Consider the following 57,671-nt stretch of genomic DNA (forward strand, 5'->3'; position numbering starts at 1 on the left):
CCTACTGATAAGTCTTGAAGATCTAGATCTTCAAGACTTATCAGTAGGCTTTATTTAAACAAATAAGGAGTGTTGCATTTATCACTTGAATCTAAAGCCTAAAATATCACCTTTTAAATAAAAAAATATTCGAGAATAGCGGTTATAAACAATTTCATTTAATAAATTAGAAAGGTTTTGGTTTTTAATCAATTGAAATTAAAGTGTAGTTCAGTTGAATATTTTATTTTTGTCTGTAGAAAACAGATTGATACTAGTTGAAATACCTCTGAATACTTGAAGCAATGTAAAATTCCATTAAAGTAGGATTCAAAAAGATAACTAGACTATACTGCCATGATTTGTAGTTAGTGCTTTTTTGTATATTTCAAGTGAGAGTGATACAATTTAGTTACTACAGACTAATAAGTTTTTGTTTTGAATGAGTGCGAAGGTCCTCAAAAAAAGCAGTAAACTCTTTTTCAAATTCATCGTAATAGTCTACTAATTCTTCAGTAGCAAAACGCATTTTTGATTCATTTTTAGTTCGAAGGTCCATTTGTGTTAGAATATCTTTAATACCTTCTACCGTTTGATAACTCAATAGCCAGTTTTGTTTGATCATATAAGGCATATAATGGAGCGTTCGATCGGATAATATATCTTTATTCTGTTCTAATGAGTGATAAAAATTATTAATAAATACAGCCAAATTTTCATCTGAATAGTTTTTCCAGTTTTTGGCTAAGAAATGATCATAAAAAATGTCAACAATCACACCTGCATAATGGTGGTATCGCTCGTGTAACTTTTTGGTGCTTTCTCTAAAAATGGGATGTGAATCAGTAAAAGTATCTATTGTTCTATGGAGAATGATACCTTTTTGTATCCCAAGAGGATATGTTTCAAAGTGTTTACCTCTAATACCATCGGCCATAAAGTTGCCAATTTTAATAAAATCGTTGTTTCCAGAAAGATAGATGTGTGCTAAAAAATTCATTCGACTAAATTATGAATTCTAAACGACTTATTTCAACCTTCAATTATTATATTTGTGGAAATAATTAGAAATAAACAACTTTAAAAATATAGGAATGACATTAATCAAATCAATTTCAGGAATTCGTGGCACAATAGGAGGTAAAGTAGGAGAGAATTTAACTCCAGTTGATGCTGTAAAATTTGCATCAGCATACGGTACTTGGCTAAAAAACTATTCGGGTAAAGATAAATTAACTGTAGTAGTAGGACGTGATGCGCGTATTTCTGGGCCAATGATTCATAATTTGGTCGTAAACACCTTGATTGGATTAGGAATCGATGTTATAGACTTAGGTTTATCTACCACTCCTACAGTAGAAATTGCTGTACCATTAGAAAAAGCTAATGGTGGAATTATTCTTACTGCATCACACAATCCAAAACAATGGAATGCTTTGAAGTTATTAAATGAGAAAGGAGAGTTTTTGAATGGAATTGAAGGAGAAAAAATTCTTAAAATCGCAGAAGATGAAGCTTTTGATTTCTCAGATGTGGATAGCTTGGGTACTATTACGCTTAATGATGCCTACATGGACATTCATATTGATGAAGTTTTAAATTTATCTTTGGTAGATGTAGAAGCCGTAAAAGCAGCTAAGTTTAAAGTGGTAGTTGATGGAGTTAATTCATCTGGAGGAATTATAGTTCCTAAATTATTAGAATTAATGGGAGTTGAAGTTGTCGAATTATATTGTGAGCCTACAGGAGAATTTCCACATAACCCAGAACCATTAAAAGAACATTTAGGTGATATTTGCGAATTGGTAGTAAAAGAAAAAGCAGATTTTGGAATTGTAGTAGATCCAGATGTCGATCGTTTGGCATTTATATCAGAAGACGGAGAAATGTTTGGCGAAGAATATACTTTGGTCGCTTGTGCAGATTATGTACTGAGTAAAACACCAGGAAATACAGTTTCGAATATGTCGTCTTCACGTGCTTTGCGTGATGTGACTAATAGACATAACGGAACTTACGAAGCATCTGCAGTTGGAGAGGTGAATGTAGTAGATTTAATGAAGAAAAACAATGCCATCATTGGTGGTGAGGGAAATGGTGGAATTATTTATCCAGAATCTCATTATGGTCGTGATAGCATGGTAGGAATTGCTTTGTTCTTGACTCATCTGGCGAACAAAAAAATGACTGTCTCTGCTTTGAGAGCTTCGTATCCTGAATATTATATGAGTAAAAACAAAATCGAATTGACTCCTCAGATTGATGTAGATGCTATTTTGGTTGCCATGACTGAGAAATATAAAAATGAAGATATCACTACAATTGACGGCGTGAAAATTGATTTTGCAGAGAATTGGGTACATTTAAGAAAATCTAATACAGAACCTATCATTCGTATTTATACAGAGGCATCTTCTCAGACAAAAGCAGATGAGTTGGCAGTTCGTATCATTGATGAGATAAAAGTAATTGCTGGAATTTAATTTCCCAATAGAATAAAAAACAAGAAACCCTTTCATAATTTAATTTGAAAGGGTTTTTTATTTAGGCTTGCGTAGCTGCTTTTTGATGTTTCCAGCGTCTGTGAGTCCAAAAATAATATTCAGGAGCTTCAAGAATTTGCTTTTCTACTTCGTGAATATAATCATGGGTAATTTTAAAATCAGGAGTTTCTCTGGCATTTTTTGCAATCGAAATAAAAGTAGCTTCGTAAAATCCTCTTTTTACTTTTTTTACTTTTATAAATTCTACTCCTAGGCTATATTTTCTAGCAATCATTTCGGCACCTGTATGCACTGGAACTTCAATTCCCATAAAATCATCATAATGAAGTATTCTATCTAGCTTTGGCGATTGATCACTTGCCAATCCATAAATGCAAGCAATATTTGCTTTTTCTTTTTTAGCAATAAAAGGAATAGTTTCTCTAGTAACAATCAATTCTGTACCGAATTTTGACCTTATATCTCGTACCATTTTATCAAAATAGACATTGTTTACTCTTTTATAAACCGCTGTTCCATTTAGAGTAGTCTTATTATTTATCGTTAATAGCCATTCATAACTAGCATAATGTGATGCAAGCAGCATCATGCTTTTATTTTCTTGTTCGTATTGTTTGAAAATTTCTGGATTTGTAATATGAAACCTTTTACTCATTTCTTTTTCAGAAATAGTCATAGTTTTAATCATTTCAAGAAACATATCACACATATGATGATACGATTTTTTTTCTATCAAAAGGCGTTCTTTATCACTAAGGTTAGGTAATGTTAATTTTAGGTTGTACCGAACCGTATCTTTTCTATAACCAATCAAATAATACACTATGATGTATATAAAATCAGAAAATAGATATAATATTCGAAAAGGAAGAATAGAGATAAACCAAAGAAATGGATAAGCGATAATGTAAACCAAAAATTGCATGCAGTACGTTTTTTAGCAAATATAAGTCAAAAATGAATACCTATAAAAATTTTAGGGTAGGTATAGGGATTCATTTTAAAAAAGACAATTACAGAATTTCTATTGATGAAATAAGTTTATAATACTAGATTATCCATCCAAATGAAATTAATCTTTTTGAAGTTATTAAATGTATGACTACTATTTTGTTTTTGTGTAAATAAAAAGTGAATACCCTAGAAATGGTTTGGGTCTTTATAGTTTTACTATATTTACAATTCACAAAAATACTTTTTATGAATACTTTTTTGATTGCAATAATTATTGCTAATGTTTTAATGAGTTTTAAAGGATTTAATGATCCTGTTTTTTTTAATAAATATAAGTTTCACATGGGGAGGTATCAGGCTGGCGAGCAGATAAGAATCATTTCTTCGGCTTTTTTGCATGCAGATATTAGCCATTTGGCATTTAATATGCTTACACTTTACTTTTTTGCTCCAGTGGTAATGAGTTATTTGGGAAATTTTCCTTTTCTAATTGTTTATTTTGGGAGTTTACTAGTAGGAGGAATGCTTACGGTTTACTTTCATAAAAGAGATTACAATTATAGTGCAATTGGAGCTTCAGGTGCAGTAACTGGGATTTTATATTCTGCTATTTTACTACGTCCCGATATGATGTTGGGAATATTTTTCATCATTCCAATGCCAGCATATCTCTTTGGGATATTGTATTTACTGTATTCTATTTATGGCATGAGAGCCAAAAATGATACTATTGGACATACAGCACATTTTGGAGGTGCAATAGGTGGTTACTTGATCACTTTGATACTTTATCCTAGTGTATTGGTAAATCATTTGTTCATGGTAGTATTACTAACGATCCCGATTGTGGTTCTTTTTGTAATGGCCAAAATGGGGAAATTATAATGGCATAACTTTTGAAATGACTTTAATTATAAAATAAAAATCTATTACAATGAAAAAATCATTAATCATTTTAGCAGTACTATTTATGGCAGTATTAAACGCGCAAGAAACTAAATTAGTACCACAAATTAGTGTTTCGGGAGAAGGAAAAATTAAAGTAATTCCGGATCAAGCTTTAATAACCGCCACTGTTGAAACTAAAGGAATTGTTGCTAAAGATGTAAAAAGAATAAATGATAATCAGGTGGAAGCCGTTTTGAAGGTTATCAAGAAAATGAATTTAAGTCCTGCTGACTATAAAACGCAACGTGTAGCTCTGAATCCACAATATGATTACGAAAAAAAGAAACACAATTACAACGCTACACAAACAATCGAAATTACTTTGAGAGATTTATCTAAGTACGATGAATTAATGGAAGGTTTAGTAGATAATGGTATTAATAAAATTGACAATGTTACTTTTCAATCGTCAAAGATGGCGCAATATGAATCTGAGGCTCGAAAGTTGGCAATGAAAGAAGCAAAGTTAAAAGCGGAAGATTATGTATCTGTATTGGTCCAAAAAGTAGGTAAGGCGGTAAGTGTTACTGATAATTCACAGGGATATCATCCGCAACCAGTTTATGCTCGTATGAAGACTATGGCAATGAATGATAACGAATCTACCACAAGAGAAACTTTAGCAGCAGGAGAAATTGAAATAACTGCTAACGTAAATGTTAGTTTTTTATTGGAATAACGAACAGAATCAAAGATAATTTAAATTAAAAAAAGCTGCAATTACTTGCAGCTTTTTTTGTGGGGAGAGTAGGATTCGAACCTACGAAGACGTAGTCAGCAGATTTACAGTCTGCCCTCGTTGGCCGCTTGAGTATCTCCCCGTGACCATTGTCTGTTTGCCTATTGCTAAGCGGTTGCAAATATAAGAACAGTTTCCGATTGCACAAACAAAAAAGGACTAAAAAATTTCATTTTTTTTAATGTTTTTTTTAACCTACTGGTATTGAATTATATGAAAAAAGCATTATTTATACTTTTTTTTGATTTGTAAGAAAATAGACGATTAAACATTGCTTGAAATTTCATTTATATCAAAAGTGTGAATATTATGGTTAGCTATCTTAGTCTAGTACTACTTTATGGGTTAGCATCGGTATGTAATGGAATAGTATTACTAAAATAAAATATGATTTCTTATTTTTTTGCGTGAGGGATTGAAGAGAAAAGCTCACAAACAAGTGCAGCGATAGCGGAACTTGTTGAGAACTTGTAACGAAAAGCCCGACACCCTTACCAAAAGGAGCTTCTTACCATGAACTGAATGGCTCCTTTTGGTAAGGGTGGCACGCCCAAACAAATGCACCTCAGAAGATATTATTCTCCTTAATTTTGGATTAAATTAACAAATAGGCATCCGACAAACTGAACATTTTTAAGTACTTTTGTCGGACTTTTTAAATTTATAATATTCCTAAAAAATGGATAAAAAAATAGTTTCTATTTTGTTTTCGACCCGATTGATGGCGGTGCTTTTTTTGACTTTTGCAATTGCTATGGCTACGGGAACTTTTATTGAAAGCAAGTACAATACCGATACTGCTCGAATTTTGATTTACAATAGCTGGTGGTTTGAAGGTATTATGGTCTTCTTTATGATCAATTTTGCTGGTAACATTAAACGCTACCAATTATGGAAGAAAGAAAAATGGGCTACTTTGATGTTGCATTTGGCTTTTGTATTTATTCTGCTAGGGGCTTTTGTAACTCGCTACATCAGTTTTGAAGGGGTGATGCCGATACGCGAGGGTGCTGCTGAAAATCAATTTTACTCAGACAAAACCTTTTTAACGGTTTTTGTAGATGGGGAGTACAAAGGGGAAATGAAACGTAAAGTTTTTGACAAATCAATTTTGCTTTCGCCTGCGACCAATAATGATTTTACCATTAAAGGGCAATTTGACGAAACTCCTTTTGTGGTCGAATATCAAAATTTTATCATGAATGCTACAGAGTATGTCAAAGAAGATAAAAATGGAATATTGTACATGAAAATTGTTGAAGCTGGTGATGGTGGACGCCATGAGCATTTTTTGAAGGAAGGTGAGGTACAAAATATTCACAACGTTTTATTTTCATTAAATAAAACGACACAAGGTGCTATCAATATCAATACAACGGGTAAAGAATTTACGATTCAAACACCATTTGAAGGAGACTTTATGCGTATGATTGACAAACTGAAAGGAAAAGTAACCAAGGATAATGTGCAACCTTTGATGATGCGTTCACTTTATAGCATTGGTGAAATGCGATTTGTATTACCAGATATGCCTGTAAAAGGTGTCATAGCTTATGAATCAAAAAATGATTATAAGGCTAAAGGTGGTGATAATGCATTGATCGTAAAAGTGAAAGCCGATGGTCAAGAAAAATTGGTGACACTTACTGGATCAAAAGGTAAAGTAGGGGAACCACAAACGGTAAAAATTGGAGATAAAGAATACAGTATTTTTTATGGTAGTAAGGCTTATACTTTACCATTCAAAATTAAATTAAATGATTTTATTGCCAAAAAATATCCCGGAACAGAGAAGAGTTATTCCTCTTTTGAAAGCTTAGTAACGGTTGAGGATACAAAATCATTTGACGCACATATTTTTATGAATAATGTACTTGATTATAAAGGATATCGCTTTTTTCAATCTTCATTTGATCCAGATGAAAAAGGAACGGTATTGTCTGTGAACCATGATTATTGGGGAACTAATATTACGTATTTCGGTTATTTTATGTTATTCTTTTCGATGATGGCAATTATGTTTACCAAACATTCTCGTTTTGCCGATGTCAAACGTAAACTTGAAGTGGTAAAAATGAAAAAAGAAAAATTGATTACTATTTTAGTTTTATTATTGAGTTTTAATGGTTTTTCACAAACACATGAACATAATCATGAACATAACCAAGCAGGTGTAAGTGATCATGTAGAGCGTGCTCCTACTGCAAAGGAGCTTGATTCTTTACTTACCAAATTTAAAGTATCTCCTGAGCATGCAGCCAAATTTGGTCGATTGATTGTGCAAGATGCTGGTGGAAGAATGAAACCGATTAATACTTTTTCATCAGAATTATTGAGAAAAGTAAGTCATTCTAATGACTACAACGGAATGAATTCCGATCAAGTATTCTTGTCCATGTCTCAATATGCAAAATTATGGATTGAAGTACCAATTATTTATATTAAAGCTGGTAATGATAGTATTCGAAAAATAATTGGAATTGATTCGAAAGCAACATACGCACCTTTTATTTCTTTTTTTGATGCAAAAGGAAACTACAAATTGTCTCCATACTTGGACGAAGCTTACAAAACGGCAAATCCAAATCAATTTGATAAAGATTTTATCGAAACAGATAAGAAAGTAAATTTGATGGAATCAGCTTTGAGCGGTTCTATCATGAAAATTTTTCCAATTCCAAATGACGCCAATAACAAATGGATCTCCTATTTGGAAATAGAAAATTCAGGATTGAAAGGAATGGATTCTACTTATACAAAAAGTATTTTACCTCTTTACTTTGGATCATTGAATAATGCTTCAATCTCAAATAATTATAAAAATGCTGATGATTTATTGGAAAGTTTGCATGGTTTTCAACGTAAATTCGGAGAAAAGGTAATGCCTTCTGATGACAAAGTGAATATGGAAATTTTGTACAATAAATACGATGTGTTCCAGAAGCTTCCATATTGGTATATTTATGCATCGATTTTGATGATGTTTTTTACAATTTTGCAGATTTTTAAAGAACGTAAAATTTTGAGAATTGCAGTAAACACAATGCACATCGTAATCGGACTTTTGTTTGCTTTGCATACTGCAGGTTTGATTGCACGTTGGTACATCTCTGGTCATGCACCTTGGAGTAATGCGTACGAATCGATTATTTATATTGCTTGGGCAACTATGTTTTTTGGTTTAGCGTTTGATATTAAGTCAAAGCTCACCGTGGCCTCATCTGCATTTGTTACAGCAATGATTTTGGCTGCTGCCTATATGAACTGGATAGATCCAGAAATCGCCAATTTACAACCTGTTCTTAATTCTTACTGGTTAATGATTCATGTTGCGGTTATTGTAGCAAGTTATGGTCCATTTGCGTTGGGAATGATTCTAGGATTTGTTTCGTTATTATTGATCTTTTTTACGAATGAAAAAAACAAAACCAAAATGGATTTGAACATTCAAGAGATTACTTATATTAATGAATTATCATTAACAATTGGTTTGATCATGTTGACCATAGGTAACTTTTTGGGTGGACAATGGGCCAATGAAAGTTGGGGACGCTACTGGGGATGGGATCCAAAAGAAACCTGGGCATTGATTAGTATTATGGTTTATGCATTTGTAATTCATGCGCGTTTCGTACCATCATTACGAGGAAAATGGACTTTCAACTTGATGAGTATGTTTGCTTTTGTATCGATATTGTTTACCTATTATGGTGTGAATTTTCACTTAGTAGGATTGCACTCGTACGCAAGTGGTGAAGCAAAATCTTTAGATTGGATTTACTATACTCTTGGAACGATTACCATTATAGGAGCAATTACATATCCTAAATACAAGAAGTATTATAAGAAATAAAATGTTATCAGAATAAAATAAAAAGCAAAGAATAGAAATTTTCTACTCGTTGCTTTTTTTATTCGATATATAATCTAAAACCGTTCACTACATTTATCTTGGCTCCAATTGACAATAAAATGATTATAAATATGACTAATGGTTACTAGGTCTGTATATAAAAAAGACAATCAATGTTTGCAGATTTCTTTATAAATAAGAGCATGCGTTCAGCTAAAACCAGGAAAACCTGTTAACTATATTATTACACGACCTAAAGCAAACATTCATTAGTTTATAATTAGTATTGAAAAAAAGTTAGCTTTTTGACAGCTTCAAAATGAATTGTAAAGGTTTGAAGCATAAAAAAGTCTGCTATGAAGCAGACTTTCTATTTTAATAAATACTTGGAAATTTATTCGGATTCGATTCGTTCATCATTGCATAAACCTTTTCGTAAATATCTTCTATTGAAGGTTTCGAGAAGTAATCTCCATCAGTACCATAAGCAGGACGATGAGCTTTGGCTGATAATGTTTGTGGTCTACTGTCTAAATATTCATAAGCACCCTGATCGTCTATTATTTTCTGCAAAATATAAGCAGAGGCTCCACCAGGTACATCTTCATCGATAATCAAGAGTCGGTTGGTTTTTATAATACTTTTTACCAAATCATGTTTGATATCAAAAGGGAGTAGAGATTGTAAATCGATTACCTCACAATTAATTCCGTCTTCTGCTAATTCAGAGGCAGCCTCCATTACCAAACGCAGAGTCGAGCCATAGGATACAAGCGTAATATCAGTACCTTTTCTTATGGTTTCTACTATACCAATTGGTGTTTTAAATTCTCCATAATTAGTAGGTGTTTTCTCTTTTAATCTATAACCATTTAAACATTCAATAACAATGGCAGGTTCATCACACTCCATTAAACTGTTATAAAATCCAGCTGCTTTGGTCATATTTCTAGGTACTAAAACATGAATACCTCTCACAGCATTAATAATCATTCCCATTGGTGATCCAGAATGCCATACACCTTCAAGACGGTGTCCACGAGTACGAATGATTAAAGGTGCTTTTTGTCTACCAAAAGTACGGTACTGTAAAGTAGCTAAATCATCGCTTAAAATTTGAATCGCATATAGTAGGTAATCTAAGTATTGAATTTCGGCTATTGGCTTTAATCCTCTTAACGCCATACCAATTCCTTGCCCAATAATAGTTGCTTCACGAATACCCACATCGGCTACACGTAATTCTCCAAATTTTTCTTGTAGTCCTTCAAGTCCTTGATTAACATCTCCTATATTTCCTGAATCCTCTCCAAATATTAAAGATTCTGGATATTTAGTAAAAATAGCATCAAAGTTATCACGAATGATCATTCTACCGTCTGAGTCTTGTCTTTCATCTTCTTCAGAATAAGTTGGTGCTACTTCTTGTACAGAGGAAACGTTCCATTCTGATTCTGAAAACAAATGACGACTGAAAGCATCTTGGTATTTTTTAGTAAAGTTTGAAATCCATTGTAATAATTCTGCTTTTTCAATCCCAACTGGTAATAATCGCAACGATTTACGGGCAGAAACTAAGATTTCTTTTTTCAGAGGTTCTTTGATTCCGTTTAGTTTTTTGGCATAGCTCAAAATTCCGTTTGGATTTTCAGCGGCTACAGCTATTTTTTCTAAGAGGAGTACAAGTTCTTTTTGTTCTGCAACAATTGGAGTAATAAAGCTTATCCATGCTTTCTTTTTAGCTTCTAAAACCTCTTTTTTGGCAATGGCATCTATAGCATCTAATTCTTCAGGTGAAGCAATATTAATAGCAATCATCCACAAACGCATTTGTCGAACACAGTCATACTCTTTTTCCCAATCCAAACGCTGTTTGCTTTTATATCTTTCGTGAGAACCAGAACTAGAATGTCCTTGCGGTTGCGTTAATTGCTGCACGTGAATAAGTACTGGAATGTGCTTTTCTCGCGCAATATTATCTGCTCTTTGATATGCTGCAATTAGTTCCGAATAATCCCAGCCTTTTACTTTTATTATTTCTAGTCCATTAGTATTGTTTTCCTTTTGAAATCCTTTTAAAACCTCGGAGATATCTTCTTTAGTCGTTTGGTGTTTCGCATGAACAGAAATTCCGTATTCATCATCCCATACACTTATTACCATTGGTACTTGTAAAACTCCAGCTGCATTGATAGTTTCAAAAAAAACGCCTTCGGTTGTGCTCGCGTTACCAATGGTTCCCCAAGCAATTTCATTTCCTTTATTAGAAAAATTTTCCTGATTCGGAATGTTATCAAAAGAACGGTAAATTTTGGATGCTTGTGCCAATCCTAATAATCGCGGCATTTGAGCAGCAGTAGGGGAGATGTCGGCACTAGAATTTTTTTGTTGTGCTAAATTTTTCCACGAGCCATCTTCGTTCAAACTGTGTGTTACAAAGTGACCACCCATTTGACGTCCTGCAGACATCGGTTCTTCATTAATATTGGTGTTACCATATAGACCGGCAAACAATTGTTCAACAGTCAACTCACCAATGGCCATCATAAAAGTTTGATCACGATAATATCCTGAACGAAAATCACCATTTTTAAAAAATTTTGCCATGGTAATTTGTGGCAATTCTTTTCCGTCACCAAAAATTCCAAACTTAGCTTTACCTGTCAACACTTCCTTCCGCCCCAATAAACTACATTCTCGACTAGTAATAGCGATAGTATAGTCTTTCAGTACTTCGGTTTTGAAATCTTCAAACGTTAAGGCAGTATTGCTTTTTTCTTTTATCATCATTTAGTAAGGTATGGCTTTATTGCGCAAATTTACTGAAAAACTAGGGAAATTCATAACACAATAAAAAAATATAACATTATTATTGTTGTCGATTTTGTAATAAAATCTACTTTTTATAGCTATTTTGGTTCGAAAGTAAATTAAAAAAATATATAGTATAAAAAAACATCAAATAATTGATAATTCTAAAACCACTTTCTATTAAAAAGATTCAAGACAATTGTTGGTGAAAAAGTAATTATAAAACGAATTTTTTCATTGTATTTATTGTCATTAAATTCCCAACCATTTGAAGAATAGACTGGAAGATAAACTTCAAAATAATCCGTTACTAAATTTAGCCTAATTCCACTATCAAATAATAATTGATCTTTGCGGTATTTGTTTTTCAAAAAACCTATATCACCATATACTTCGACCCAGTTCCATAATGTATAACCTCCATTAACGGCAGTAATCCACTGGTTTGCATATGGAGTCCCAAGTTTTGATTTAAAGCCTCCTTCGGCTATTATTAATTGTTGACTAAAGAATCCTGAGTTTTCAGATCGACCATAATAATTGTAATCAAACATATAATCAGTAGGACGGTCCAGTGAAAAGCTAAAATAATCAGACTTAGTATTATTGTGCAAAAAACTAGCTGCATATAAACGTAGATTCACTCGGCGATTATTTTCGAATAATTCACGATAAGAAACTTCGACAATAGCTTTGCTAAATTTACTTGAAGCCTGTAGCTCCGTCATGAAACTAAAATGATTGGTTACTTCTGTTTTTGTATTGTAATATTTAGCATTAAATATTGAATAATTTTCTACAAAATCAGTCGGTGCTATTTTACTCACTTCTCTATTAACGATAACTTGTCGTAAATAGATTAATTCTTTTCTATTGTCTCTAAAGTTATCTTTGTTTCGAATATGAAGTTGTATCGAAGGATTAAATTTCATGTAGGCGGCATCAGGAGCATAATGAAAATAAGAACCCGAAAATGTGTATCGAGCATTGTACAAAGCACTATTTCTGTAATTGTGATTCACAGCTACAAAACCGGATCCAGATAATGTCTCCGACTTGGTTGAAAAAGAAGGGGTAACATCAAAAATAAAGGGTTTCTCCAAGATGGTTTTATTATGTAAACGCATTCCTAAAATAAAACCGTCATACAAGTTATATTCCACTGTAGGGACATAAAGAATTTGGTTATAGTAGGGGTCTTCTAAATCCTTCATAAAGACAAATTTTACTGGTCGATTGTTTGGGAAAAAACCTTTTAATGATTTCCAGTTATTTCTCAAGTTATACTCAGGAACTTCGTTTTTATAGTTCAAAACAATTTTATCAACTCCTTTTCTATTCATCGAATAAATACTATCTGTTGCTTGAGGATCAATCCACTTTTTGAAAATGATCTCCCCATCTTTCAACCCATAGATGGGTACTGGTACAATAAATCCAGTTTTATTTCTAATCGAAAATGAAATGCTATCTTTTGTTTTTGAAACATTTACAAATTTGTAGTCAATTGCTTTTCTTGAATTAATGATAGTACTAAAAAACCAATTAATATCTTTTGGAGAATTCTTTTTTAAGATGTTTTCAAATTCATTTTCAAAAACTGCTTGCCCCATTTTGGTAGCATAAAGTTCATGGATACTGTTTTCTACAACTTGATTTTCTAGATAATTGTCTAAGTATCGCAAGCTCAATCCTGCTCGATATTTACTAGCTATTTGCTCATTAAATTTAATCAAAGCATCCTTTGGAGTGTTCAATGGTTGGTCTAGGTTTTTTCTAGCCATCAACATATAAAAATAGCTGTATTGATCATTAAAATCGATATTTGTCAAATTAAAGCTTTTCAATAACTTATAGTTGGCTGCACTCCCAAGCATTTTGGTATCTGCATGATTACTTTCGATGTACTTCATCATGGTATAAATTTGGATAGCATCGTGTACCCAAGCTTCTTTTCTTTCGTCCAAAGCCAAACTATTTTTTAGGAAAACATTTAAGTAAGCCTTCATAAATTTGATTTCATAGGCAAACGTATCCGAAAACGGACTGATAAAAGACGGCAATTGATTTAGACCATAAAAAGGATTTCGTTCATAATCCGTTTGGGTAACTACTATTTTTTCAAAAGGATATTTACCTATAAAATTTTCTGCATAATGTGTAATACAGTCAATGATCAATGCTTTTTGGTTAGTCGATAATTTGGTATCTACAATATTTGTTAGTATTTCTAATTCCTTATTTTGGTAACTAGTAAAAGTATTTTCTGTTTCTACTATCAAATTAAAATCTAATCTATTTTTTCCTTTTAGATCATAATACGCATAACCATATTTTTCAAAAGAAAGACTACTATTTAAATCGGTTGTGACGGTATATTTTTTTGGGATTTTTAATGAAATATCATAATCTGAAATGGCATTGACAATATCGTCTAAGTTTTCATTATTATATTTTATAAAATTATGATTGCTGTAACGTGCTGGCGCAAGAAACCAGTTTTTTAAAGTCATATTATCTTTCGAATCATATCCATACTTGGTAAAAGTATCGCTAGGTATTTTTACAAAATAGGTTAAGATCAAAGTTACTTTTTGATTGGGTGCTACTTTTTGTCTCAATCGTATGTGAATAACATCAGGTACATCCGTATTTCTTTCCCATGCCAATGGTAGTTTATTTTGATCAACTACAGTTATGCTTTGTGTACTTCCACGTTCTTCTTCTTTAGCCAAATGAAATCCTCTATAAAACTCATCAGAAAAACGTCGTGCCAATGGAGAATTAACATTGGAATATGCATTGTTCCAATCATTCAAAATAATTGTACTCAACGAATCTGTAGATTGATTAAAATAGGTAATTTCTTGTTCTACATTTAAAATATGTGCATACGAATTGACTTCAACAATCATTTTTGAATGATGCTGTCCGTATTGCTTCATGGAGTACAGAAGTATACAAGCTAGAAAGAAAGTTTTAGTAGATAAATTCAATTGAAAGAAGTTTGATTGTTACTAATATACAGTAATAAAAAACTTTTAAATGGTTATCTAACAAAGCTTTTTAATAATTAAGATACGTATAAAAGTAATGAGAAGGTTTTATAAAACCAAAAAGCTGCTTAAAGAAGCAGCTTTCGTATTAAAAGTTTGGTTTTAAATTGTATTTCTTATAGAATGTATCCAATACATCAACTACTTCTTCAGCAGTATCCACAATTTTGATAATATTCAAATCTTGAGGACTGACAGTTTTTTCAGTTTCGATTAATATTAATTTAATCCAGTCGACCAAACCAGACCAGAAGGTACTACCAACTAATATAATTGGGAATTTTGCAATTTTTTTGGTTTGTATCAAAGTTAGTGCTTCAAACAATTCATCCATAGTCCCGAATCCACCTGGCATCACTACAAATCCTTGAGAATACTTTACGAAAATTACTTTTCGAACAAAGAAATAATCAAAATTCAAATTTTTATCCGTATCAATATAAGGATTGTAATGTTGTTCAAAAGGCAATACAATGTTCAATCCTACCGAAGGTGAACCAGCTAAATGCGCACCTTTATTACCAGCTTCCATAATTCCAGGACCTCCGCCAGTAATCACACCGTAACCTGCTTTACCAATTTTGAAAGCGATGTCTTCCGCTAATCTGTAATACGGTTCGTCTGGTTTTGTCCTTGCAGAACCAAATATCGTCACGCAGGGTCCGATACGCCCCATAGTTTCATATCCATTTACAAATTCTGCCATGATTTTGAAAATCGCCCAGCTGTCATTGGTACGAATCTCATTCCATGTTTTTTGTTTTAAACTATCTTGAATTACTTTATCTTCATCATTATCAAAATCTTGAAGTCTCATATATTTTTATTTTTTAAATTAAGGAAATAAGATAGAACCGTTATCAACAGATGAAATTGGAAAAATAGCTATAAAGAATTCTCATCACAAGTGATATAACGGTTGTAATCGACTAACGAATATAGTGTGTTTTTGTCTATTAACAAACAAAAAATAGACTGATTTTTTGGTTTATGATGAAAAAAAAAGTGATTTTTATCTAAAAATAAATTATTGTTACTAAAAAATGAATTTAAAGTAAAAATTTTGATTTGAGTGCAGGGGTAGGAATCATACAACTCTCTTTTTTACCAAACCAGTGGTATCTATTTTTGGCGATATAATCATAAATCCAGTTGCTGATTACTGTTGGAATAAACTGAAACACACCTATAACGGGTAAAAAACTACTCAAATCGGCTGCGATTTTTAATGCCGCTTGTGATTTGTAATAGTAGGCTTTTTGAGGAAGATATAGAATGATACTATCTATTTTTGAAGTATCTATGCCTATATAAGCAATGATTTCTTTTCCCAGATTAGACTGAATGGCTACAAAACGAAATACATCTTTTTTATCATGCGTGATTATATAATTGACAGCGTTGTTACAAAGGTTACAAACGCCATCAAAAAGAATTATTTTTTTATTTTCAGGAAGATTCATCATTTTTTTTTTTATAAATCAGCTATTCGAAAATTAAGTATAACAGTTGTAACTACAATGATACGATTCAAGGTATTTTTTGAAAACAAGATATGTATTTTACTTCTTCTTAACAGCTTCTACCAGCTCCAATTCGTCTAAATTAACCTTGGAAGTAAAGATACCATAATTTACCGTAGCTTTCTTTTTCTCAATACTATCAATGCTTCCCACCGCTTTTCCTTCAATCATACGGACTCTGTCACCTACTTTTAGTATATGTGTCGGTTTCACCACTATAGGTTTCAATTTCTTTTCTTTCTTTTCTTTACGTATTTCTTCTACTTGGACTTCTACTTCCTTGATTACTTCCTTTTTCTTTTCGACAATTGCTTTTGCTTCTTTTGGAGTTGCTTTTTTACGTTTTGAATTTTCTATTTCGATAATCTTTAAAAATTCACCAATAAGGTCTTTTTTATTTTTGTTATTAAAATATTTCTCCGAAATATCTTCAATCTTTTGCCCAATGTAAATTGTCTTTTGATTACTGTCGTAGAGTTCTTGGTAGCTTTCTAGTTTTTGTTTGATTTTGACATTGATAGTCTCCATTTTTTTTCCTTCTTCGCGCGCTCTAGATTCTTCTTCTTTTAGCGTTTGTGACGTTTTTTCCATTTTAGAACGTTCCTTTTGCAAAGTAGCGATGGTTTTATCAAAACGTACTTTTCCAACTTCGATCTTCTTTTTGGCTCGATTGATTAAACTAAATGGAATTCCGTTTTTCAAAGCGACCTCAAAAGTAAACGAACTTCCAGCTTGCCCAAGAACCAATTTATACATTGGTTCCAACGATTTTTCGTCAAAAAGCATATTGGCATTGGTAGCAAAAGGCAATTCATTAGCCAAAATTTTCAAGTTGGAGTAGTGGGTAGTAATGATTCCGAAAGCTTCACGATGGTAAAATTCTTCCAAGAAAATTTCAGCCAAAGCACCACCTAATTCAGGATCCGAACCGGTACCAAATTCGTCAATCAAGAACATCGTTTTGTTGTTGCACTTCTTTAAAAAGTAGTTCATGTTTTTCAAACGGTAACTATAAGTACTTAAATGATTTTCAATAGATTGATTATCTCCAATATCAGTAAGTATTCGATCGAAAAGAAAGGTTTCAGAACGCTCATGTACCGGAATTAACATTCCAGACTGCAGCATCAATTGTAATAATCCCACTGTTTTTAATGAGATCGTTTTTCCTCCCGCATTGGGTCCCGATATTACAATTATTCTATTTTCTTGTAAAAGTTCGATAGTTTGAGGATGGGTAATTTCCTTTTTTTGTTTGTTATTCAAATACAAAATAGGATGGTAGGCATCTCTAAAATATAACCTTCTATTATCACTAATGGTTGGCATAATTCCGTTAATTCGATCAGCATATTTTGCTTTTGCCGCAATGACATCAATATCACTTAAAAAGTCTTGATATTGTTTCATTAAAGGTAAAAATGGGCGAACACCGTTGGATAAGTTCTTTAGAATCCGCATGATTTCCTCTGCTTCCTCATATTCCAAATTACTTAACTCACGAGAGTACCTCAAGGTAGCTTCGGGTTCTACATAAGCGATACTTCCTGTTTTTGAACTTCCTAGAATTGTTCCTCGTACCTTACGGCGATACATGGCCAATACAGCCAAAACACGACGATTTTGTACAAAACTTTCTTTAATATCATCCAAGTATCCCAAACCGTTGTATTGTGTCAAAGCGATGCCAAAACTCTGATTTACTTTCCCACGAACTGAGTTGATATTTCTTCGAATGTCAACCAACATAGGAGATGCATTGTCTTTTATTTCGCCATATTTGTCTACCACGGCATCAATTTGACTAATAAGATCCTTGGTCAATTCTACCTGAGATGCTCGTTTATTAATTTGTGGATAATAGTCATCAAATTTTCTTAGAAAATTCAATAAAAAATTGACTGTTGATGATAGGTTGGCTATTTTTCTAAAGCCACCAACTTCTAAAAAACTATCTTCTATGGATAGAAATTTAATTTCGTGCGTAATCGCCTCAAAACCATGGTTAGGAATGGCATTATTATTTTGAAAAGAAGACACGTATTCTGAAGTTTGCATCAAGGCATCCATCAGGCTTTCTTTGTCTCTAAAGGGAGTTATTTCGAGTGCTTTTTGCTTTCCTATATCTGTATTACACATGTCTGAGATAGTCTCGAGTACGGTAGGAAATTGTAAGTCTTGTAATGTTTTTTCGGTAATGGATATCATTGGTGGTATGAGATTCTTTTGTGCAAAAATAGTTAATAGAAAAGATTATATAGCAGACATTGACGAAGTTTTCACAAATGTTTAAAGGAGATACTATATGACTTTTGTGGATCTTTGTATTTTCTCTATGTATATTTGCAAAATAACTTTGAAACTATGCAAGTATTATTACCTCCAGATTGGCAAACTATTTTAAAAGAAGAAACTCAAAAACCATATTTTCAAGCGTTACAGCAAGCTGTGACTACTGCTTATCAAGAAAACACATGTTTTCCGCCACAGGAATTAATTTTCTCCACCTTTGAACGTTGTTCATTTGAAGATATTAAAGTAGTTATAATTGGCCAAGATCCCTATCATGGAGATGGTGAAGCCAATGGGTTAAGTTTTTCTGTGAACGATGGAGTTCGAATTCCACCTTCTTTGCGAAATATTAATAGGGAGCTATGCGATGACTTGGATTCTATCTTTATGCCGACCTCGGGTAATTTGGAACATTGGGCCAAACAAGGCGTTTTACTTTTGAATGCTACTTTGACTGTTCAAAAAGATATTCCTAACAGTCATAAACATCTTAAATGGAATTTATTTACAGATGCTGTGATTCAAAAAATATCTGATGAAAAGGAAAATGTGATCTTTTTACTTTGGGGTGGATTTGCACATAAAAAAGGAGCTAAAATTGATAGAAATAAACATCTTGTTCTAACATCTGGACATCCTTCACCCATGAGTGCTAATCAAGGAAAATGGTTTGGAAATAAACATTTCAGTCAAACTAATACCTATTTAAAAACGAAAGGGTTACAAACTATTATTTGGCTGTAAAAGATTATCGTTATTACATCCAATTTTAAGGATTTAGTACACTTTAGGTAATTATTATAAATAAATCACCTTAAGTCATCTTGAGATAAAACAACAAAAGCAACTCACTACAAGTTGCTTTTATTATATCTTAAGTTCATATTTAATTGAAAGCAAAAAATAAACTATTATTCTTTTTCGTTGGTTATATGTACGGGTATTTCGCTTAAAGATACACCTCCTTTAATACCAAAATCTAGAGTTCTGATAGGGAAAGGAATCATAATATCATTAGCGTCATATGCTTTCTTAATTTTAATTATAGCTTCACTTCCAACTTTGTTATAAACAGATTGTTCAGGAGTATTAATCCACATTCTTATTGATAAATTGACAGAACTATCACCAAATTCAACAAAAATAACAGTTACTTCATCTTCTTTAGAAAGTTCAACTATATCACTAACTGCATTTAAAGTAATATCTCTAACCTTTTCTAAATCATCACCATAAGAAACTCCTACACTCAAATCAAAGCGCCTTTTCTGTAAAATTGTATAATTTTCGATAGGATTTTGAAAGACTTCTTTGTTTGGTATTATAACTGTTTTTCCTTGAAAAGTTTCTAAAACGGTGTCACGAAGATTAATCATGATGACTTTCCCCATGTAATCCTTAATTTGGACTATATCACCAACTTTTAGAGGTTTTCTAAAAGATATAAATATTCCAGACATAAAATTGGCTGCAATATCCTGAAATGCAAATGCTAATGCTAGTCCTAATATACCAGCACCCGCTAATATCGAAGTTACTGCTTTATCCAAATTTAGAATAGTTAACACAGTAAAAAGTACTATTCCTATAAATGTAAAGTAAACTATTGTACTGAATAGATTATTAAGTGTAAGGTTGTTGGAAATTTTAGCTATTAATTTTCTAGTTATTTTTCTCACGAATTTAGCAATAAAAAAACCAATTGCAAACACGACGGCTGCCATTGCTATATTGGGTAATAGCATAATTAAAGCTTCAAGCCAATCTGTTATTTTTACAGCGATTAAGGAATAAATTTTATCGATATCCATTTTTATTTTAGATTTTAATGTCAATTTTTGACGTTCATAAATAACTAAGGTAATAAATCATTTTATCGGTCGCAACTTAATAAGGATTGATTATCAAATAAATACTTATGTTATTGAAAATTAGACATATACTATTATTTATAATCTTAATTATAATAATAGAAGTCGGAATGAGCTATTAATTTGCTAAATATTTTTATTAATAGATTAAAATGAAATAACCATATCTTTCTACAAAAATACCCCCAAATAGTCTCTAACTTTTTGGGGGCAGTGTATTGTTGTAAAATAAAAAAGTGTTTTTATATAAATTTTCATTTTTTTTAAATAGAAAATCACCCTGTGAGCTTCTTATTTTTTGATAATCTCTTCCAAAACTGCTTTATTAGAGCGGTTGATTACTTTTAATATGATAGGTTGATCTTTGGTAGTTTTCCCCTCAATTACATACATTTTATTATTTTTTCCAAACTCAGTATTACTTTGATCAAAATCTATATCTCCAAACTCTAAGGTGTTTTTGATATCAATGGTATCAATCCAAGGTTGAGCCAATACAGCAGATGCTTTTGGAGAATATACGAATGGTTTGTTGCGCAGGTCATTAAGTACTCTGGCATTGGGAAAATAGTTGCAACGAGTATCTTTTCCGCTAAAAACCATCGCGACAAAGAATAAGCCCATTACTAATCCGACTAAATAGTAGGCAAAACGGTGAAAGAAATTCATGTAATTTTATTTTGGTGCAAAGGTAAAATAAAGATTCTTTAAAATACAATTAAATTGATATCGTTATTGGGTAAATTAAACCAATCTCCAATGGCTTTGTTTGTCAAAATGCCGTGATAGAGGTAAACCCCATTTTTGAGTCCCACATCGCAGCGAATTGCCGACTCAATACCACCATCTTCTGCAATTTGCATTAAATAAGGGGTAATGATATTACTTATGGATAAGGAAGCGGTCTTGGAATAGCGAGATGCAATATTGGGTACACAATAATGCAAGACATTACTTTTTATAAAAGTAGGTTTTTCGTGTGTAGTAACTTCAGATGTTTCAAAACAGCCTCCAGTGTCGATACTCACGTCTACAATTATAGCCCCTTTTTTCATGTGTTCGACCATGGTCTCAGACACTACTACTGGGCAGCGTTGCACACCACGCAAAGCACCAATAGCCACATCACAACGTCGCAAAGCTTTAGTTAATGCTTTTGTTTGAATTGTAGATGTAAAAATTCTCTGATTCAATGTATTTTGCAGCCTACGCAATTTTGTAATAGAATTATCAAATACCTTAACACTTGCACCTAGTCCTAGAGCTGTTTTAGCTGCAAATTCAGCGACAGTTCCAGCACCTATAATTACGATTTCGGTTGGGGGAACTCCTGTAATATTTCCAATTAAGAGTCCTTTTCCAAAATCATTGGTAATCATTAATTCGGCAGCAATGAGTATTGATGCGGTTCCTGCGATTTCGCTTGTTGAACGCACAGCAGGATAGGATCCATCTTCATCTTTAATATATTCAAATGCTAGTGCAGTTATTTTCTTTTTGCTCAGCGCTTCAAAATAGGCTTTACTTTTGGTTTTTAATTGTATGGATGAAATAAGAATTGTTTTGGGATTCATCATTTCGATTTCTCCAATAGTAGGTGCACCAATCTTCAGAACCATAGGACAACCAAAAACTTTTTGGGTATCATGTGTAATTTCGGCTCCAGCATCACTATATTCTTTGTCTGTATAACTAGAGTTTTCACCTGCACCAGACTCAATCATCACACGATGTCCGTGATGCGTTAGGGTATTAACAGCATCTGGTGTCAAACAAATGCGGCGCTCTTGGTAACTAGTCTCACTAGGAATACCTATAAAAAGTTCGCTCTTTCGCTTGGATACTTCCAGTTTTTCTTCTTGCGGGAGTAACTGCTCTTTGGTAAATGGTGTAATCGCTATAGATATTGACATTGTTTACTGTGATAATTGAAAAGTAAAATTACATAAAAAGTTTAAAATAAGCGATTACAGTGGCTAATATTAACCAATTGTTTTAACTAGAACATATTTGACAGTTTTAGTTTACCTTAAAATCATTTTAGATCACTTTCAGGAAGTAATTATAAGTTTAAAATAAAAGAGTAATCTGTAATTTGTATTTTTTTTTTAATACAAAGTACCTATTTACTGCAATTCTAAAACGCGCTTACCATCTGCTAAGGTTTTTATTGTAATGACAGAATGTTTCTCCGGTATCAGATTCGGAATGTTTTCAGCCCATTCGATAAAACACCAATGACCAGAATATAAATACTCATCTACCCCCATATCCATTGCTTCTGTCTCATTTTTTAGACGGTAAAAATCAAAATGATAAATCAATTGATTTTCAGATGCTTCGTATTCATTTACTAAAGAAAAAGTTGGACTACTTGTAGCACCCTTAACTCCAAGTTTATTAGTCAATGCTTTAATAAAAGTCGTTTTTCCAGCCCCCATATCCCCGTGAAAAAGAATCACTCTTTCTGGATTTTGGGCTACTACTTTTTCTGCTACTGAGGTAATTTCTTCTAATGAAAAAATAAATTCCATACTCTTAATTTTTATTATATTAAATACTTTGTCCTTGGTCGTAAAAATAAGAGATCAAGGACAATGTATAGGCCTATAGTAACTATTTTGGATTAAATACTAAGCACGGTATAATCATTTCTTCCAATGAGATTCCACCATGTTGGTATGTATTCTTATAATAGCCTACATAATGGTTGTAGTTATTGACATAAGCCAAGAACAAATCATTTTTGGCAAAAATATACGAACTAGTCATATTTATTATCGGTAAACCAATCTTTTTTGGGTCCTTTACAGCATATACATCTTTTTGCTCGTAAGTCAAGCTTCGCCCAGTTTTATAACGTAGGTTAAGACTTGTATTTTTGTCGCCCACCACTTTTGATGGGTTGCGAACATTAATCGTTCCGTGATCAGTGGTAAGTACCATTTTGAAACCCAATGCTTGTGCTTGTTGAATAATCTCAAGCAAAGGCGAATTTTTAAACCAGCTTAATGTCAACGATCGGTAGGCTTTGTCATCAGATGCCAATTCTTTAACCACATCCATTTCGGTTTTTGCGTGCGACAGCATATCAACAAAATTATAGACAATAGTCACCAAATCATTACTTTTTAACGCCTTGAAGTTCTCAGATAATTTCTTTCCACTCGCCAAATTGGTGATTTTAAAATAATCTTCTTTGATATTCAACCCCAAACGCTTCAATTGTGCAGTAAGTAACTCGGCTTCATACAGGTTTTTTCCGCCTTCCTCTGGGTCATTTTTCCAATATTGCGGAAATTTTTTCTCAATATCTACTGGTAATAAACCAGCAAAAATCGCATTTCTTGCATACTGCGTTGCAGTAGGCAGGATAGAGTAGTATGGAATTTCTTTTTCTAATTTGTAATGGTTAGCCACCACTTCTTCAAAAACCTTCCATTGATCGTAACGCAAATTGTCAATCACTACAAAAAGTACAGGTTTGTCTTTTTTTACCAATTCGGGTACTACAACTTCTTTGAATAGAGTATGTGATTGCACTGGCTTATCAGCTTTTGGTTCGAACCAATCTTCATAATTACGCTCTATGAATTTTCCAAATTGGGAATTGGCCTCTTGTTTTTGAGATTCCAATATTTCGGTAAGCGAGTGGTCGTTAATGTTTTCTAAATTAAGTTCCCAGAAAATCAATTTTTTATACAACTCAATCCAATCTTCGTAGGAATTAACCATTCCCATCTCCATCGAAATCTTACGAAATTCCTTTTGATAGTCTAACGTTGTTTTCTCGGTAACCAAACGAGAATGATCTAGGTTTTTCTTCAGACTTAACAAAATCTGATTTGGATTTACCGGTTTGATTAAATAATCGGCAATTTTAGAGCCTATGGCTTCCTCCATAATATATTCTTCCTCACTCTTGGTAATCATAATCATGGGTACCGCAGATTTTTTCTCCTTCATTTCTGCAAGCGTTTCCAATCCGCTCATCCCGGGCATATTTTCATCTAAAAAAACAATATCAAAAGATTCGTTTTCAAATATTTCAATGGCATCACGGCCATTATTACAAGTGGTTACACTGTAATTTTTTTTTTCCAAAAATAGGATGTGTGGTTTGAGATAATCAATTTCATCATCAACCCAAAGTATTTTTATTTTGTCCATAGTATAGTCGTTTTAAGTTGTCACATGTAGCAATCAATGTGCCAATTTACAGTATTTAGAAGTGTAATATTCCTAATTTTATTATAAAAATAATGAAAAAGATACAATTCTGTTTTGGTAACATTAATTGTATTTTGGGTTCCCGATAGCTATCAGAAAGAAAAAAGCGGATTGTCACATTCGTTTTAATTCCTTAATTCGTTTTACTAGTTTTTGGGCTTTTTACTACTATACTTCAGCTTAAAAAATGTCAATTTACAAAACAAGTATTTAACGAATTTGTCAGTAGAAGGAGACTTAGATAATTGATTATAAAACTACTACCTGAATTTATCCCAAAATAATACCTTTTTTTACTTTCGATAAAAAACAATTTGTATTTCAATTTTAGTTACTTTTAGGTATTCTATTTTTTTCTAAAAATTAGATTAAAAATAAATATCTGCTATTAACTGGATATTGTTTTTTATATGCTTTTTAGTATATAATTTTCATTATCTGCTTTTAAGTATATATATTTACAAACTAAACACCAATTTATGTTTGCAGTACTCACAGGAGACATCATTCAATCACAACAAACCGCTGTATCGATTTGGATCACCGCTTTGAAGGACATTTTGAATCAATATGGCACTAGTCCAAAAGATTGGGAGATTTACCGCGGGGATAGTTTTCAAATTATAAGCACTCCAGAAAATGTTTTAAATTTGAGTTTAATTATCAAATCCTATCTAAAAAGCAAAAATATCAACGTACGCATGGCCATTGGTATTGGAGATATTAACTATAGAACCGATAAAGCAACAGAGTCTAATGGGAGCGCTTTTATAAATTCAGGAACTTGTTTTGATAGCTTGAAAAAACAAACCCTAGCGTTGCAAACCCCTTGGAATACCATGAACGCCGTATTGCGTATCATGTTGGATTTGGCCTTACTTACCATGGATAAATGGACTGTAAAAACAGCTGAAGCAGTTTGCTATAAACTTCAAAATCCAACAATGAATCAAAAAGAGATTGCCCAAAAATTGGGTAATAAAGGGCAAGGAAACATCAGCGAAGCTCTGAAAAGGGGAGGCTATGACGAAATTAACCAACTGTTACATTATTACCAAAAAAGTATTCTTGAATTATGTTAACACTATTCATCCCTTTTTTATTGGCACATTTTGTAGGCGATTTTTTATTGCAACCCAATAAATGGGTCAAAGCAAAATCCGTGGCCAAACAAAGACCAAAATACTTATCCTATCATACAATTGTACATGGAGTAGTACTCGTGGTAGCATTGCAATTTCAGCTGCAGTATTGGGTCGGGATTCTCGCCGTACTCCTCACGCATTTTGCAATTGATTGGTTCAAATTAGAATACCAAAACAAACAAAATGAAATCTCATTATTCTTTGGTGATCAATTGGCTCACCTACTTGTGATTGTCACTGTCGTATATTGCTATGAACCATTTGTATATGATCCTACAATAATTTCATTCGCTCAAATACTATTATTATTGATGGCAATACTGTTGCAAACAGAGGTCTCAGCTATCATCATGCGGATTTTATTGTCCAAATGGAAAATGAAAGAGGAATATCCCAACCAAGCCGGTAAGTATATCGGAATTTTGGAACGCCTCTTTATTTTTGGTTTTATAGTAATGAATTATTGGGAAGGAATCGGTTTTTTATTGGCTGCCAAATCTATATTTCGTTTTGGTGACCTAAACAATGCCAAGGACCGTAATTTAACCGAATATGTATTAATTGGAACATTGATTAGTTTTGGACTAGCGATGCTAATTGCACTTGGTTATCAATACGTAAACATATATTTATAAAACACCACTATATGATAAAGAAAAATTACTTTTTGGTTATTGTACTAAGTTTATTAACAATGAATATATCCTTAAAACTACTAGCACAAGAACGCGCAGTAGAAGTTAGCTCAATTCGTAATTCGGATAAATCGGTAGATATCCTATACCAAAAAAACAAACCAGGTAGTTATACTATAAAAGTAAAATTCTCTAACATAACCAATACATTTGTATCCGATTATGAAGATGTTATTCAATATGATTCTGGAACATTATTAACTTTAAGACCGCAAAACAGTAATCAGGATATTGGATATAGTTATAACTACAGCTATAGTATGGGGAACCAAAAACCAAAAGTAGACAGCTTATTTCAATATTTACTACCATTCAAAAAAGGAAAAAAAGTAACTGTTTACGAAAGCACTAATTTAAATGAAGAATACTTTGGTGCTGAAAAATTAGACAGTTGGAAATCTTATCACATCACAAGTACAACAGCTGACAGTATTTTTGCTATGCGTAAAGGAATTGTGGTAGAGTTAAAAAATGAATACCAAACGGATACTATAACTAATATGGTATACACCAGTAAAAAAAATACACTAATTATTGAACATGAAGATGGTACATATGCCGCCTATAAAGGTTTAAAAAAAGATAGTTTTAAAGTCAAATTGGGAGATATAGTCTACCCAAGTACAATGTTAGGAGTATTAGATCGATTCAATAATAAAAGATATGTTTTGCATTTTAATATTTATTACCACGACCTAAGTCGTAACGTTGACAATACAAATGCAACTCTTAAAACAGCCAAGAGTAGATATGCTTTTATAGCACCCTATTTTTTCACCAAAGAAGGATTAATCAAAATTGTACCCAAAAGTAGTTTTACCGCTGAAACAAAGGAAACAATCATCAGAAAAGAGATGTCCAAAAAAGAGATTAAACAACAAATGAAAAATGAAATTTAATTATTCTATAAAAAAACTCAAGCTATTTACTTCTTGATTTTTTTTGTGTTTACCTGACGAAATAAAGACAAATAAATAACACTTTTTTATAGTATTAAACAGATTTTTTTATTAAATTTAAGGGTAACATAAAACTATCTAATATGACTGTAGATCAAATATTAAGCGAAAAAGGAAACGAAGTTCATTCTATACTTTCTACCATTACAGTATATGAAGCTTTGAGGATAATGGGGGAAAGGAATGTTGGTGCAGTACTAGTTATTGAAAATGATATTTTGAAAGGAATATTATCAGAAAGAGACTATGCTCGAAAAGTGGTTCTAAAAAATAAAGCATCAAAGGAAACATTTGTCCATGAAATCATGGATATGGAGATTATTACTGTAAAGCCAACAGATGATATCAATTATTGTATGGATCTAATTACAAATAAAAGGGTCCGACATTTACCTGTTCTGTTTGAGGAACGAGTAATCGGAATTGTGTCAATTGGTGATGTAGTAAAATCTATTATTGCCTTACAAAAAAACACAATTGATCACCTTGATTCCTATATCCACGGTACAAAAGCACAGTAGTCATTAATTAATTCAATCATAAAGAAAATTGTATGGTCACTATTATGCTTTCGATTCTACTTTTAGGACTAGGAATTGCTGGAATAGCCATCAAACTGTTAGTTAAAAAAAACGGACGCTTTTCGGGTACATGTAGTAGTAATAATCCGCTGCTACAAGGCGATGGGGAGTCGTGTGGAATATGTGGAGCCAAACCACAGGAAAGATGCAAATCTTAATTTAATTGTTTAATTTGTTTCTTTAAACTCTCCGAAGCATAGGTTTTCCATTTTCCTTTTTCGTCATAAATGAAATATACTTCCAATTTTAAACTTTTATTTTTTTCTAAAAAAGCAATTGATTTTTGCAATCCCATTACCATAAAAGCAGTAGCATATGCATCGGCTGTAATTCCATCATCGGCAATTACAGTAGTGCTTAGTAAATTGTGTTTGGCAGGATAACCTGTTTTGGGATTAATAATGTGGGACAGTTTTTGATTTCCTTCTATATAAAATTTTCGATAATTTCCAGATGTAGCTAGTGCTTTATTATTTAAATTAATAATGGCTTCTAGTTGCCTTCCTTCTGATTCCTCTTCAGTAGGTTGATCAATACCTACTTTCCATTCATCATTTTCTTTTTTTCCTTTGGCTCTTAATTCTCCTCCCAATTCGACTAAATAGTTATTTATGCCTTTCTCTTCAAGAAAATTAGCTATAATATCTACAGAATATCCTTGTGCAATAGCATTAAAATCAATTTTAATAGCTGGTTTTTCTTTTATGATTTTATTTCCCTTCAAGAAAACTAATTTATAATCTACCAATTCTAATAAACTATCTATTTGGGATGTGTTTAAAGTTTTTTTTGTAGAAGGACCAAATCCCAAAGAATTCACTAAGGGACCGACAGTAATATCAAAATTTCCATCTGTTTTTTGAGAAACTTCTTTAGATTTGTTAAAAACAGTTTTAAAATAGTCATCGACAACAACATTCTTTTCGTTATTGTTTATCCTAGAAATGATAGAGGTAGGAATCCATGTAGACATCGAGCCATCAATGGTAGCGAGTAGTGAATCAATTTCTTTTTTATAATCAATTCCGTTCTCACATAAATAAGTGATATGATAGGTAGTTCCTTGTGAATTCCCTTCAAGCTTTATTATTTTTTTATTGAACGAACAACTCGTTAATAGTACTAAAATACTAAGAAGTAGAAAAAGTGTTTTTGTCATAAAATTATTTTGTTGTGCCACGCAGCCAGTAAGATTTTATGTTTTTAAAATGATTAGAAAGGTAAATATTTTTTAGATGCCCTTAAAATTTCATTACGAATGAATTCGTTAACTTCCAAAATCATCAAAGGCAATATTTTCTGCAGGGACGCCGAGTTGATCCAACATTTTGAGCACGGCAGCATTCATCATTGGTGGACCACAAATATAATATTCAATGTCTTCGGGAGCTTCATGCTCTTTCAAATAATTCTCGAATAATACATTATGAATAAACCCCGTATATCCCGTCCAATTGTCTTCTGGTAAAGGCTCTGACAAAGCGATATTATAATGGAAATTCGTGAAATTTTCTTCAATTTCCTTGTATTCATTGGTGTAAAAAACCTCTTTGGAAGACCTTCCTCCATACCAAAAACTCACTTTTCTATCTTTTTCTTTTAAGGTATGAAAAAGGTGGAATAAATGAGATCGTAAAGGTGCCATTCCTGCTCCTCCACCTATATAAATCATTTCTTTTTTACTAGGCTTAATATGGAAATCACCAAATGGACCTGCAATATTTACTTTATCACCTGGTTTCAGTGAAAAAACATATGAAGAGGCAACACCAGGATTCAGTTTCATAAAACCACCATTTTTTCGGTCAAATGGAGGAGTCGCCAACCGAACGTTGAGCATAACAATATTTCCTTCCGCTGGGTGATTTGCCATCGAATAGGCTCTAAAGATTTCTTCTGTATTTTTCATTTTTAAATCCCAAATCCCAAATTTGTCATAGTCACTCTTAAATTGGTCTGCAATCTTATATAATTCTGTTTTAAAATTTACTTCGACCTCAGGAATGTCAATTTGAATGTAAGACCCTGACTCAAAATTAAGAAATTCACCCTCAGGTAATTTAACCACTAATTCTTTGATATATGTAGCTACATTGTTATTGGATACTACTTCGCATTCCCATTTTTGGATGCCCAGAATACTGGCAGGAATAACGATTTCCATATCTTGCTTTACTTTTACTTGGCATCCTAATCTCCAATTATTTTGCTGTTCTTTTCTCGAAAAATAAGGAGTTTCGGTTGGTAATATTTCACCACCACCAGATAAAACTTGACATTTACACGTTCCACAAGTTCCACCACCACCACAAGCAGAGGGTAAAAATATTTTTTTATTAGACAAAGTTGTTAGTAAGGATGAACCTGCTACAGTTTCAATTTCATCATCTTCGTTGATGATAATTTTGACTAATCCCGAAGGAGTAAGTTTTGATTTAGCAAACAGAATTAAAGAGACCAATAATGTAATGAAAAGTAAAAATACAAGTACGCTACTAATTATCGTTGTGCTATTTATATCTAATTGTATCATTTTTAATTTGATTATAGATTTATATCGAAATCCCCATAAAGCTCATAAATGCAATTGCCATCAAACCCGTTAAAATAAACGTAATACCCAAGCCTCTCAAAGGGGCAGGTACATTTGAATAGCGTAATTTCTCTCTACTAGCGGCCAATGCTACAATTGCCAAAAACCAGCCTACACCAGAACCAAAGGCAAAAACAGTTGCTTCTACTACACTTGCATATTCTCTTTCTTGCATGAATAATGCACCTCCCAAAATTGAACAGTTAACCGCAATTAGTGGTAAAAATATTCCTAAAGAGGAGTATAATGCAGGAGCATATTTTTCAACAATCATCTCTACCAATTGTACGATAGAAGCAATGGTTGCAATAAACATTATAAAACTCAAAAAACTAAGATCTACTGTTTTAAATTCCGGCGATAACCATTGCAAAGCACCCGCTTTCAAAACAAATTTTTCTAAAATATAACATACTGGAACAGAAATTGTTAATACAAAGGTAACTGCAAGTCCTAATCCAACAGCGCTTTTTACGGTTTTTGAAATGGCCAAGTAGGAACACATACCTAGGAAATAGGCAAATATCATGTTCTCAATAAAAACCGCTTTTATAAAAATATTAATATTTTCCATAATGAAATGTTTAATTCTTTCTGTAGATAATTATTTAGATTCAATAAGTTTTTGATTTCGACTTCTTTGAATCCAAATAAGAATGCCTACAATGATTAGTGCCATGGGCGGCATAATGACAAGGCTATTATTGAAATACCCCATATCATAAATGGATTGCGGAATAATACGATAACCCATCAATTCTCCTGATCCAAATAACTCTCTTATCATAGAAACGATGACCAAAATTAAGCCATAACCAAATCCGTTTCCAATGCCGTCCAAAAACGATGGCCAAGGTTTGTTCGCCATTGCAAAGGCTTCCAAACGTCCCATGATTATGCAATTGGTAATGATTAACCCCACAAATACAGATAATTGTTTACTAACATCAAAGACAAAAGCTTTTAAAAATTGATCTACTAGAATCACCATCGCTGCAACCACCGTTAGCTGAACGATAATCCGAATCCGATTTGGGATAATATTTCGAATCAATGAAATAATCACATTTGAAAAAGCACAAACGACAATTACCGCTAGTGCCATCACAATAGATGGTTTCATTTTTACAGTTACAGCAAGTGCAGAGCAAATCCCCAATACTTGTACCGTAATGGGATTAGTATCATTCAATGGATCATATAAAAGTCTTTTGTTTTTTATCGAAAACAAAGGCTTTTTATCTTTTTTTTGTTTTGCAGGAACTGCGATTGTTTCTTTACTCATATCCTGATCTTTTAGTTTGTAGAAGCTACTGCGTCTTGTTTTTTGAAATACGGAATGTAATTTTTAACGGTTCTTTTGATCATTTCAGAGACACCTTTACTGGTGATAGTTGCACCTGATATTGCATCAACAGCATGTGTATCTCCTGGTTTTGCACCACCTTTGATTGCAGTAACCGAAACAAATTTACCCGATTTATCTAATATTTTTTTGCCAACATATTGCTGCTGGAATTTTTCAGTTGCTATCTCAGCCCCCAATCCAGGTGTTTCACTTTTATGAGCAAAACTAACACCGTACACCGTATTCATATCACTTTCAAGCGAAATAAACCCCCAAATAGGTCCCCACAATCCTTTTCCTCTTATCGGTATAATGTAAAAAGTTTTTCCATCTTTAGTACAAAGGAAGAGTGGGAACAACTGATTGTTCGCCTCTCCAGTTTTGGCTTTATCCAATTCTTTTTTAAGGTCAATATCAAAGGCAGGCGTACCACCTTTTACCTCTTCTCCTTTAGTATTCAATACAATTTGTTTGGTGATGTATTGCTTAAAAGTAGCTTCGGTATCGGTAGTCTCTGTTGGAATCGAAACACTCGTTAAAATATTTTTCATTTTTTCAATCCGAACATTTTTATCTTGGTAAGGCGCTAGGCTAATTGCCGTTACCGATAGCAATACGGCAATGACAACCACCATAACGGAGGAAAAAATAAACGTGGCTTTGTTACTGTCTTTATCCATTTTAATTTTTTATTGAGGAACTCTTTTTAGTCTTCTTTTGATATTAGCTTCTACAATATAATGGTCGATTAATGGCGCCATTACATTCATAAATAAAATCGCCAACATCATTCCTTCTGGATATGCAGGATTGAAAACTCGAAAGAGAATCGCTAGTAATCCTATCAAAAAACCATAGATGTATTTTCCAGTATTCGTTTGCGTTGCACTTACAGGATCAGTAGCCATAAAAATTGCTCCAAAGGCAAAACCTCCTAGTACCAAGTGATGCAGTGGACTGATTTGCATTAACGTATTCAATCCAAAAAAATTAAAAATTAACGCCATCAAAAAACCACCTGCAAAAACAGATCCCATAATCCGCCAACTCCCAATTCCTGTATACAATAAAATGGCCGCTCCAATCAAGCAAGCAAGGGTAGAAGTTTCCCCAATAGAACCTGGAATAGTACCCAGAAAGGACTCCATAACACTCGGTATTTTATTTGCAAAACCAGAAGCTGCATTTCCCAAAGCCGTGGCACCACTATAAGCATCAGCTACTACTTGTCCATTTTCAGTACTTGTATTGATCCAAACATCGTTTCCAGACATTTTACTTGGGTAGGCAAAAAATAAAAATGCTCTAGCAGTAAGCGCGGGATTTAAAATATTCATTCCAGTACCTCCGAAAACTTCTTTTCCTATAATGACTGCAAAAATTGTTGCCACAGCTAGCATCCATAAAGGGACATCAATCGGCATAATGAGGGGAATCAACATCCCTGAGACCAAAAAACCCTCATTAATGGTATGTTTGCTTATAATGGCAAAAATAAACTCCGTAGTTAATCCAGCTCCATAAGAGACCAAGATTAGTGGTACTACTTTTATGGCTCCAAAAATAAAATTATCCATCAGAGGAACATTCATAATTCCTAAGGCTTGGTGGTGTTGGTAGCCTATATTCCACATTCCAAATAGTAAACATGGAACGAGAGAAAGCACGACCAAAATCATGGTTCGTTTTAGGTCAATCGCATCACGTACATGTGTACCTTTACTTTTTGTGGTATGGTTGGGCACAAACAAAAAGGATTCAAACGCATCAAATGCTGGAAAGAATTTCTCTAGTTTTCCTCCTTTTTCAAAATTAGGTTTGAGGTTGTTTAGTAAGTTTCTAAGTGGCTTCAAATTCAGTTTTTTTTTAATGATTAAATTTGGTAACTATTAGATTATATTGGTATTATGTATGTTTAAATAAGTGACTACTTTAATTAATTATAGTTAGCTGAGCTTATTAATATCCTTTTGATTATATTTAAGTATAACAGCTTATATGGTCTTAAATTAAAAATTCACTTTAAACTTTTATAGATAAAATTATATGTATTATATGATTAAATGCTAACTAAACTCCTTCCGTACCCTATCCAGACCACGACGAATAATTTCTTGCGATTTAATTTTTGAGGTACAAACCAGTTCGCAGAGGGCAAAATCTTCTTCTGCTACTTCATAAATTCCTAGTTTTTCCATCATGTCGATATCTTCAATAAGTATAGATTTCAAAAGTTGAACGGGATAAATATCCATCGGAAACACTTTTTCATATTGTCCCGTTATTACAAAGGGGCGTTCCTCACCGTGTAAATTGGTATTTAGATCGTATTTTTTGTTAGGATTTAGCCAAGAGAAAAAAGTACGAGATACACTAAATTTCTCAAGTCCAGGAGTTAACCAACCCATAAATTCATACTCATTTCCTTCGGGGATTACCGTGATTTGTGAATCATAAAAGCCTAAATAACCATCCGCTAGAGTTTGGCTACCCGACAATATAGAACCGCTTATAATTCGGTTATTTCCACTTTTAAGACCAACGTCAGCAAGTATATTTTTTATAGAAGTCCCTACAATCGTTTTATAATATTTTGGATTGTCCACCTGAGATCCTGTTACTGCAATTGTTCTGGACGCATCAAAAATCCCTTCGGTAAACAATTTACCAATGATCACTACGTCTTGAGGATTAAGATACCAAACCACTTCACCCTTATTTATAGGGTCAATGTGGTGAATTTGGACGCCCACGTTTCCAGCAGGATGAGGACCTGATATGGTATTGATTTGCACTTTTTTTGCTTGACTAAAAACTGGAGCAGGGGAGTTACTCTCTTGAACATTCAAATGGATTTTCCCAGTAGTCAATTTAGCCAAAGCATCAATCCCAGTTTGAAAATGAGACTCTTCTGCAGAGAGAACGAAATCAATATCTGGAGCTAACGGATTTGTATCAAAGGCCGAAATAAATATGGCTTTGGGGTCATCATTAGGATTTGCAATTGTACCATACGGTCGTTGGCGAATCAATGGCCATATACCACTTTGTAATAGTTGTTCGGTAATTTGATTTCGAAAAAGTGAGTTGGGATCTGCTTTGGGAAATGAAACATATTTTATATCATGGTCAGTACGTATTTTAATTGCCAAAATAACTCTTTTGTCACCACGTACAATCTCAATGAGTTTTCCACTCACGGGAGCACAAAAAAGAAGGTGTTCGTTGTTTTTATCATAAAACAAAGGAGTTCCAGCTTCTACGGTAGTCCCTATTTCAAGTAGTAGCTTGGGAATCATACCCACAAAATCACTTGGTTGTATAGCAAATACCTCGGCGACAGGCAGGTCAATTATAAACTTCACTGCTTCACCTATCAATTTGAGGTTCATTCCCTGTTTAATTTTAATATATTCACTCATACATAAACTAGTTTTTTGTGGATAGTATTATTATGGACGAAATTCTTATATGCGATAATAATTTTTTGTAATTGTTATAAAACAGAAGTATAAAACACTAATTTACTGAATTTGTGTAGATTAAACAACTATTAACTCAATTTTAATTAAAGATAATAGTTGAGTAGATGAAAAGTAATTATTGCTAAAAGCAAGTCAAAGGAAAAGGATTATAATAATTGAAAAAGCCCATTAAATCCTATTGAAGCTCATTCACTTCATAAATTGATTTCAGTTGCAGAATTATTATTTTGTTATGTAGTTTCAACGATAAAAATAAGTGAAGAGGTTACTAGAAGGAATAGCTCAATAAGTCACTATTTTCTATAAACTAATTTTCACGAACTATAATTAGGAAGTGCCATTTGAAAATTATTCTCAATTTGAAATTACAAGTTATAAGTAATTGTTTGTTACTTAATTTAAATCGGTGCAAAAAAGTAAGATTTAAATGGTGTTTTTTAGCCATAATTAATTTAAAATGTTTATTTTTAGGTAATACTTTATAGGATAAAATTTATGAAGAATATTTTACTTAACTATATAGATTTTAAAAAAATAGAATCACTACTTAAAGGATTTAAAACTAGCACTGGACTTTCAGTGGCTATTTTAGATCTTGGGGGTCTACTTTTAGCACAATGTGAATGGCAAAAATTACAGCAGAGTTTCTATAATATAAATTCTGATGCATCCCACTGGGATACCAATATAAAAATGAACTGTCCAACGACAGAAAATTTTAGTTGTTTTAAGAATTTAAATGGAATAGTGGAGATAACGATTCCTTTGTTTTTCGATAATAAACATATTGCCAATCTATTTTCTGGTTATTTCATTAGCGATAAATCATCCTTACTTTCTTGTAAAAAAGAGGCGGAAAAACAGGGTTTTGACCAACATAAGTACGATACTGCGCTACATAGTTTACCTATCTATTCGATAGAAGAAATTAAAAAAACGTTGGCATTTTTGATCGATACACTTCATTTTACTTTTGATATGACCTCTGATAATAGAAAGCAAATAGAATTGAACGAATCATTGATCAACAACACATTATTTCTGGAAAACATTATTGATAATAGCCCTGCTTTAATATATGTAGCCGATTTGGACGGCAAAATTAAGCTAGTAAACAATGAATTTGGAAATATTTTTCAATTAGATAAAAGCGATATTATAGGCAAGTATCGCAAAGATATTATGCCTCCAGCAATTGCAGAGCAACATCGCAATAATGATATTAAAGTAATTAACCAAAAAGAATCAATAGTTAACCAAGAGGAAAATATGGAAGCCGATGGGAAACACTATTACATTTCTCAAAAATTTCCTCTTTTTGATTCCAAGGGAATTATTCAAGCCGTAGGAGGTATTTCTACTGATATAACAGCTATAAAACGAACAAAAGAAGCATTGCTTAAAAGTGAAGATAAATATAAAAGTCTCTTCAATAATTCAGCAGACGGTATTATTGTTCTGAATGAACAAAGTGATATTTTAGAGCTAAATAATCAGATTTGTAATATATTAGAATACAGCCGAGAAGAGTTGTCAAAGTTGAAAGGATTTGAACTTATACATATCGAAGATGTAACCAACAAAGATCATGAAACTGTACTAACTCAATTAAAACAAGGAAAAACGATTATTTCTCACTACCGATTGCGCAAAAAAAATGGGGATTATGTACCTACCGAATTTAGTATTAAGATGATTGGCGAAGACCAATTTTTAAATATTGTTCGAGATATAACTGAACGTAAATTGGCAGAAAAAATCATTCATGATAGTGAGTTGAAATACCGTTCTTTTTTTGAAAATAGTATTGATGCCATATTATTAGGTAATCTTGAAGGACAAATATTATCGGCAAATCCTGCTGCTTGTCTTATGTATGGGTGCTCTGAGGAAGAACTCAAGAAAATTGGACGTGCTGGAGTTATCGACACTTCAGATCCTCGCTTAGAAGCTATAACAGCTAAAAGAAATAAAAAGGAAAAAGTCCGTGCAGAAATTACTTCATTACGAAAAGATGGTAGCCCATTTGAAAGTGAAATTTCAGCTTCTTATTTTCTTAATATCGACAATATTCAAATTACTAGTATGATTGTAAGAGATATTACCGAACGAAAAAAAGCGGAAAAAGACTTACTTGAAAGCGAAAGAATCCTTTCTGTTGTTTTCAACAATCATACCGACCTCCAGCTATTAATAGGTGTCCAAGATAATGATGAATTTTATGTGGATATTATTAATAAACCTTACATAGATACTATTAATAGTTTTATGATCCCGTTAAATAGTGAAGCGATTATAGGTAAATCTGTTCGCGTATTAAATACAAAACTTGGTTTAGGTGATGCCTATTTTGAACATGCTATTATTAATTATAAAAATGTTGTTACTACAAAAAAAACACTTTGTTATACGGAAATTTTGGAGATCAATGGTTTTGCCTATACTTCAGAAATCACTCTTATTCCTATAATGGATGATAGCGGAAAATGTCAATATATACTCTTTAACTCACATAATATCACTGAACAAAAAAAAGCAAAAAATGCTTTGATCGAAAGTGAAGAAAAATTCAAAAAAATCTTTTTAACAAGTCCTGATCTAGTAACAATTACTCAAATTGATGATGGTATGTATATTGATGTTAGTGAAAATTTTATCCAAATATCGGGATATACACGCGAAGAAATTATAGGAAAAACATCCAATGAATTAAATATTTGGTCGGATCCAAAAGATAGAATTCGTATGATTTCGAAACTAAAAGAATTTGGTAAAGTTGAAAATATGGAAGCACAATTTACCTTTAAAGGAGGTCAAGGTATCAATGGACTTTTGTCTGCTTCAATATTAATAATCAATAATAAAGAACATATTCTAACCATAACTAGGGACATAACAGAACTTATAGTAACAGAGCAAGCATTGAAGGAAACAGTCGCTAACTTGAGATCAATGATTGAAAATAGAGAGGATTCTATTTACTCAATTGATCGTGACTTTAACTATATTATTTTCAATAGAGCATTTGAAAATAACATTAATAATGAATATAATATTGTATTAAAAAAAGGGATGAGTGCTATTGAAAACCTCACCCAACAACAAGCTGATTTTTGGGTACCAAAACTTAATTCAGTATTTGAAGGACAGAGTGATACATTTGAATTTACGTTTACAATAGATGAAAAAATTCATTATTTTCAAACCACGCTAAACCCAATTTTTGAAGATCAAAAAATTACTGGAGCATCTGGAATTAGTATTGATATCACCAAACGTAAATTAATCGAAGAAGCACTTAAAATATCAGAAGAAAAATTTGAGAAAACATTTAGATTAAGCCCTTATTTAGTTTCGCTTTCAACCAGTGAAGGAGAAATAATTGAAGTGAATAATCGTGTGGTATCTACTCTTGGGTATACAAGGGAAGAGTTTTTGGGAATTAATACAACCAGAGTTCCCCTTTGGGTAAACCTTGATGATAGAAAAAACTTTGCCGATCTATTGCAAAAAAATGGGGCTGTACATGATATTGAAATACAGCTGAGGAAAAAATCAGGAGAAATCAGTGATTTTTTACTATCAGCTTGTATTATTGAGGTCAATGGAAAGGAACTCTTTCTTAACATTGTTCATGATATAACGGAACGTAAAATTGCCGAGAAAGAAATTATAAAGCTAAATAATGAATTGGAAGAAAAAGTGACGCTACGTACTGCCCAGCTTGAAGCAATGAATAAAGAATTGGAAACGTTCACTTATTCAGTTTCTCATGATTTAAAGGCACCTTTACGTGGTATAGACGGCTACAGTAAGTTATTATCCGATATCTATAAACTAGAGTTAAATCCCGAAGCACAATCTTTCATTCAAAAAATACGCAGTTCAACCTTGCAAATGAATCAAATTATTGATGACCTTTTGGATTATTCTAGACTTGAAAGAAGTAAATTGAACATTGGAAAAATAAAAATAAAAGAACTGATTGAAACGGTACTTTCTAGCTATATCGAAGAATCTGAAGCTGGTTATTTTAAAATAAACTCAAAGAATACTGATATCGAAATCAATGCTGATCCTAAAGGATTTGTAATTGCATTTCGAAATCTTATTGAAAATGCTATTAAATTTAAAAAAGAAAAAACTATTCCTACAATCTTAATCAATATTGTTGAGAAAGAATTATCTTGGATCATCAGTGTGAATGATAACGGAATTGGTTTTGATATGAAATACCATCATAAGATTTTTGATATATTTCAACGCTTACAGCGAGTTGAGGATTTTCCTGGAACGGGTATAGGATTAGCTCTTGTGAGCAAAGCGATGCAAAGAATGAATGGAAAAGCATGGGCCGAAAGTACACCCAATGTTGGTTCTACTTTTTATTTAGAAATACCGAAAAAAATTAAATATGACTACAAAAAATAGCGAAAAACCCATCTTATTAGTTGAGGATAATCCTATCGATATTGATCTAACTTTGCGTGCTTTTGCTGTAAAAAATATATCAAATAAGATTCAGGTAGCACGAGATGGTGAAGAAGCTTTAGAATATTTTGAACGATGGGAAAATGGGGAAACAACACCTATTGTAATTTTACTTGATTTGAATATGCCAAAAGTGAATGGGCTAGAAGTACTTGAACAACTAAAATCACATCCCAAATTTAAGACTATTCCAGTTGTAATTTTAACCACTTCTGCTGAATCGTCAGATTTGAAAACGGCCTATGAACTAGGCGTAAACTCCTATATTGTAAAACCTGTAAGTTTTGAAAAATTCCTAGATGTTGTAGGTCATATTGACTTATATTGGAGACTAACCAATAAGACAGTATAAAATACCTTTACCATAATTTAAACCAAAAGTTGCATGAAAATTTTACTCCTTGAAGATAATTCATTAGATGCCGATTTAACAATTATAAGTCTCTCTCGACTTTTACCAAATAGTACCATTGAGCATGCTTCAACATTATTGAAAGCTAGGAGTTTATTGTCCGTAAATAATTCCTTTGATATTGCGTTGCTAGACGTTAATTTACCAGATGGAAATGGTCTTGAAATACTCATAGAAATTAGAAAGCAAGATCTTAGTTTCCCAGTGATAATGTTAACAGGTGCAGGTGATGAAGAAACTGCTGTTACTGCACTAAAATCTGGTGCGGAAGATTATATTATAAAACGAGGTGACTATATAGCAAACTTACCAGAATATATACATCAAGCAATAATTAATTTTAAAGAAAATACATTTACAAAATCAGAAGTCATAGAAGTACTTTACATCGAGCATCATGCTGCTGATATTGATTTTACAATTCGTCATTGTGCACAGTATGCTCCTTATATTCATATAGACGCAATTGCATCTGCAAAAGAAGCTTTACTTATATTAAAAAATGAAAGGTACAAAAAATACAAGCTAATCTTGATGGATTATAGATTGTCTGGTATGGATGCTCTAGAACTTATAAAAACGATACGACAAACTATAAAACTTAAAATTCCAATCATTTTAGTTACGGGTCAAGGGAATGAAGAATTGGCTGTCCAAGCGCTAAAACTTGGTGCAAATGATTATCTAACAAAGACTGAAAATTACTTGATAAAATTACCCTCAGTAATAGTAAATTGTTATCAACTTTACGAATTAAAAAAAAGACAATTAGCCCAAGTAGAAAGCGAATCAAAATACCGTCTTTTAGCTGATAATTCAGGGGATATTATTTTCACTCTGGATATGGACCTTAATTATACTTACATAAGCCCAGCAGTTAAAACTATGACAGGTTATGAACCTGAGGAGGCTATTAAACATAAACTTAATGATGTTTTGACACCTATGTCCTTTCAGAAAATGATAAAATTAATTGAAAATCTCCAATCTGAAAGTACAACTGTCTCAAGTAAAGATTGTATTGTCAATGCAGTAGAATTAGAAATGTATTTAAAAGATGGAAGCACTATTTGGACAGAGATAAAAGTATCATTGATCTTAGATAAAAATAAAAATCCAGTGGGTATTTTAGGAGTAACAAGAGATATATCTACTCGTAAAGCTATTTCAGATAAATTACTTCAACTTTCTCATGCTGTAGAACAAAGTCCTACACTTATGGAATTAACAGATAACCAGGGTAATATAGAATATGTTAATCCAAAGTTTACCGAAACAACTGGGTATACACTAGAAGAGGTAGTTGGTAAAAACCCTAGTTTTTTAAAATCTGGTTTTACTACAGATAGTGAATATGAAATTTTATGGAAAACGATATCTGCTGGTAAAGAATGGCAAGGTGAATTTCTTAATAAAAGAAAAGATGGCTCTTTATATTGGGTAGAAGCTTTAATCTCCTCAATAAAAAATTTAGATGGGGATATCACACATTATTTAGCAGTAAAATCTGATATTACTGAAAAGAAGAAAATTGTTGATGAACTCCTAAAAGCTAAAGAGAAAGCAGAAGAAAGTGATCGATTAAAATCGGCATTTTTGGCCAATATAAGTCATGAAATTCGAACTCCAATGAATGGAATTTTAGGATTTTCTGCACTATTGAGTGACCCCGGATTGGGTAAAGAAGAGCAGCAAGAATATATAAAACTTATTCAAATAAGTGGAGCACGTATGTTAAACCTAATTTCTGAAATTATCGATATTTCTAAGATTGAATCAGGAATGATGGAAGTTAGTATTCAAGAAGTAAATGTTACTGAAAAGGTGAATTTTGTATTCGAACTTTTGAAATTAGATGCTGCACAAAAATCTATTAAAATAGTAAACAAAAGCAATCAATCTTTTAATCTTTTTTTAAATACAGATCCAGAAAAGCTATATGCTATTTTAACCAATTTAGTAAAAAATGCTATTAAATATACAGATAACGGTTCAGTAGAGTTTGGCTATACTATTAAAGAGTCTACAGTAGAGTTCTTTGTAAAAGATAGTGGAATTGGAATACCTTTAGATAAACAAGCTGCTATATTTGAACGTTTTATACAAGTAGATATTGCAAATATAGAAGCACGTCATGGTGCCGGTTTAGGCCTTGCAATTACTAAGTCCTTTGTTCAATTATTAGATGGCAAAATATGGTTGGAAAGTCAAATAGGAATCGGAACTACTTTTTATTTCTCTTTACCCTACAATATGCAGGGAAAAAAAACAAAATTAGAAGAAAATTCAATTATAAAAAAAGAGCAAGATATTGTTACTCCACTCAATTCAAAATTAAAAATATTGATTGTAGATGACGATGCCATTTCACGAAAATTGATTTCAAAATCAGTAAATGATTTTGGAAAAGAAATTATTCAAGCTAAAAATGGTCTTGAGGCTGTTACTAAATTTAAAGAAAATACTGGAATTGATTTAATATTAATGGACGTTCAAATGCCAGAAATGAATGGTTATGAAGCTATTAAAGAAATACGGAAATTTGATCGCGAAATCATTATTATAACACAATCTGCGTTTGGACTTACTGGTGATAGAGAAAAAGCAATTTTAGCAGGATCAAATGATTATATTACCAAACCAATTAATAAAAGTGAGTTAACTCTTTTAATTAATAATTATTTTTTTTCAACAAAAGTATAAAGTAATTTATTTAATTTAAAAAAAATTACTCATAATTATTAGGAAAAATAAAAATCATACTCAGATATTTTAGAAAATCTTATATAGATACTCGAGAATAAAGTAGTAATTACAGACAAAGTAAAATTTGTTCGTGCAGTATGATACAAACTAAGAATGAGAATCCAGAAGCATTTGGTATGAATAAAATTTTTACTTTTCACCAAAAAAAGATCATAAAATTATGAATAAAGATATTAAAATGTATGGGGCCGAATGGTGTCCCGATTGTAGAAGAACTAAAGAATTTTTCACTAAAAACAATATTGAATTTAAATATATAAATATTGACATCACTCCAGAAGCTTCACAACTAGTCGAAGGTTATAATAAAGGCAAAAGGATTATACCAACTGTATTAATTGATGATGTAGCATATAGTAATCCTCAAAATTTTGAGTTAGCACAACAATTAGGAATTAATAAATTAGGGCGCATCAAATTATTTGGTGCCGATTGGTGCCCAGATTGTAGAAGAGCGAAACGTTTTTTACAAGACAATCAAATTAATTTTGAATTTATAGACGTAGAAAAAATAGAAGGAGCAAGTGAATATGTGATGAAAGTTAACAAAGGTAAAAGAATTATACCTACTATTTTGTTTAACGACAAAGCCTATTCAAATCCTGATAATGCTACACTTACCAACTTGTTGGGTATAGATCAAGTAACAGATTCTCGAATATATGATGTACTTATTGTAGGTGGTGGTGCAGCAGGACTTACAACCTCAATCTATGCACAGAGAGATCGATTTGATAGCATTATACTCGAAAAGAAAAATATTGGAGGCAATGCATTTATAACAAAAAAAATAGAAAACTACCCCGGATTTAAAGAAGTTTCCGGTCCAGATTTAATGGATCGAATGGCAGATCAAGCCGAAACACTAGGAGCTAAAATTGAAACTGGGGAAGAAATAGTAAATATCGAAAAGAAAGAAAACTTTTTTAAAATCGCTACCAAAATGCAAGAATACCGAGCCAAATCAATTGTATTAAGTACAGGTAGTACGTATCGAACTCTTGGTATTGAAGGGGAGCAAGAATTGATTGGCTCTGGAATACATTTTTGTGCTACATGTGATGGTGCTTTTTATCGAGATAAAGAAGTTATCGTTATTGGTGGTGGAAATAGTGCACTTGAAGAAGGAATGTTTTTAGCCGGTTTTTGTAAAAAAATAAATATTATTCATCGAGGTGAAAAATTTTCAGCAAATGAAATTTATACTGAAAAATTAGCTTCGTTTTCAAATATTAAAATATTTTTGAATAAAACTCCAAAAGCATTTATTGCTAATCAATCAGGGAATTTTGAAAAATTAGTTTATACTGATAATGAAACGAAGAATGAAGCTGAAATTAAAGCCGATGGGGTATTTGTATTTATTGGGTTAATCCCAAATACAAAACCTTTTGAAGGTCTAATTAACCTATCTCAAAGTGGACACATTTTGACAAAAGGGTTAAATGAAACGAATATTTCTGGAATATTTGCAGCTGGTGATTGTAGATTTGGTGCTATTGCACAAGTTGCAGCCGCGACTGGAGAAGGAGTGGTAGCTAGTTATGGGGTAAGAGATTATTTAAAAAAGTAAAAAGAAGATTTAAAGAATATGATTTTACTGCCAATACTAAATTTAGTAACGCTAGGGAAAGTTCTAACTATGACAATATAATTTATAGCAAGAGGTAAGTACTATTAAATAATAAATGTCCTTTTCTTAAAGAACAAAAGCCACTAGGAACAACCCTAGTGGCTTTTTATCATAATTAACCAATCATAATTTCATAAAGAAACTATTCCTTTATTGCCATCCACCACCTAAGGCTCTGTACAATTGAATTATCGATTTATATTGTTGATATTTATTATCTGCAAGATTCAATTGTGCATTTAATGCATCATTTTTTGCAGTCAATACCTCAAGGTAATTTGCTAATCCGTAGATTAATAATTCCTCAGAATAACTTGAAGCTTTTGTCAAAGCAGCTACTTGTTTCTCACGAACACTAATTTTATACGTCTCATTTTTATATTGTGCTAAAGCATCAGATACTTCTTTCCCTGCTGTTAACAACGATTGTTCAAATTGCAAATAGGCCTTTTCTTGATTGGATTTTGCAATTTCATATTTCGTTTTTATTTGTCTTTGGTTAAAAATCGGTTGTGTTAACCCAGTAATAATAGAAGCAAAGATAGAATTGGCAGAAAATAATTTTTTAATATCAATACTTTGTAATCCAGAGTTAGCTGTTACAGTCAAAGCAGGATAAAAACTACTTTTAGCAACATTCGTCATTTCGAAATTAGTAATCAAATTGTATTCGGCAGCAATTACATCAGGTCTATTGCGCAATAATCCAGAAGCAATACCAACATTAATATCAGTTTGTAACGGATAAGCATCAAAATTTGAACGTTCAATTTTATTTGCTCCTTTCCCCATTAAGATACTAAGCGTATTTTCTAAGAGAATACTATTATTTTTGAGATCTGCAATGATTAACTCTGTAGCATATTTCTGAGCTTCTGTTTGTTTTACACCTACTTCGGTTACGTTTCCTGCTTTTTTCAAAGCATAAATAGTTTCAATACTTTGAGTCCTATTAACCAATGTATTTTCAGCAATTTTAATTTGCTCATCAACGGCTAATAATTGATAATAAGTACTAGCAATAGAAGCTATAAGCTGCGTTTTGATAGCTTGGTTAGCTGCTTGGGTTTGTAAATAAGCAGCCTGAGCTCCTCTTTTATTACTTCGAATTTTCCCCCAAATATCAGCTTCCCAGCTTAAACCACCAACCAATTGATATTGATCTGTAGTAGTCTTCTTTACAATTGCTCCAATTTGTGTATTTCTAGACAACTCTTGGTGCGTCCAATTTGTAGTTACATTTAAAGTAGGGAAATAGCCTGCTTTTCCTTGTAGCATACTAGCTTCTGCGGCAGTTAATGTTTGCATTGCAATACGCACATCAAGATTGTTTTCTAATCCTTTTTTTATGTATCCTTGAAGCAAAGGATCGGTAAACATTTTGTCCCAACTAAGATTCGCTATGGATAGCGAATCATTACTTGGTGTTTCTGTGCGGTATAAATCTTGCGTTTTTACATCCGGTCGTTGGTAATCTTTTGCAACAAAGCAGGATTGCATTAGGGTAGTAGTCACGACTAATACCCCTATCTTATATATATTATTTTTCATTTTCATTGTCTAAAGATGGAACATCCGAATTATTAGTAGTTGGCAAAGGTTTTACCGAAATCTTTTCTTGCAAAGTTTGGAAAACAATAAACAAAATTGGCACTACGAAAACCCCCAAAACAGTACCGATTAACATTCCGCCAATCGCTCCAGTTCCAATTGCATTATTTCCAACTGCACCTGCACCTTTTGCTAACATCAAAGGTAATAAACCAAGTATAAAAGCAAATGAAGTCATCAAGATTGGACGCAAACGGGCTACAGATCCTGTTATCGCAGCTTGTGTAATACTCAATCCTTTTCGTCTAGCATCGGCTGCAAATTCAACAATCAAAATGGCATTTTTGGCGAGTAACCCAATCAACATGATTAAAGTAATCTGGAGGTAAATATTGTTACTAATATTAAAGAAGAAAGCAAAAATATAAGCTCCTGCCAATCCAATTGGTAACGATATCAATACAGCAAACGGCAAGATGTAACTTTCATATTGTGCGGCAAGTAAAAAGTAAACAAATACCAAACAAAGTATAAATATATACAAGGTTTGACCACCTGCACTAATTTCTTCACGAGTCATACCAGAAAACTCATACCCATACCCAATTGGCAAACTTTGGCTGGCCACTTCTTCAACAGCTTTAATCGCATCTCCAGTACTATACCCATCTTTTGGTGCACCGGTAACTTTAACAGATGTAAATAAGTTAAAACGATCAATGGCTTGTGGACCAAAGGTTTTTTCTAGTTTTAAAAATTGCGAAATAGGAGCCATTTGTCCTTTGTTATTTCGAACCATAACTTGATTTAATGATTCAGGGTCACGTCTAAATTGTGGCTCTGATTGGTATACAACTCTAAATTGTTTTCCAAACTTATTAAAATTAGAAGCATATACACCACCATAATATCCTTGCATCGTTCCCAAAACATCAGTAACTGTAAGCCCCGATTTTTTAATAGCAGCAACATTCAAGTCAATACGGTATTGCGGATAATTTGGAGAGAAAGAAGTAGCAGCATACTTAATTTCGGGACGGCTATTTAAAGCGGCCAAAAATTTATTGTTTACATCACTTAATTCTTGTATTGTTCCCCCTTTTTGGTCTTGTAACTGAAATTCAAAACCATTTGTAAATCCAAATCCAACTAGAGTAGGACGAGCAAAAAACAATACTTTGGCATTTTTAACAGCAGCAGCACGTTTGAACAACTCTCCAACAATTACAGATATCTCTTGATTGGCTTCTTTACGAACACCCCAAGTTTTCAATTTTACAATTACCATTCCGTAGTTACTTCCAGTACCACTAATTAAACTACGACCAGAAATACGAAGTATTTCCTTGATCTCAGGAATATCTTTAATTTTATTTTCGATTTCAAGTAAAACTTTCTCTGTATTTTCTAATGAGGTACCAGGAGGTAAACTTACATCAGATAAAATAGCTCCTGTATCTTCTCCAGGTACAAATGCTTTTGGTGTGATATTTAATAATAATACAAATATTCCAGCAAAGACTGCAATTCCTAAGAAAGCCAACCATTTTCTTTTCACTAGAAATTCTACTGATCGTTTGTATTTTGACGTTGTAGCATCAAACCCCACATTAAATGCAGTATAGAAACGATCCAAAAATCCTGAATTTTGTTTCTCGCCATGATTTTTTAGGAAAATTGCACACAAAGCAGGGGATAAGGTTAAGGCATTAATGGCAGATAAAACAATAGCAATTGCCAAGGTTAATCCAAATTGTTTATAGAAAACACCTGCAGAACCGCTAATAAATGAAACCGGAATAAATACTGCAGACATTACCAATGTAATTGATATAATAGCACTACTAATGTCTGCCATCGCACTATGAGCAGCTTTTCGAGGATCATGTTCACCCGCTTCCATTTTGGCATGTACGGCTTCGACAACCACAATCGCATCATCGACCACAATTCCTACGGCGAGCACCAAAGCAAATAAAGTCAATAAGTTAATAGTAAAACCAAATAAACTTAGGAAAAAGAAAGTACCTATAATCGCAACTGGTACTGAAATTGCTGGTATCAAAGTAGATCTCCAATCTTGCAAAAAGACAAAAACAACAATAAAAACCAATATAAAGGCTTCGATCAATGTATGGACTACTTTGGTTATCGATTCCTCCAAAAAGTCATTGGCATTAATTAAAGTAGTATAATTAACTCCTTTTGGGAAGTTAACTTTTGCATCATCTAATACTTTTAAGGAACCTTCAATAACCTCTTGTGCATTTGATCCTGCTGTTTGCGCAATTGCAATTGCTACCGACTGATTGCCATTGGTCAATGTATTACTAGCATAGTTTACAGCCCCCAATTCAATTTTGGCTACATCTCCAAGTTTAAGAATCTCTCCATTTTCTGTAGAGCGAACTATAATATCTTCAAACTCCTTGGTATCTTGTAAACGACCTTTGTATTTCAAAGTATATTGAAAAGACTGATCGCTATTTTCACCCAATTGTCCAGGCGCAGCTTCAATATTCTGTTCTGCCAATAAAGCGGTAATATCAGCAGGAACCAAACCATAAGCTCCCATAATATCTGGCTTCAACCAAATGCGCATTGAGTAATCTTTTTGACCAAAAATAACAGCTTCACCAACACCTGGAACCCTTTTTATTTTGGGTAAAATATTAATATTAGCATAATTTTGTAAAAAAGTCATATCATAATCAGGATTTTCACTATAAAGAGAGAAAATCAAGATGTTATCACTTTGTCTTTTTGAAGTAGTTACACCCGCTTTGGTAACCTCTTGAGGTAATAAAGGAGTAGCGCGAGATACACGATTCTGTACATTCACAGCTGCCAAATCAGGATTAGTTCCCAATTTGAAATAAATACTTATAGTAGCAGATCCATCATTATTAGAAGTTGAAGTCATATACGACATATCTTCAACACCATTAATTTGTTCTTCTAGTGGGATTACGACCGAGTTCATTACAACTTCGGCACTTGCTCCTTGATAATTAGCAGCAACAGTAACTGTTGGTGGTGCGATTTCGGGATATTGTGAAACGGGAAGAGAGACTAACCCTAATACTCCCAGTATAACGATGATAATAGAAATTACCGTTGACAATACAGGCCTGTCAATGAATTTTGAAAACATACTCTGTTATTTATTCAAATTAATTAATTACTTTTTATCTGCCTCCATGATGGTAGAATAATCGACCACTTCTGGTTTGATTTGTGTTCCTTCAGAAACGATTCCAACACCTTCGATCAAAATTTTATCACCAACGTTCAATCCTTTATCAACTACAAAAAAGCGACCACCTGGAACAGTACGTACTTCTACAGGAACAGCTTTTACTTTATTTTCTTTGTCTGTAATAAGTACAATACGTTTGTCTTGCAATTCCAATGTTGCATTTTGAGGGATCAAAATAACATTTTGTAAATCAGTTGGAATTTGAATTGTTCCACTTCCTCCAGAACGTAATAAATGATTACTATTTGCAAAACTTGCTCTTACATTAAAGGAACCTGTTTGAGTATTGGCTTGACCACTGAAAGTTTCAATTTTACCCTTTTGATCAAATAAGCTTCCGTTACTTAAAATCAAATTAACTCTTGGCATTTTGGCTATTTTGGATTGAAAGCTAGTTCCTTCAGCATTCATCATAATATCCAATTGTTGTTTTTCATTCACAGAAAAATAAGCAAAAATCGTACTTACATCAGAGACACGTGTCATTGGCTCAGCTGTTTGACTGTTTACATAACTACCTACTTTAAGTGGTAAATTACCAACAATACCATTCACAGGACTTTTGATAGTGGCATAATTAATTTTGGCTACAATACTTTGATACGTACTTTTAGCACTTGCCAAATTTGCTTTGGCTGTTTCTAGTTGCACATCACTAATAATATTGCGATCTACCAAGGGTTTCAAACGATTCACTTCTACTTGACTAGCTGACATTTTTGCTTTGGCAGCATTCGCTTCTTGATTTGCCGTTTGTGTTTCTAGTTTAAAAAGAATTTGACCAGCTTTCACTTCTTGTCCTTCTTGAACATATATTTTTTCAATATAACCGTCAACTTTAGCACGAATGTCGACGTCGCTAGCTCCTTCTAGAGTTGCTGGGTATTCAGCCAATAGGGTAGTGTTGGATGGAGCAACAGCAACTACTTTATAAGGCATTACTGGAGGAGCTGCTTTTTCTTCGTTTTTTTTACCGCATGCTACTAGCAATACTAAACTTATAATTGTTAGTGAAATTTTCTTCATTGAGATAGATTATTTTAAAGGTTTTTATTATTATGTTCTATATGTTGGTGATTGTGATTCTTAATTTCGATTTTTTTAAATTCAGCGATCGTCTGCTGAAATGACTTTTCAATTTTCTGAATGTGTTTTTTATAAGATATAATATTTTCGAGGTTGTCTATTTCTTCAGTGCAAGAAGCTGATTTATGGCGATAATCATGCATCTTGTCAATTATATTTCTCTCAGCCTCAATTAGTTTTAGATAATTACTTAGTCGATCGCTTAAAGATGCTGATTTGAAATATTTTTTTCGATCACCACTTATTGTAAAGTAGTACACCTTTTCCATACTTAACAATAGTTTTAAATTAGTTGAAATCGAACTTTTACTAGCTGATAATTTATCAATCAACTGTTCGAATGTCAGACCAGATCTACAACCGTCAATAATTAAAACCCCCAAAATTCTAGCAGCCAAGGGAGGAATTTGATATAATGACTCAAAATGAATTCCAAATAGTTCTATGATTTCTTCTCTTTCTTTTTCGATTTCCATCTAGATTTTTTTTGCAAATTTAAGGTTAGTTCGGTAATTACCGAACTAACCGAACTTAAATTAATGTTAAACTATCGTTTAATAATTAATAATAATTTAACAAATACCAAAAACAAAGGAAAGACCAAGCAGATACGTGATTTGAAATCTAATTTTTATATATTTGTGGACCTAAAATAAAAGTTCTTGTGAGTCAAATCAACAAACTAAAAATATTCAATGACCCTATTTATGGGTTTATTTCGATTCCTAATGCATTAATTTATGATTTGATCCAGCATCCTTATTTTCAAAGGCTGCGAAGAATAACTCAAATGGGATTATCATATTTAGTATATCCTGGTGCGCATCATACTCGTTTTCATCATGCTTTGGGCTGTATGCACTTAATGCAAAAAGCAGTAGACGTATTACGATTCAAAGGTGTAGAGATCTCTCCCGAAGAAGAAAATGCTTTATATATTGCTATATTACTTCATGATATTGGTCATGGTCCATTTTCACATACTATGGAAAAAACTATAGTAGAAGACGTGCATCACGAACAAATTTCATTACTCTTCATGGAACAAATGAATATTGAGTTTGACGGAAAATTAGATTTAGCTATTCAAGTTTTCAAAGGTGACTATCATAGAAAATTCATGCTACAGTTGATTTCGAGTCAATTAGATATGGATCGTATGGATTATTTAAAAAGAGATAGTTTTTATTCTGGCGTAGCCGAAGGTAATGTCAACTCTGAACGTTTAATTCAGATGATGAATGTAGTTGACGAAGTTTTAGTAATTGAAGAAAAGGGTATTTACTCTGTTGAAAAATTCCTAATGTCCAGACGTTTAATGTACTGGCAAGCCTACCTACACAAAACAAGCTTAGCAGCTGAATTAACATTGACCAAAGTATTAAAACGAGCTAAAGAATTGACCAGTAAAGGAATTAATCTACCTTGTAGTATTCCATTACAATTCTTTATGAAAAATAAAATTGATCTAGCTTCGTTTGATGCAGAAAATCTAAATTTATTTTCGCAATTAGACGATGTTGATATCGTGAGCGCCTTGAAGTCTTGGCAATATGATGACGACTATATTCTATCTACTTTGAGTAAGATGATTATCAATCGAGACTTACCAAAAATAAAATTATCAAGTGAAAAGCCCACAATTGATGATATAGAATTACTAAAAGAACAATTCGCAAAAGAGCATAATTTGAGTTTATTGGATACAAATTATTTTATATTCAAGGGAAAAATAAAAAATCAAGCCTACAGCAAAGAAGCAGAACCTATTCATATTTTAAAAAAAGACCGTTCTGTCGAAGATGTTTTTGAGTCAGCAGATCAATTGAACTTAAAATCATTATCGAAGCTTGTAACGAAATATTATATTTGTTTCCCAAAACAACTTGAACAAATAAAGATTTAACATCAATTTTTTTATATTTTTGTCAAAATCAAAATACAATCATTTTTTTATAACACTTAAAAGGTATTATAAGGTTATGAAAAAATAATTTAATTACAATGAAATTTACAGCAGAACAAATAGCGGGTATTTTAGAAGGAGAAGTAATTGGTAATCCGAATGCTGAAGTTCATCAATTGTCTAAAATTGAAGAAGGACAGACTGGTTCTTTGACTTTTTTAGCCAATCCAAAATACAATCATTTTATTTATACTACAAAAGCAACAATTACGATTGTAAACAAAACTTTTGTAGCAGAATCAAAATTAAATACTACTTTGATAAAAGTAGACGATGCTTATTTATCTTTTACCAAATTATTAGAATTTTACGACTCCGTTAAGGGACTCAAAAACGGAATTGAACAACCTGTTGTAATTTCTGAAGGAGTTGTGTACGGAGAAAATTTTTATTTAGGAAGTTTTAGCTATATTGGTACCAACGTAAAAATAGGGGACAATGTAAAGATTTATCCTAATTGCTATATAGGTGATAATGTAAAAATAGGTGATAATGTCACCCTTTTTGCTGGAGCAAAAATCTATTCTGAGACCGAAATAGGGAATCAATGTAAAATACATTCGGGTTCTATAATTGGTTCGGATGGTTTTGGTTTTGCACCAAATGCAGATGGATCTTTTAAAAAAATTCCTCAAATAGGAAATGTTATTATAGAAGATGATGTCGAAATAGGTTCTTGTACTACTATCGATAGAGCTACAATGGGCTCTACGATTATAAGAAAAGGAGTTAAATTAGACAATCAGATACAAGTAGCACATAATGTCGAAATAGGAGAGAATACCGTAATAGCAGCTCAAACAGGAATTGCAGGTTCAACTAAAATTGGTAAAAACGGAATGATTGGTGGGCAAGTTGGAATTGCTGGGCATTTAACTATTGGAAACAATGTTCGCATTCAAGCACAATCAGGTGTTGGTAGAAATATAAAAGATAGTGAAGTATTGCAAGGTAGTCCAACATTTGGATACAATGATTTTAGTAAATCATATGTTCATTTCAAGAATCTGCCAAAAATAATTACAGAAATTGAAGAGTTAAAGAAACAAATATTAAACACAAAAAACGGAAACAATGGTTAAACAGAAGACCATCAAAACAGAAATCTCTTTAACAGGGGTTGGATTGCACACAGGTAAAGAAGTTATTATGACTTTTAAACCTGCTCCAGTAAATAACGGATTTACTTTTGTTAGAATTGATCTAGAAGGACATCCTGTTGTTGAAGCAGATGCAAATTATGTGGTAAATACACAAAGAGGAACTAATTTGGAAAAATTAGGAGTAAAAATCCAAACTCCTGAGCATGTACTTGCTGCATTAGTTGGCTGTGATTTAGACAACGTAATTATTGAGCTAAATGCTTCAGAATTACCTATAATGGATGGGTCCTCTAAATATTTTGTTGAAGCACTAGAGAGCGCTGGTGTTGATGAACAAAATACAAAAAGAAACGTTTATGTTGTGAAAGAAGTTATTTCGTTTACAGATGAAGCATCTGGAAGTGAAATTCTAGTAATGCCTAGTGACTCTTATAGCATAACTACAATGGTTGATTTTGGCACTAAAATATTAGGTACTCAAAATGCCACTCTTAAAAATATGGATGATTTCAAAACTGAAATCTCTAACTCGAGAACCTTTAGTTTCCTGCATGAATTAGAATCACTCTTAGAGAACGGTTTAATTAAAGGTGGAGACTTAAATAATGCAATTGTTTATGTAGATAAAGAAATATCTGCCAGCACAATGGAGAAATTAAAAGTTTCTTTTGGTAAAGACACTTTGAATGTAAAACCAAATGGTATTTTAGACAATCTTACATTGCACTACCCAAATGAAGCTGCAAGACATAAATTACTTGATGTAGTGGGAGATTTAGCTTTGATTGGAACAAGAATTCAAGGAAAAGTTATTGCTAACAAACCTGGTCATTTTGTAAATACACAATTTGCTAAAAAAATGGCCAAAATTATTAAAATAGAACAACGTAATTTTGTTCCAACTTTTGATTTACATCAAGAACCATTAATGGATGTTAATAAAATCATGTCAGTTTTACCACATAGACCTCCATTTTTATTAATTGATAGAATTATTGAAATGTCTGAAAATCATGTAGTGGGAATGAAAAATGTTACTATGAATGAAAATTTCTTCGTAGGGCATTTTCCAGAAGCACCAGTAATGCCAGGAGTTTTAATCGTTGAAGCAATGGCCCAAACAGGTGGTATATTAGTTTTAAGTACTGTTCCTGATCCAGAAAATTACCTGACTTATTTCATGAAAATGGATAATGTGAAATTTAAACACAAAGTTTTACCAGGGGATACTTTGCTTTTCAAATGTGATTTAATTACACCTATTCGTAGGGGGATTTGTCACATGCAGGCCAATGCATACGCTAACGGAAAATTAGTAGCAGAAGCTGAATTAATGGCTCAGATAGCTTTAAAACCACAACACTAAGTGAAATTTAAGAGCTAATGCTCTACAAATTAAATAATTTAAAAAAAAGTAGATGAATCAACCATTAGCTTATGTTCATCCAGGTGCAAAAATCGCTAAAAATGTGGTTATAGAACCTTTTACAACTATTCATAATAATGTTATCATTGGTGATGGTACTTGGATTGGATCCAACGTAACCATCATGGAAGGTGCTAGAATTGGTAAAAATTGTAACATCTTTCCAGGTGCTGTTATTTCTGCTGTACCCCAAGATTTAAAATTTGGAGGAGAAGACTCTCTTGCCATTATAGGTGATAATTGCACTATTAGAGAATGTGTTACCATTAATAGAGGTACAATTGCATCCGGACAAACGACCATTGGAAACAATTGTTTAATCATGGCTGCAGCTCATATTGCACACGATTGTCACGTTGGTAATAATGCAATTATTGTTAATGGTGTTTTACTTGGAGGACATGTTACCGTTGGTAATTATGCAGTAATCGGCGGATTATCAGCTGTTCATCAATTTATAAGTATTGGAGATCATGCAATGATTTCTGGTGGCTCATTGTTAAGAAAAGACGTACCTCCCTTTACGAAAGCGGCTAAAGAGCCCTTATCGTATGTAGGTATTAACTCCGTAGGATTGAGAAGAAGAGGTTTTACACCTGAAAAAATTAGAGAAATTCAAGATATCTATCGTATTCTTTATCAAAAGAATTACAATACAACTCAGGCAATAGGCATTATAGAAGCAGAAATGGAAGCTACTCCAGAACGGGATGAAATTTTAGATTTTATTCGCAATTCATCTAGAGGAGTAATGAAGGGGTACACGAGTAGTACCTTATAGTACATAATTAAATATAAATTGCTAATAGACAAAAGCTATTAGCCAAAAGCAACATAATAATGGCATCTACATCAGATATTAAAAACGGACTTTGTATAAAACACAATCACGATATTTACAAAATCATTGAATTTCTTCATGTTAAACCAGGTAAAGGCCCTGCATTTGTAAGAACGAAATTGAGATCATTGACCAATGGTAAAGTTTTGGACAATACTTTTTCTGCAGGACATAAAATTGAAGCAGTACGAGTAGAAACTCATACTTTTCAATTTTTATATCCAGAAGGAGATGATTTTCATTTTATGAACACAGAGACTTTTGAGCAAATTACTTTGGATAGAAATGTTTTAGATTCTCCAGGTTTGTTAAAGGAAGGAGAAAATGTAATGGTTCAAATTAATACTGAAACAGAACTTCCTTTATCAGTCGATATGGCTCCTTCTGTAATATTAGAAGTTACCTATACAGAACCAGGTTTAAAAGGAAATACTGCTACAAATGCAACAAAACCAGCAACGGTTGAAACGGGTGCAACAGTAAATGTACCTTTATTTATTAACGAAGGTGATAAAATTAAAATTGATACTGCTTCCTGTTCTTATATGGAGCGTGTAAAAGAGTAATGTTTTTTCAGTTTTCGATTTCAATCTTTCTATCATTCTAGTGTTGAAATCGAAAACTTACTATTTATACATTTAATACCTAAGTCCAGTATGAAATTTCAAAAAGTAACCACTTTAGAAGAAATTGCAAATTTACTTCAATGTGAATTTGTCGGAGATAAAGATTTTCCTGTTCTTGGCATGAATGAAATTCATGTGGTAGAAGCAGGAGATATTGTTTTTGTAGATCATCCTAAGTATTATGACAAAGCACTTCAATCTGCTGCAACTATTGTATTAATTAATAAAAAAGTTGATTGCCCTGAAGGAAAAGGACTTTTAATCTCTGATGATCCTTTTAGAGATTTTAATACATTAACTAATTATTTCAAACCTTTTCAATCGTCCTCAACTTCCATTTCGCCTTCAGCAAAAATAGGAGTAGGGACTATCATTCAACCCAATGTTTTTATTGGCCATAATGTAATTATTGGAGATCATTGCTTAATTCATTCTAATGTATCCATTTATGACCATACAATCATAGGGGACAATGTAATCATCCATGCTGGAACGATCTTAGGAGCTGATGCTTTTTATTATAAAAAAAGAGTATCCGGTTTTGATCAATTAATTTCTGGAGGTAGAGTTGTTATTGAAGATAACGTTGGAATTGGTGCCTTGTGTACTATCGACAAAGGTGTTACAGGTGATACCACTATTGGTGAAGGAACCAAAATAGACAATCAAGTTCATGTTGGTCATGACACTGTTATAGGTAAAAAATGCTTAATAGCATCACAGACTGGAATTGCAGGATGTGTAATTATTGAAGATGAAGTTACGTTGTGGGGACAAGTAGGAACCACAAGCGGTATTACTATAGGATCGAAGGCAGTTATTATGGGACAAACAGGTGTAACCAAATCGGTTGCAGGAGGGAAATCTTATTTTGGAACTCCCATACAAGAATCAAGAGAGCAGTTAAAACAACTTGCTAATCTTAAAAAAATTCCTGAAATTTTA

43 protein-coding genes and 1 tRNA gene (1 of these 44 running past the window's edge) are annotated in these 57,671 nt (G+C 32.5%); 20 read left to right on the forward strand and 24 right to left on the reverse strand.

Annotated features, from left to right (window positions below; all coding sequences use genetic code 11):
* Positions 1–394: 394 nt before the first annotated feature.
* Entirely contained in the window at positions 395–979 is a 585-nt protein-coding gene (locus tag M2326_RS03175; RefSeq protein ID WP_264618104.1) for an acyl carrier protein phosphodiesterase, read from the reverse strand.
* A gap of 94 nt (positions 980–1,073) precedes the next feature.
* Here M2326_RS03175 and glmM point away from each other — a divergent pair, with 94 nt between their 5' ends.
* Complete coding sequence (gene glmM / locus M2326_RS03180; protein ID WP_264618105.1) at positions 1,074–2,462, forward strand: phosphoglucosamine mutase; 1,389 nt, start codon at positions 1,074–1,076, stop codon at positions 2,460–2,462.
* Positions 2,463–2,523: 61 nt separating this feature from the next.
* On the opposite strand, the gene M2326_RS03185 is transcribed toward glmM, so the two are convergent.
* Positions 2,524–3,408: a lysophospholipid acyltransferase family protein gene (locus tag M2326_RS03185; RefSeq protein WP_264618106.1), complete on the reverse strand. Its 885-nt coding sequence runs from the start codon at positions 3,406–3,408 to the stop codon at positions 2,524–2,526.
* A gap of 275 nt (positions 3,409–3,683) precedes the next feature.
* Here M2326_RS03185 and M2326_RS03190 point away from each other — a divergent pair, with 275 nt between their 5' ends.
* Both M2326_RS03190 and M2326_RS03195 read left to right on the forward strand, forming a co-directional pair.
* Positions 3,684–4,322 carry a rhomboid family intramembrane serine protease gene (locus tag M2326_RS03190; protein WP_264618107.1) on the forward strand — a complete coding sequence of 213 codons (639 nt, stop codon included), beginning with the start codon at positions 3,684–3,686 and terminating at the stop codon, positions 4,320–4,322.
* A 49-nt stretch (positions 4,323–4,371) separates the two neighbouring features.
* Positions 4,372–5,064 carry an SIMPL domain-containing protein gene (locus tag M2326_RS03195; RefSeq protein ID WP_264618108.1) on the forward strand — a complete coding sequence of 231 codons (693 nt, stop codon included), beginning with the start codon at positions 4,372–4,374 and terminating at the stop codon, positions 5,062–5,064.
* Between the two features lie 60 nt (positions 5,065–5,124).
* On the opposite strand, the gene M2326_RS03200 is transcribed toward M2326_RS03195, so the two are convergent.
* A tRNA-Tyr gene (locus tag M2326_RS03200) sits at positions 5,125–5,206 on the reverse strand.
* Positions 5,207–5,803: 597 nt separating this feature from the next.
* Here M2326_RS03200 and M2326_RS03205 point away from each other — a divergent pair.
* A complete protein-coding gene (locus M2326_RS03205) occupies positions 5,804–8,977 on the forward strand; it encodes a cytochrome c biogenesis protein (protein ID WP_264618109.1) in 3,174 nt (1,057 codons plus the stop codon).
* A gap of 375 nt (positions 8,978–9,352) precedes the next feature.
* Here the strand turns inward: M2326_RS03205 and M2326_RS03210 are convergent, their stop codons facing one another.
* From M2326_RS03210 to M2326_RS03230, 5 genes are all read right to left on the reverse strand, one after another.
* Complete coding sequence (locus tag M2326_RS03210) at positions 9,353–11,764, reverse strand: alpha-ketoacid dehydrogenase subunit alpha/beta (protein ID WP_264618220.1); 2,412 nt, start codon at positions 11,762–11,764, stop codon at positions 9,353–9,355.
* 188 nt (positions 11,765–11,952) lie between these two features.
* Positions 11,953–14,733 (reverse strand): gluzincin family metallopeptidase, encoded by a 2,781-nt coding sequence (locus tag M2326_RS03215; protein WP_264618110.1) that lies wholly within the window; start codon positions 14,731–14,733, stop codon positions 11,953–11,955.
* A 199-nt stretch (positions 14,734–14,932) separates the two neighbouring features.
* Positions 14,933–15,661, reverse strand: a complete 729-nt coding sequence (locus M2326_RS03220) for an LOG family protein (protein ID WP_264618111.1) — start codon at positions 15,659–15,661, stop codon at positions 14,933–14,935.
* Positions 15,662–15,893: 232 nt separating this feature from the next.
* Positions 15,894–16,310 (reverse strand): thiol-disulfide oxidoreductase DCC family protein, encoded by a 417-nt coding sequence (locus M2326_RS03225; protein ID WP_264618112.1) that lies wholly within the window; start codon positions 16,308–16,310, stop codon positions 15,894–15,896.
* Positions 16,311–16,406: 96 nt separating this feature from the next.
* Positions 16,407–18,575 (reverse strand): endonuclease MutS2, encoded by a 2,169-nt coding sequence (locus tag M2326_RS03230; protein WP_264618113.1) that lies wholly within the window; start codon positions 18,573–18,575, stop codon positions 16,407–16,409.
* A 156-nt stretch (positions 18,576–18,731) separates the two neighbouring features.
* On the opposite strand from M2326_RS03230, the gene ung reads away from it, so the two are divergent.
* Complete coding sequence (gene ung / locus M2326_RS03235; protein WP_264618114.1) at positions 18,732–19,403, forward strand: uracil-DNA glycosylase; 672 nt, start codon at positions 18,732–18,734, stop codon at positions 19,401–19,403.
* A gap of 167 nt (positions 19,404–19,570) precedes the next feature.
* Here the strand turns inward: ung and M2326_RS03240 are convergent, their stop codons facing one another.
* The 5 genes from M2326_RS03240 to porX form a co-directional block, all read right to left on the reverse strand.
* Positions 19,571–20,470, reverse strand: coding sequence for a mechanosensitive ion channel family protein (locus M2326_RS03240; protein ID WP_264618115.1), 900 nt, complete (start codon positions 20,468–20,470; stop codon positions 19,571–19,573).
* Between the two features lie 351 nt (positions 20,471–20,821).
* The gene (locus M2326_RS03245; RefSeq protein ID WP_264618116.1) at positions 20,822–21,199 is read right to left on the reverse strand and encodes a DUF4258 domain-containing protein; all 378 of its coding nucleotides are present in this window, start codon (positions 21,197–21,199) and stop codon (positions 20,822–20,824) included.
* Between the two features lie 38 nt (positions 21,200–21,237).
* The gene (locus M2326_RS03250; RefSeq protein WP_264618221.1) at positions 21,238–22,437 is read right to left on the reverse strand and encodes an alanine dehydrogenase; all 1,200 of its coding nucleotides are present in this window, start codon (positions 22,435–22,437) and stop codon (positions 21,238–21,240) included.
* Between the two features lie 219 nt (positions 22,438–22,656).
* Positions 22,657–23,064, reverse strand: a complete 408-nt coding sequence (tsaE, locus tag M2326_RS03255) for a tRNA (adenosine(37)-N6)-threonylcarbamoyltransferase complex ATPase subunit type 1 TsaE (RefSeq protein WP_264618117.1) — start codon at positions 23,062–23,064, stop codon at positions 22,657–22,659.
* 82 nt (positions 23,065–23,146) lie between these two features.
* A complete protein-coding gene (gene porX, locus M2326_RS03260; protein ID WP_264618118.1) occupies positions 23,147–24,700 on the reverse strand; it encodes a T9SS response regulator signal transducer PorX in 1,554 nt (517 codons plus the stop codon).
* Between the two features lie 539 nt (positions 24,701–25,239).
* Between porX and M2326_RS03265 the strand changes: the two genes are divergently transcribed.
* The 5 genes from M2326_RS03265 (at position 25,240) to M2326_RS03285 (ending at position 28,298) form a co-directional block, all read left to right on the forward strand.
* Entirely contained in the window at positions 25,240–25,842 is a 603-nt protein-coding gene (locus M2326_RS03265) for a transcriptional regulator (RefSeq protein WP_264618119.1), read from the forward strand.
* A complete protein-coding gene (locus tag M2326_RS03270; protein ID WP_264618120.1) occupies positions 25,836–26,540 on the forward strand; it encodes a DUF3307 domain-containing protein in 705 nt (234 codons plus the stop codon). The genes M2326_RS03265 and M2326_RS03270 overlap by 7 nt, the downstream gene beginning before the upstream one ends.
* Positions 26,541–26,551: 11 nt before the next feature.
* On the forward strand, positions 26,552–27,499 hold the full coding sequence (locus M2326_RS03275; protein WP_264618121.1) for a M23 family metallopeptidase: 948 nt from the start codon (positions 26,552–26,554) through the stop codon (positions 27,497–27,499).
* Between the two features lie 143 nt (positions 27,500–27,642).
* On the forward strand, positions 27,643–28,080 hold the full coding sequence (locus M2326_RS03280; RefSeq protein WP_264618122.1) for a CBS domain-containing protein: 438 nt from the start codon (positions 27,643–27,645) through the stop codon (positions 28,078–28,080).
* Between the two features lie 32 nt (positions 28,081–28,112).
* Positions 28,113–28,298 (forward strand): membrane or secreted protein, encoded by a 186-nt coding sequence (locus tag M2326_RS03285; RefSeq protein ID WP_264618123.1) that lies wholly within the window; start codon positions 28,113–28,115, stop codon positions 28,296–28,298.
* Here the strand turns inward: M2326_RS03285 and M2326_RS03290 are convergent.
* The 7 genes from M2326_RS03290 to M2326_RS03320 form a co-directional block, all read right to left on the reverse strand.
* Entirely contained in the window at positions 28,295–29,299 is a 1,005-nt protein-coding gene (locus M2326_RS03290) for an FAD:protein FMN transferase (RefSeq protein ID WP_264618124.1), read from the reverse strand. The genes M2326_RS03285 and M2326_RS03290 overlap by 4 nt on opposite strands.
* Positions 29,300–29,407: 108 nt before the next feature.
* Positions 29,408–30,673 carry an NADH:ubiquinone reductase (Na(+)-transporting) subunit F gene (gene nqrF, locus M2326_RS03295; RefSeq protein ID WP_264618125.1) on the reverse strand — a complete coding sequence of 422 codons (1,266 nt, stop codon included), beginning with the start codon at positions 30,671–30,673 and terminating at the stop codon, positions 29,408–29,410.
* Positions 30,674–30,692: 19 nt separating this feature from the next.
* Positions 30,693–31,307, reverse strand: coding sequence for an NADH:ubiquinone reductase (Na(+)-transporting) subunit E (gene nqrE / locus M2326_RS03300; protein ID WP_264618126.1), 615 nt, complete (start codon positions 31,305–31,307; stop codon positions 30,693–30,695).
* A gap of 30 nt (positions 31,308–31,337) precedes the next feature.
* Positions 31,338–32,018 (reverse strand): NADH:ubiquinone reductase (Na(+)-transporting) subunit D, encoded by a 681-nt coding sequence (locus tag M2326_RS03305; RefSeq protein WP_264618127.1) that lies wholly within the window; start codon positions 32,016–32,018, stop codon positions 31,338–31,340.
* 11 nt (positions 32,019–32,029) lie between these two features.
* Positions 32,030–32,761 (reverse strand): NADH:ubiquinone reductase (Na(+)-transporting) subunit C, encoded by a 732-nt coding sequence (nqrC, locus tag M2326_RS03310; RefSeq protein WP_264618128.1) that lies wholly within the window; start codon positions 32,759–32,761, stop codon positions 32,030–32,032.
* 9 nt (positions 32,762–32,770) lie between these two features.
* Positions 32,771–33,934 carry an NADH:ubiquinone reductase (Na(+)-transporting) subunit B gene (locus M2326_RS03315; protein ID WP_264618129.1) on the reverse strand — a complete coding sequence of 388 codons (1,164 nt, stop codon included), beginning with the start codon at positions 33,932–33,934 and terminating at the stop codon, positions 32,771–32,773.
* 213 nt (positions 33,935–34,147) lie between these two features.
* Positions 34,148–35,503, reverse strand: a complete 1,356-nt coding sequence (locus M2326_RS03320) for a Na(+)-translocating NADH-quinone reductase subunit A (protein WP_264618130.1) — start codon at positions 35,501–35,503, stop codon at positions 34,148–34,150.
* A 558-nt stretch (positions 35,504–36,061) separates the two neighbouring features.
* Between M2326_RS03320 and M2326_RS03325 the strand changes: the two genes are divergently transcribed.
* The 4 genes from M2326_RS03325 to M2326_RS03340 all read left to right on the forward strand — a co-directional run bounded on the left by M2326_RS03325 (position 36,062) and on the right by M2326_RS03340 (position 44,808).
* A complete protein-coding gene (locus M2326_RS03325; protein WP_264618131.1) occupies positions 36,062–39,997 on the forward strand; it encodes a PAS domain S-box protein in 3,936 nt (1,311 codons plus the stop codon).
* The gene (locus M2326_RS03330) at positions 39,981–40,409 is read left to right on the forward strand and encodes a response regulator (protein WP_264618132.1); all 429 of its coding nucleotides are present in this window, start codon (positions 39,981–39,983) and stop codon (positions 40,407–40,409) included. Before M2326_RS03325 ends, M2326_RS03330 begins: the two co-directional genes overlap by 17 nt.
* 33 nt (positions 40,410–40,442) lie before the next feature.
* A complete protein-coding gene (locus M2326_RS03335) occupies positions 40,443–43,172 on the forward strand; it encodes a response regulator (protein ID WP_264618133.1) in 2,730 nt (909 codons plus the stop codon).
* 223 nt (positions 43,173–43,395) lie between these two features.
* Entirely contained in the window at positions 43,396–44,808 is a 1,413-nt protein-coding gene (locus tag M2326_RS03340) for an FAD-dependent oxidoreductase (RefSeq protein WP_264618134.1), read from the forward strand.
* Positions 44,809–45,018: 210 nt separating this feature from the next.
* Here the strand turns inward: M2326_RS03340 and M2326_RS03345 are convergent, their stop codons facing one another.
* The 4 genes from M2326_RS03345 to M2326_RS03360 are packed head-to-tail and all read right to left on the reverse strand — an operon-like array spanning position 45,019 to position 51,240.
* Complete coding sequence (locus tag M2326_RS03345) at positions 45,019–46,419, reverse strand: efflux transporter outer membrane subunit (RefSeq protein ID WP_264618135.1); 1,401 nt, start codon at positions 46,417–46,419, stop codon at positions 45,019–45,021.
* Entirely contained in the window at positions 46,409–49,573 is a 3,165-nt protein-coding gene (locus M2326_RS03350) for an efflux RND transporter permease subunit (protein WP_264618136.1), read from the reverse strand. Before M2326_RS03350 ends, M2326_RS03345 begins: the two co-directional genes overlap by 11 nt.
* Before the next feature lie 27 nt (positions 49,574–49,600).
* A complete protein-coding gene (locus M2326_RS03355; protein ID WP_264618137.1) occupies positions 49,601–50,704 on the reverse strand; it encodes an efflux RND transporter periplasmic adaptor subunit in 1,104 nt (367 codons plus the stop codon).
* Positions 50,705–50,718: 14 nt separating this feature from the next.
* The gene (locus M2326_RS03360) at positions 50,719–51,240 is read right to left on the reverse strand and encodes a GbsR/MarR family transcriptional regulator (RefSeq protein ID WP_264618138.1); all 522 of its coding nucleotides are present in this window, start codon (positions 51,238–51,240) and stop codon (positions 50,719–50,721) included.
* Positions 51,241–51,428: 188 nt separating this feature from the next.
* Here M2326_RS03360 and M2326_RS03365 point away from each other — a divergent pair, with 188 nt between their 5' ends.
* The 6 genes from M2326_RS03365 to M2326_RS03390 form a co-directional block, all read left to right on the forward strand.
* Positions 51,429–52,670 carry an HD domain-containing protein gene (locus M2326_RS03365; protein ID WP_264618139.1) on the forward strand — a complete coding sequence of 414 codons (1,242 nt, stop codon included), beginning with the start codon at positions 51,429–51,431 and terminating at the stop codon, positions 52,668–52,670.
* Between the two features lie 98 nt (positions 52,671–52,768).
* The gene (gene lpxD / locus M2326_RS03370) at positions 52,769–53,812 is read left to right on the forward strand and encodes a UDP-3-O-(3-hydroxymyristoyl)glucosamine N-acyltransferase (RefSeq protein ID WP_264618140.1); all 1,044 of its coding nucleotides are present in this window, start codon (positions 52,769–52,771) and stop codon (positions 53,810–53,812) included.
* On the forward strand, positions 53,805–55,199 hold the full coding sequence (locus M2326_RS03375; protein WP_264618141.1) for a bifunctional UDP-3-O-[3-hydroxymyristoyl] N-acetylglucosamine deacetylase/3-hydroxyacyl-ACP dehydratase: 1,395 nt from the start codon (positions 53,805–53,807) through the stop codon (positions 55,197–55,199). Before lpxD ends, M2326_RS03375 begins: the two co-directional genes overlap by 8 nt.
* Positions 55,200–55,251: 52 nt before the next feature.
* Positions 55,252–56,040: an acyl-ACP--UDP-N-acetylglucosamine O-acyltransferase gene (lpxA, locus tag M2326_RS03380; RefSeq protein ID WP_264618142.1), complete on the forward strand. Its 789-nt coding sequence runs from the start codon at positions 55,252–55,254 to the stop codon at positions 56,038–56,040.
* A gap of 59 nt (positions 56,041–56,099) precedes the next feature.
* Positions 56,100–56,666: an elongation factor P gene (efp, locus tag M2326_RS03385; RefSeq protein WP_264618143.1), complete on the forward strand. Its 567-nt coding sequence runs from the start codon at positions 56,100–56,102 to the stop codon at positions 56,664–56,666.
* A 90-nt stretch (positions 56,667–56,756) separates the two neighbouring features.
* Positions 56,757–57,671, forward strand: partial view of a UDP-3-O-(3-hydroxymyristoyl)glucosamine N-acyltransferase gene (locus M2326_RS03390; protein WP_264618144.1) — the 5' portion only. 15 nt of this gene lie beyond the right edge of the window; 915 of the gene's 930 nt are visible here — the first part of the coding sequence; the start codon lies at positions 56,757–56,759; the stop codon falls past the right edge of the window.

The sequence above is a fragment of the Flavobacterium psychraerolatum genome, assembly GCF_025960985.1.
GTDB lineage: Bacteria > Bacteroidota > Bacteroidia > Flavobacteriales > Flavobacteriaceae > Flavobacterium.

What these genes read in the sequence shown, in the direction of transcription:
- M2326_RS03320 (WP_264618130.1), bottom strand. Translation starts at nt 35,503, where the DNA reads ATGAGTGAATATATTAAAATTAAACAGGGAATGAACCTCAAATTGATA.
- M2326_RS03335 (WP_264618133.1), top strand. Translation starts at nt 40,443, where the DNA reads ATGAAAATTTTACTCCTTGAAGATAATTCATTAGATGCCGATTTAACA.
- M2326_RS03285 (WP_264618123.1), top strand. Translation starts at nt 28,113, where the DNA reads ATGGTCACTATTATGCTTTCGATTCTACTTTTAGGACTAGGAATTGCT.
- M2326_RS03375 (WP_264618141.1), top strand. Translation starts at nt 53,805, where the DNA reads ATGGTTAAACAGAAGACCATCAAAACAGAAATCTCTTTAACAGGGGTT.
- M2326_RS03205 (WP_264618109.1), top strand. Translation starts at nt 5,804, where the DNA reads ATGGATAAAAAAATAGTTTCTATTTTGTTTTCGACCCGATTGATGGCG.
- M2326_RS03190 (WP_264618107.1), top strand. Translation starts at nt 3,684, where the DNA reads ATGAATACTTTTTTGATTGCAATAATTATTGCTAATGTTTTAATGAGT.
- lpxD (WP_264618140.1), top strand. Translation starts at nt 52,769, where the DNA reads ATGAAATTTACAGCAGAACAAATAGCGGGTATTTTAGAAGGAGAAGTA.
- M2326_RS03340 (WP_264618134.1), top strand. Translation starts at nt 43,396, where the DNA reads ATGAATAAAGATATTAAAATGTATGGGGCCGAATGGTGTCCCGATTGT.
- M2326_RS03275 (WP_264618121.1), top strand. Translation starts at nt 26,552, where the DNA reads ATGATAAAGAAAAATTACTTTTTGGTTATTGTACTAAGTTTATTAACA.
- M2326_RS03225 (WP_264618112.1), bottom strand. Translation starts at nt 16,310, where the DNA reads ATGATGAATCTTCCTGAAAATAAAAAAATAATTCTTTTTGATGGCGTT.
- M2326_RS03245 (WP_264618116.1), bottom strand. Translation starts at nt 21,199, where the DNA reads ATGAATTTCTTTCACCGTTTTGCCTACTATTTAGTCGGATTAGTAATG.
- tsaE (WP_264618117.1), bottom strand. Translation starts at nt 23,064, where the DNA reads ATGGAATTTATTTTTTCATTAGAAGAAATTACCTCAGTAGCAGAAAAA.
- M2326_RS03240 (WP_264618115.1), bottom strand. Translation starts at nt 20,470, where the DNA reads ATGGATATCGATAAAATTTATTCCTTAATCGCTGTAAAAATAACAGAT.
- efp (WP_264618143.1), top strand. Translation starts at nt 56,100, where the DNA reads ATGGCATCTACATCAGATATTAAAAACGGACTTTGTATAAAACACAAT.
- porX (WP_264618118.1), bottom strand. Translation starts at nt 24,700, where the DNA reads ATGGACAAAATAAAAATACTTTGGGTTGATGATGAAATTGATTATCTC.
- M2326_RS03330 (WP_264618132.1), top strand. Translation starts at nt 39,981, where the DNA reads ATGACTACAAAAAATAGCGAAAAACCCATCTTATTAGTTGAGGATAAT.
- M2326_RS03350 (WP_264618136.1), bottom strand. Translation starts at nt 49,573, where the DNA reads ATGTTTTCAAAATTCATTGACAGGCCTGTATTGTCAACGGTAATTTCT.
- M2326_RS03280 (WP_264618122.1), top strand. Translation starts at nt 27,643, where the DNA reads ATGACTGTAGATCAAATATTAAGCGAAAAAGGAAACGAAGTTCATTCT.
- M2326_RS03270 (WP_264618120.1), top strand. Translation starts at nt 25,836, where the DNA reads ATGTTAACACTATTCATCCCTTTTTTATTGGCACATTTTGTAGGCGAT.
- nqrE (WP_264618126.1), bottom strand. Translation starts at nt 31,307, where the DNA reads ATGGAAAATATTAATATTTTTATAAAAGCGGTTTTTATTGAGAACATG.
- lpxA (WP_264618142.1), top strand. Translation starts at nt 55,252, where the DNA reads ATGAATCAACCATTAGCTTATGTTCATCCAGGTGCAAAAATCGCTAAA.
- ung (WP_264618114.1), top strand. Translation starts at nt 18,732, where the DNA reads ATGCAAGTATTATTACCTCCAGATTGGCAAACTATTTTAAAAGAAGAA.
- M2326_RS03305 (WP_264618127.1), bottom strand. Translation starts at nt 32,018, where the DNA reads ATGAGTAAAGAAACAATCGCAGTTCCTGCAAAACAAAAAAAAGATAAA.
- M2326_RS03325 (WP_264618131.1), top strand. Translation starts at nt 36,062, where the DNA reads ATGAAGAATATTTTACTTAACTATATAGATTTTAAAAAAATAGAATCA.
- M2326_RS03175 (WP_264618104.1), bottom strand. Translation starts at nt 979, where the DNA reads ATGAATTTTTTAGCACACATCTATCTTTCTGGAAACAACGATTTTATT.
- M2326_RS03185 (WP_264618106.1), bottom strand. Translation starts at nt 3,408, where the DNA reads ATGCAATTTTTGGTTTACATTATCGCTTATCCATTTCTTTGGTTTATC.
- M2326_RS03230 (WP_264618113.1), bottom strand. Translation starts at nt 18,575, where the DNA reads ATGATATCCATTACCGAAAAAACATTACAAGACTTACAATTTCCTACC.
- M2326_RS03290 (WP_264618124.1), bottom strand. Translation starts at nt 29,299, where the DNA reads ATGACAAAAACACTTTTTCTACTTCTTAGTATTTTAGTACTATTAACG.
- M2326_RS03215 (WP_264618110.1), bottom strand. Translation starts at nt 14,733, where the DNA reads ATGAAGCAATACGGACAGCATCATTCAAAAATGATTGTTGAAGTCAAT.
- M2326_RS03360 (WP_264618138.1), bottom strand. Translation starts at nt 51,240, where the DNA reads ATGGAAATCGAAAAAGAAAGAGAAGAAATCATAGAACTATTTGGAATT.
- M2326_RS03210 (WP_264618220.1), bottom strand. Translation starts at nt 11,764, where the DNA reads ATGATAAAAGAAAAAAGCAATACTGCCTTAACGTTTGAAGATTTCAAA.
- glmM (WP_264618105.1), top strand. Translation starts at nt 1,074, where the DNA reads ATGACATTAATCAAATCAATTTCAGGAATTCGTGGCACAATAGGAGGT.
- nqrF (WP_264618125.1), bottom strand. Translation starts at nt 30,673, where the DNA reads ATGATACAATTAGATATAAATAGCACAACGATAATTAGTAGCGTACTT.
- M2326_RS03345 (WP_264618135.1), bottom strand. Translation starts at nt 46,419, where the DNA reads ATGAAAAATAATATATATAAGATAGGGGTATTAGTCGTGACTACTACC.
- M2326_RS03220 (WP_264618111.1), bottom strand. Translation starts at nt 15,661, where the DNA reads ATGAGACTTCAAGATTTTGATAATGATGAAGATAAAGTAATTCAAGAT.
- M2326_RS03265 (WP_264618119.1), top strand. Translation starts at nt 25,240, where the DNA reads ATGTTTGCAGTACTCACAGGAGACATCATTCAATCACAACAAACCGCT.
- nqrC (WP_264618128.1), bottom strand. Translation starts at nt 32,761, where the DNA reads ATGGATAAAGACAGTAACAAAGCCACGTTTATTTTTTCCTCCGTTATG.
- M2326_RS03355 (WP_264618137.1), bottom strand. Translation starts at nt 50,704, where the DNA reads ATGAAGAAAATTTCACTAACAATTATAAGTTTAGTATTGCTAGTAGCA.
- M2326_RS03195 (WP_264618108.1), top strand. Translation starts at nt 4,372, where the DNA reads ATGAAAAAATCATTAATCATTTTAGCAGTACTATTTATGGCAGTATTA.